General features: G+C 64.1%; 52 protein-coding genes (1 of these 52 only partly in view). 23 read left to right on the plus strand and 29 right to left on the minus strand.

The window, feature by feature from the left end:
- Positions 1–4,031, minus strand: a 4,031-nt coding sequence (locus OH705_RS23730; RefSeq protein ID WP_267303107.1) for a filamentous hemagglutinin N-terminal domain-containing protein, incomplete at its 3' end; no start/stop codon positions are given.
- 227 nt (positions 4,032–4,258) lie between these two features.
- On the opposite strand from OH705_RS23730, the gene OH705_RS23735 reads away from it, so the two are divergent.
- Positions 4,259–4,528: a hypothetical protein gene (locus OH705_RS23735; RefSeq protein ID WP_046856643.1), complete on the plus strand. Its 270-nt coding sequence runs from the start codon at positions 4,259–4,261 to the stop codon at positions 4,526–4,528.
- A gap of 11 nt (positions 4,529–4,539) precedes the next feature.
- Here OH705_RS23735 and OH705_RS23740 read toward each other — a convergent pair whose 3' ends face one another.
- The 3 genes from OH705_RS23740 to OH705_RS23750 all read right to left on the minus strand — a co-directional run bounded on the left by OH705_RS23740 (position 4,540) and on the right by OH705_RS23750 (position 6,543).
- Positions 4,540–4,776, minus strand: a complete 237-nt coding sequence (locus tag OH705_RS23740; protein ID WP_267303108.1) for a BrnA antitoxin family protein — start codon at positions 4,774–4,776, stop codon at positions 4,540–4,542.
- Complete coding sequence (locus OH705_RS23745; protein ID WP_094010352.1) at positions 4,751–5,032, minus strand: BrnT family toxin; 282 nt, start codon at positions 5,030–5,032, stop codon at positions 4,751–4,753. The genes OH705_RS23740 and OH705_RS23745 overlap by 26 nt, the downstream gene beginning before the upstream one ends.
- Before the next feature lie 185 nt (positions 5,033–5,217).
- Positions 5,218–6,543: a DEAD/DEAH box helicase gene (locus OH705_RS23750; RefSeq protein ID WP_023631179.1), complete on the minus strand. Its 1,326-nt coding sequence runs from the start codon at positions 6,541–6,543 to the stop codon at positions 5,218–5,220.
- Positions 6,544–6,685: 142 nt separating this feature from the next.
- Between OH705_RS23750 and OH705_RS23755 the strand changes: the two genes are divergently transcribed.
- From OH705_RS23755 to aepX, 5 genes are all read left to right on the plus strand, one after another.
- Entirely contained in the window at positions 6,686–7,978 is a 1,293-nt protein-coding gene (locus tag OH705_RS23755; RefSeq protein ID WP_267303109.1) for a mechanosensitive ion channel family protein, read from the plus strand.
- Positions 7,979–8,270: 292 nt separating this feature from the next.
- Positions 8,271–9,491, plus strand: a complete 1,221-nt coding sequence (locus tag OH705_RS23760; protein WP_267303110.1) for an MFS transporter — start codon at positions 8,271–8,273, stop codon at positions 9,489–9,491.
- Between the two features lie 43 nt (positions 9,492–9,534).
- Positions 9,535–10,737, plus strand: coding sequence for a pyridoxal phosphate-dependent aminotransferase (locus OH705_RS23765; RefSeq protein WP_104444323.1), 1,203 nt, complete (start codon positions 9,535–9,537; stop codon positions 10,735–10,737).
- Between the two features lie 33 nt (positions 10,738–10,770).
- Positions 10,771–11,598 carry a hypothetical protein gene (locus tag OH705_RS23770; protein WP_267303111.1) on the plus strand — a complete coding sequence of 276 codons (828 nt, stop codon included), beginning with the start codon at positions 10,771–10,773 and terminating at the stop codon, positions 11,596–11,598.
- A 28-nt stretch (positions 11,599–11,626) separates the two neighbouring features.
- Positions 11,627–12,517: a phosphoenolpyruvate mutase gene (gene aepX / locus OH705_RS23775; RefSeq protein ID WP_023629505.1), complete on the plus strand. Its 891-nt coding sequence runs from the start codon at positions 11,627–11,629 to the stop codon at positions 12,515–12,517.
- A gap of 43 nt (positions 12,518–12,560) precedes the next feature.
- Here the strand turns inward: aepX and OH705_RS23780 are convergent, their stop codons facing one another.
- From OH705_RS23780 to OH705_RS23795, 4 genes are all read right to left on the minus strand, one after another.
- On the minus strand, positions 12,561–13,445 hold the full coding sequence (locus OH705_RS23780) for a LysR family transcriptional regulator (protein ID WP_023629504.1): 885 nt from the start codon (positions 13,443–13,445) through the stop codon (positions 12,561–12,563).
- Positions 13,446–13,606: 161 nt separating this feature from the next.
- A complete protein-coding gene (locus OH705_RS23785) occupies positions 13,607–14,488 on the minus strand; it encodes a carboxylate/amino acid/amine transporter (RefSeq protein ID WP_104444325.1) in 882 nt (293 codons plus the stop codon).
- A 283-nt stretch (positions 14,489–14,771) separates the two neighbouring features.
- Complete coding sequence (locus tag OH705_RS23790) at positions 14,772–15,371, minus strand: FMN-dependent NADH-azoreductase (RefSeq protein WP_267303112.1); 600 nt, start codon at positions 15,369–15,371, stop codon at positions 14,772–14,774.
- 109 nt (positions 15,372–15,480) lie between these two features.
- Positions 15,481–15,795 (minus strand): hypothetical protein, encoded by a 315-nt coding sequence (locus tag OH705_RS23795; protein ID WP_023629501.1) that lies wholly within the window; start codon positions 15,793–15,795, stop codon positions 15,481–15,483.
- A gap of 50 nt (positions 15,796–15,845) precedes the next feature.
- On the opposite strand from OH705_RS23795, the gene OH705_RS23800 reads away from it, so the two are divergent.
- From OH705_RS23800 to OH705_RS23815, 4 genes are read left to right on the plus strand one after another with little or no spacing between them, the layout of a single operon-like run.
- Positions 15,846–16,769, plus strand: coding sequence for a LysR family transcriptional regulator (locus tag OH705_RS23800; RefSeq protein ID WP_028693074.1), 924 nt, complete (start codon positions 15,846–15,848; stop codon positions 16,767–16,769).
- 13 nt (positions 16,770–16,782) lie between these two features.
- Positions 16,783–17,595, plus strand: a complete 813-nt coding sequence (locus OH705_RS23805; RefSeq protein WP_094010026.1) for an alpha/beta fold hydrolase — start codon at positions 16,783–16,785, stop codon at positions 17,593–17,595.
- Positions 17,589–18,146 carry a peptidylprolyl isomerase gene (locus tag OH705_RS23810; protein ID WP_094010027.1) on the plus strand — a complete coding sequence of 186 codons (558 nt, stop codon included), beginning with the start codon at positions 17,589–17,591 and terminating at the stop codon, positions 18,144–18,146. Before OH705_RS23805 ends, OH705_RS23810 begins: the two co-directional genes overlap by 7 nt.
- A gap of 51 nt (positions 18,147–18,197) precedes the next feature.
- Positions 18,198–20,030, plus strand: a complete 1,833-nt coding sequence (locus OH705_RS23815; RefSeq protein WP_267303113.1) for an ABC transporter ATP-binding protein — start codon at positions 18,198–18,200, stop codon at positions 20,028–20,030.
- 110 nt (positions 20,031–20,140) lie between these two features.
- On the opposite strand, the gene OH705_RS23820 is transcribed toward OH705_RS23815, so the two are convergent.
- Positions 20,141–21,268, minus strand: a complete 1,128-nt coding sequence (locus OH705_RS23820) for a GNAT family N-acetyltransferase (protein WP_267303114.1) — start codon at positions 21,266–21,268, stop codon at positions 20,141–20,143.
- 239 nt (positions 21,269–21,507) lie between these two features.
- Between OH705_RS23820 and OH705_RS23825 the strand changes: the two genes are divergently transcribed.
- Positions 21,508–22,752, plus strand: coding sequence for a putative porin (locus OH705_RS23825; RefSeq protein WP_046856651.1), 1,245 nt, complete (start codon positions 21,508–21,510; stop codon positions 22,750–22,752).
- A 186-nt stretch (positions 22,753–22,938) separates the two neighbouring features.
- Here the strand turns inward: OH705_RS23825 and OH705_RS23830 are convergent, their stop codons facing one another.
- Both OH705_RS23830 and hrpA read right to left on the minus strand, forming a co-directional pair.
- Positions 22,939–24,060, minus strand: coding sequence for a beta-ketoacyl-ACP synthase III (locus tag OH705_RS23830; protein WP_094010028.1), 1,122 nt, complete (start codon positions 24,058–24,060; stop codon positions 22,939–22,941).
- A gap of 218 nt (positions 24,061–24,278) precedes the next feature.
- Positions 24,279–28,184, minus strand: coding sequence for an ATP-dependent RNA helicase HrpA (gene hrpA, locus OH705_RS23835; RefSeq protein ID WP_267303115.1), 3,906 nt, complete (start codon positions 28,182–28,184; stop codon positions 24,279–24,281).
- A 468-nt stretch (positions 28,185–28,652) separates the two neighbouring features.
- On the opposite strand from hrpA, the gene OH705_RS23840 reads away from it, so the two are divergent.
- Both OH705_RS23840 and OH705_RS23845 read left to right on the plus strand, forming a co-directional pair.
- Entirely contained in the window at positions 28,653–30,017 is a 1,365-nt protein-coding gene (locus OH705_RS23840; RefSeq protein ID WP_094010030.1) for a glutamine synthetase family protein, read from the plus strand.
- Between the two features lie 26 nt (positions 30,018–30,043).
- Positions 30,044–31,351 (plus strand): NAD(P)/FAD-dependent oxidoreductase, encoded by a 1,308-nt coding sequence (locus OH705_RS23845; protein WP_038705618.1) that lies wholly within the window; start codon positions 30,044–30,046, stop codon positions 31,349–31,351.
- A 158-nt stretch (positions 31,352–31,509) separates the two neighbouring features.
- Here OH705_RS23845 and fadD1 read toward each other — a convergent pair whose 3' ends face one another.
- Both fadD1 and fadD2 read right to left on the minus strand, forming a co-directional pair.
- On the minus strand, positions 31,510–33,207 hold the full coding sequence (gene fadD1 / locus OH705_RS23850) for a long-chain-fatty-acid--CoA ligase FadD1 (RefSeq protein ID WP_094010032.1): 1,698 nt from the start codon (positions 33,205–33,207) through the stop codon (positions 31,510–31,512).
- 354 nt (positions 33,208–33,561) lie between these two features.
- On the minus strand, positions 33,562–35,250 hold the full coding sequence (gene fadD2 / locus OH705_RS23855; protein WP_267303116.1) for a long-chain-fatty-acid--CoA ligase FadD2: 1,689 nt from the start codon (positions 35,248–35,250) through the stop codon (positions 33,562–33,564).
- A gap of 201 nt (positions 35,251–35,451) precedes the next feature.
- Here fadD2 and OH705_RS23860 point away from each other — a divergent pair, with 201 nt between their 5' ends.
- Together OH705_RS23860 and OH705_RS23865 are read left to right on the plus strand one after the other, a co-directional pair.
- Complete coding sequence (locus OH705_RS23860; RefSeq protein WP_267303117.1) at positions 35,452–36,396, plus strand: alpha/beta hydrolase; 945 nt, start codon at positions 35,452–35,454, stop codon at positions 36,394–36,396.
- 33 nt (positions 36,397–36,429) lie between these two features.
- Positions 36,430–36,900 carry a MaoC family dehydratase gene (locus OH705_RS23865; RefSeq protein WP_267303118.1) on the plus strand — a complete coding sequence of 157 codons (471 nt, stop codon included), beginning with the start codon at positions 36,430–36,432 and terminating at the stop codon, positions 36,898–36,900.
- A 38-nt stretch (positions 36,901–36,938) separates the two neighbouring features.
- On the opposite strand, the gene OH705_RS23870 is transcribed toward OH705_RS23865, so the two are convergent.
- From OH705_RS23870 to OH705_RS23900, 7 genes are all read right to left on the minus strand, one after another.
- Entirely contained in the window at positions 36,939–38,177 is a 1,239-nt protein-coding gene (locus tag OH705_RS23870; RefSeq protein WP_104444333.1) for an RNA polymerase sigma factor, read from the minus strand.
- Between the two features lie 46 nt (positions 38,178–38,223).
- Positions 38,224–38,568: a YciI family protein gene (locus OH705_RS23875; protein ID WP_023631072.1), complete on the minus strand. Its 345-nt coding sequence runs from the start codon at positions 38,566–38,568 to the stop codon at positions 38,224–38,226.
- A gap of 46 nt (positions 38,569–38,614) precedes the next feature.
- Positions 38,615–39,040 (minus strand): YybH family protein, encoded by a 426-nt coding sequence (locus tag OH705_RS23880; RefSeq protein WP_023631071.1) that lies wholly within the window; start codon positions 39,038–39,040, stop codon positions 38,615–38,617.
- A 133-nt stretch (positions 39,041–39,173) separates the two neighbouring features.
- Positions 39,174–39,815: a LysE family translocator gene (locus OH705_RS23885; protein WP_104444335.1), complete on the minus strand. Its 642-nt coding sequence runs from the start codon at positions 39,813–39,815 to the stop codon at positions 39,174–39,176.
- Positions 39,816–39,889: 74 nt separating this feature from the next.
- Complete coding sequence (locus tag OH705_RS23890) at positions 39,890–40,222, minus strand: type II toxin-antitoxin system HicB family antitoxin (RefSeq protein WP_023631069.1); 333 nt, start codon at positions 40,220–40,222, stop codon at positions 39,890–39,892.
- The gene (locus OH705_RS23895; RefSeq protein ID WP_023631068.1) at positions 40,219–40,473 is read right to left on the minus strand and encodes a type II toxin-antitoxin system HicA family toxin; all 255 of its coding nucleotides are present in this window, start codon (positions 40,471–40,473) and stop codon (positions 40,219–40,221) included. The genes OH705_RS23890 and OH705_RS23895 overlap by 4 nt, the downstream gene beginning before the upstream one ends.
- 44 nt (positions 40,474–40,517) lie before the next feature.
- A complete protein-coding gene (locus OH705_RS23900; protein ID WP_104444336.1) occupies positions 40,518–41,486 on the minus strand; it encodes a threonine dehydratase in 969 nt (322 codons plus the stop codon).
- A gap of 76 nt (positions 41,487–41,562) precedes the next feature.
- Here OH705_RS23900 and OH705_RS23905 point away from each other — a divergent pair, with 76 nt between their 5' ends.
- Positions 41,563–42,930, plus strand: a complete 1,368-nt coding sequence (locus OH705_RS23905; protein ID WP_237750130.1) for a PLP-dependent aminotransferase family protein — start codon at positions 41,563–41,565, stop codon at positions 42,928–42,930.
- 63 nt (positions 42,931–42,993) lie between these two features.
- Here OH705_RS23905 and OH705_RS23910 read toward each other — a convergent pair whose 3' ends face one another.
- Positions 42,994–43,251 carry a DUF2790 domain-containing protein gene (locus OH705_RS23910; protein ID WP_023629531.1) on the minus strand — a complete coding sequence of 86 codons (258 nt, stop codon included), beginning with the start codon at positions 43,249–43,251 and terminating at the stop codon, positions 42,994–42,996.
- Positions 43,252–43,514: 263 nt separating this feature from the next.
- Between OH705_RS23910 and OH705_RS23915 the strand changes: the two genes are divergently transcribed.
- On the plus strand, positions 43,515–43,922 hold the full coding sequence (locus OH705_RS23915; protein WP_201755121.1) for a GNAT family N-acetyltransferase: 408 nt from the start codon (positions 43,515–43,517) through the stop codon (positions 43,920–43,922).
- Here the strand turns inward: OH705_RS23915 and def are convergent.
- From def to OH705_RS23930, 3 genes are all read right to left on the minus strand, one after another.
- A complete protein-coding gene (gene def, locus OH705_RS23920; RefSeq protein WP_104444337.1) occupies positions 43,919–44,455 on the minus strand; it encodes a peptide deformylase in 537 nt (178 codons plus the stop codon). The two genes, OH705_RS23915 and def, sit on opposite strands and share 4 nt — an antisense overlap.
- A complete protein-coding gene (locus OH705_RS23925) occupies positions 44,455–45,411 on the minus strand; it encodes a YihY/virulence factor BrkB family protein (RefSeq protein ID WP_023629532.1) in 957 nt (318 codons plus the stop codon). The genes def and OH705_RS23925 overlap by 1 nt, the downstream gene beginning before the upstream one ends.
- A 154-nt stretch (positions 45,412–45,565) precedes the next feature.
- Complete coding sequence (locus OH705_RS23930; RefSeq protein WP_023629533.1) at positions 45,566–45,745, minus strand: CsbD family protein; 180 nt, start codon at positions 45,743–45,745, stop codon at positions 45,566–45,568.
- 229 nt (positions 45,746–45,974) lie between these two features.
- On the opposite strand from OH705_RS23930, the gene OH705_RS23935 reads away from it, so the two are divergent.
- Positions 45,975–46,355, plus strand: coding sequence for a hypothetical protein (locus OH705_RS23935; protein ID WP_023629534.1), 381 nt, complete (start codon positions 45,975–45,977; stop codon positions 46,353–46,355).
- Here OH705_RS23935 and OH705_RS23940 read toward each other — a convergent pair whose 3' ends face one another.
- On the minus strand, positions 46,356–47,192 hold the full coding sequence (locus OH705_RS23940; protein ID WP_267303119.1) for a S1 RNA-binding domain-containing protein: 837 nt from the start codon (positions 47,190–47,192) through the stop codon (positions 46,356–46,358). It abuts the gene before it with no gap.
- Between the two features lie 129 nt (positions 47,193–47,321).
- On the opposite strand from OH705_RS23940, the gene OH705_RS23945 reads away from it, so the two are divergent.
- Positions 47,322–48,182, plus strand: a complete 861-nt coding sequence (locus OH705_RS23945; RefSeq protein WP_023629536.1) for a DUF6279 family lipoprotein — start codon at positions 47,322–47,324, stop codon at positions 48,180–48,182.
- 11 nt (positions 48,183–48,193) lie between these two features.
- Here OH705_RS23945 and aceK read toward each other — a convergent pair whose 3' ends face one another.
- Entirely contained in the window at positions 48,194–49,909 is a 1,716-nt protein-coding gene (gene aceK, locus OH705_RS23950) for a bifunctional isocitrate dehydrogenase kinase/phosphatase (RefSeq protein ID WP_104444338.1), read from the minus strand.
- Between the two features lie 178 nt (positions 49,910–50,087).
- Between aceK and OH705_RS23955 the strand changes: the two genes are divergently transcribed.
- The gene (locus OH705_RS23955; RefSeq protein ID WP_110604994.1) at positions 50,088–50,963 is read left to right on the plus strand and encodes a DMT family transporter; all 876 of its coding nucleotides are present in this window, start codon (positions 50,088–50,090) and stop codon (positions 50,961–50,963) included.
- A gap of 42 nt (positions 50,964–51,005) precedes the next feature.
- Here OH705_RS23955 and OH705_RS23960 read toward each other — a convergent pair whose 3' ends face one another.
- The 3 genes from OH705_RS23960 to cysK form a co-directional block, all read right to left on the minus strand.
- Entirely contained in the window at positions 51,006–51,887 is an 882-nt protein-coding gene (locus tag OH705_RS23960) for a DMT family transporter (protein WP_023629928.1), read from the minus strand.
- 377 nt (positions 51,888–52,264) lie between these two features.
- Entirely contained in the window at positions 52,265–53,200 is a 936-nt protein-coding gene (locus tag OH705_RS23965; protein WP_011535083.1) for an aspartyl/asparaginyl beta-hydroxylase domain-containing protein, read from the minus strand.
- Between the two features lie 156 nt (positions 53,201–53,356).
- Positions 53,357–54,331 (minus strand): cysteine synthase A, encoded by a 975-nt coding sequence (cysK, locus tag OH705_RS23970; RefSeq protein WP_267303120.1) that lies wholly within the window; start codon positions 54,329–54,331, stop codon positions 53,357–53,359.
- Positions 54,332–54,465: 134 nt separating this feature from the next.
- Here cysK and OH705_RS23975 point away from each other — a divergent pair, with 134 nt between their 5' ends.
- The 3 genes from OH705_RS23975 to OH705_RS23985 all read left to right on the plus strand — a co-directional run.
- Positions 54,466–55,539 carry a DUF748 domain-containing protein gene (locus OH705_RS23975; protein ID WP_267303121.1) on the plus strand — a complete coding sequence of 358 codons (1,074 nt, stop codon included), beginning with the start codon at positions 54,466–54,468 and terminating at the stop codon, positions 55,537–55,539.
- 190 nt (positions 55,540–55,729) lie between these two features.
- Positions 55,730–56,575, plus strand: coding sequence for an AAA family ATPase (locus OH705_RS23980; RefSeq protein WP_267303122.1), 846 nt, complete (start codon positions 55,730–55,732; stop codon positions 56,573–56,575).
- A gap of 13 nt (positions 56,576–56,588) precedes the next feature.
- Positions 56,589–56,805, plus strand: partial view of a vWA domain-containing protein gene (locus OH705_RS23985; RefSeq protein WP_023629932.1) — the 5' end (the start) only. It continues 962 nt past the right edge of the window; only the first 217 of its 1,179 coding nucleotides appear in the window; it begins with the start codon at positions 56,589–56,591; the stop codon falls past the right edge of the window.

The raw sequence follows: 56,805 nt of genomic DNA on the forward strand, positions 1-56,805 counted from the left end.
GTGATCTCACCACCACGGTTGTCGATGCGGTCGACCTCCAGGGTCAGCGCGCCATTGCTGCCGAGCAGCCCCGCCTCGCGGTTGTCCAGCTCACCGCTCTTGATCCGCAGTTGCTCGAGGCTGACCAGCGAACCGGCGTGGTTGAGCAAGGTGTCGGCCTGGATCTCGCCCTGACCTTTGCCCGAGACCTTGCCCTTGCTGTTGTCCAGCGTCGCGGCAACAAGGTTGAGGGCGGTGTCGCCCACCAGGGTGCCCTGGCGGTTGTCCAGGCGACCGTCGACGGTCAGCACCAGGCCGGCGCGGCTGCTGACGGTGCCCTCACGGTTGTCGAGGCTCGCGGCATGCAGGTCCAGGCCCTTGGCCGAGACCAGGCCCTTGGTGTTGTCCAGCGCCTGGGCGATACGCACCGTCAAGGCCTGCTCGCTGAGCAGCTTGCCCTGGCGGTTGTCCAGGGAGTCGGCCACAAAGGTGAAGCCTTGCGGGCTGGTGATTTCGCCGTTCTGGTTGTCGACGCGGCCGAGGTTGTTCAGTACCAGCACCGGGGCCTTGATCAGGCCGTGGTTGACCAGCGCGCCTTGGCCCAGGTCGAGGGTGATCGAGGCCTTGCTCAGCATCCGGCCGGCCTGCTGGTCGAAACCGCTGGCGGTCAGGTGCATGGCGCCATCGCTGTCGATGCGGCTGTCGCTGCCCGCGTTGTTGACCTGGCCGGCCTTGAGGGTCAGGCGGTCGTTGCCGACCACATGGCCGCTGTCGCGGTTGTCGAGGGTGCCGGTGACGATGTCCATGGCCCCCTGGGCGCCGACCTCGCCGGCGCGGTTGTCGAGGCTGGCACTGCGCAGGTCGAGGGCGCCGTCGGCGGTGATCGAGCCGCGCTGGTTGTCGACCTTGCCGGTGGTGGCCAGGGTCAGCTTGCCGGCGCTGCTCAGCTCGGCGTCGCTGTTGTCCAGGCTGGCGGCGCCGATGTCGAGGTCACCCTCGCTGGTCAGCAGCCCCTTGCCGTTGTCCAGCGCCTGGCTCAGGCGCAAGCGTGCGCCCTGCTCGGCGGAAACACGCCCGTCGCGGTTGTCCAGGGTCTGGCCGTCGAGGGTCAGTTGGCCCTTGCCGCGCAACAGGCCCTGGGCCTGGTTGATGACCTCGGCCACCGTCAGCGCCAGGTCGGTATCGGCCAGGACCTGGCCGCCGGTGTTGTCCAGGCGCTCACCAGTGAGGTTGAGCGCCTTGGCCGCGGACAGTTCGCCGCCGCGGTTGTCGACGCTGTCCACGGTCAGGCGCATGTCCTGCCCGGCGCCGACCACGGCGCCCTGGCGGTTGACCAGTGTACTGCCCTTGAGGGTCAGCGTGCCGTCGGCGGACAGCTTGCCGCCCAGCTGCTCCAGGCGCGTGACCTGGCCATCGAGATCGCCGCCGCTGGTCAGGCTGCCGCCACTGTTGTCCAGGTGCGCGGCGACCAGGTCGAGGTTGCCCTTGGCGCCCAGGATGCCGAGCTGGTTGAGCAGCTCGCTGCCGCTGTAGCGAGCCCCGGCCTGGCCGCTGACCAGGCCCTGGTCGCGGTTGTCGAGGTGGTCGATGGTCAGTGTCAGTGCGCCGTCGGCCTCGATCTTGCCGCCGCGGTTGACCCAGCGCTGGCCCTGCAGGGTCAGCAGGTCCTTGCCCACCAGGCGGCCACCGCGGTTGTCCAACTGCCCCGCATCGATATGGGTGGCGCCCACGCCGTTCACCAGGCCCTTGGCTTGGTTGTCCAGCAGCCCGCTGACCTTGGCGGTGAGCGTGCCATCGCTGAGCAGCTTGCCTTGCTCGCGGTTGTCGAGGCTGGCGGCGTTCAACGTCAGCGCCTTGTCGGCAGCCAGCACGCCTTGGCGATTGTCCACCGCCTGGGCGATGGCCAACGCCAGCGCCCCGCCAGTGACCGTGCCTTCACGGTTGTCGAGGCTGTCTGCCGTTACCTGGCCGAGGCTGGTGCTGGAGATCTCGCCGTGGCGGTTGTCGATGGCTGCGCCCGTGACCAATGCCAGGCCCGACTTGCTGGTGACCACGCCGCCCTGGTTGTTCAGGGTCAGGGCGCGGATATCCAGGCCGTCGGCCGACACCAGGCCATCGAGGTTGTCGAGCAACTGGTCGAGGCGCACGGTCAGGGCCTGTTCGCTGTAGAACTTGCCGCCCGTGTTGTCGAGGCTGCGGCCCGCCAGGGTGAAGGCGCCCTTGCCGAAGATCTCGCCATGCTGGTTGTCGATATCGGCGATCTGGCGCAGGCGCAGCTGGTTGGCGGCGATCTTGCCGTCGCGGTTGTCCAGCTGGCCATGGTTCAGGTCCAGGGTCAGCGCGGTGACGCTGCTCAGGTGACCGCCCTGCTGGTCGAGCCGGCCGACATTGACGCCGACTGCCTGGTTGCCGCTGATATGACCGCCCTGGCCGTTGTTCAGGGTCTGGGCGCTCAGGTCGAGGGTGGCCTGGCTGGCGATCCGGCCAGTGCGGTTGTCCACCAGCCCTTGGCTGGTGACGGTGATGCCGCGGTTGGCCAGGACCTTGCCAGTGCGGTTGTCCAGGCTGCCGAGGTTCAGGGCCAGGGTATCGAGGCTGGACAGTTCGCCGGCCTGGTTGTCCAGATGGGCCCAGGTGGCGTTCAGCGCGCCCTGGCTGGTGATCTGGCCACGGTCGCCGTTGAGCAGTTGGCCACCGGTGAGGGTCATGCTCCCGTCGGCGAGGACCTTGCCCTGCTGGCGGTTGTCCAGGGTCGCGGCGTTGACGCTGAGGTCGCGCCCGGCACTGAGGCTGCCGCCCTGGTTGTCCAGGCGGCTGCCGGTGGAGACGCTCAGGTCGCCGCTGGCGATCAGGCGCTGGTTGCGGTTGTCCACCGCACCGGCGCTGATCTTCAGGTCGGCGCCGGCCACGCGCTGACCATCGATGTTGATACCCGCCTGGATACCGCCAAGGTTGCTCAGTTGACCAGCCGCGTCTAGTTGTACCGAACCTGCAGCGGTCAGCCCCTGCCGGTTGACCAGCTCGCCGCGACTGTCCAGCTGCAATCGCTGGCCGGCATGCACCGGGCCCTGCGCATCGATAGCTGCCGCCTGCAGGCGTACATCGCCAGTGGCGCTGGCCTGGGCCATGCGCAACTGGCCGTTGGCCTCGAGCTGGATATCGCCGCCGCTGGCGATCATCCGCCCGTCCAGGCGCACGCCCACCCCGGCCTCGGTACCCACCAGCCTGACCGCGCCGGCATACATGCCGCCCAAGGCGCTGGAGTCGATGGCCAGGCTCGGCTTGGTACTGCCGTCGTCCTGGCGCGCCGTGGCCGCCAGGGTGCGTGCATCGACATCGTTGCGCCCGGCGACGATGGCCAGGTTGCGCGCCTGGATCTCGGCGTTGATTTTCGTGCTGCGGGCAATCAGCTCGAAGCTGTCGACATTGCTGGCGTTGAGCCCCGCCCCTTCGATGGCGATATGGCCCTGGTCGACCTGGTAACGGCTCAGCTGGCCGTTCTCGAGCACCGGCTTGCCGGTGCTGAGCGTGGCCTGTGGCGTGTTGATGAAGCCGCAGCCATCGCAGGTGATGCCGTGGGGGTTGGCGACGATGACATGCGCCCCGCGTCCGGCCACTTCGGTGTAGCCGCGCAGCTGGCTGGCGTTGGCGCCGTTGACCTCGTTGAGGATGACGCTGGCCGCCGTCCCCCGCAGGTTCGGGTTGCCGAGGATGATGCCGCCCAGCTGGGTGGCCTGGGTGCGGTCGGTGGCGTTGTTGAGGATCAGCCCCTGCTGGCCGACGTTGTAGTCGCTGAACTGGTTGTGCGACAGGCCGCTGCCGTTGGGCGCGGCGATGTTGACGATGGGCACGCCGTTGCCCGCCTGCCCCAGGCTGGTGCCCGGCCCGCTGACCACCACGCCTTCGGCGGCCTGTGCCCAAAGCGGCTGCCAGAACATGGCGTTGGCCAGCAGCAGCGCCAGACCGCGCTTGGGCAACCCGCAGAACTGCTCGCGCGGCTGAATTTTGGCCGAGCGTTGGCGGGCCAGGAAGGCAAACAGGCGGACGTCCATGTCAGGTCTCGTGAATCAGGCGGTCAGGTACTCATGCTTGCCAGCGCTACGGCAAACATGGGCGAAAAAGAGCGTGAGATACTATTTAGCCATCACTGAAGCGTCAAATTAATATCGTCAAAAAATAGTATCTGGATGACGGCACCTGTCCCGCCAGTCGCCCGCGCTGAACTTCCGGCCAGCCAGCGATCTCCACCGCAGGAATCGACTGACAAGGGAACCAAAGGATGAAACCGCTACCCTGCATCCTCTGCGCGACAGCCCTGCTCTGCGCGCAGCCCATCTGGGCCTGCACACCGGAAGAGGCCACACAGAAAAGAGAGCAATTGGCAGGCCTGGTGAGCCAGTTGACCGAGCAGAACGCTCAAAAGGCCAAGGAGATCAATGAGGAGCTCCAGCACATGGACCTCGGCACCGCCAGCAAGGACCTGCCGGACAAGTGCCAGTTGATCGACAAGCGCATCCAGGAGCTGAAGGAGGCGGAAAGGAAAACCTGACCGCGCCCGGATCAACGCCGCTGCTGGGCCTGCATGTACTGACGAAGCAACTGGTTGATGCGGGTCTGGTAGCCGGCGCCCTGCTCCTTGAACCAGATCAGTACATCGGCATCCAGGCGGATGGTCACTGTATGCTTGGCCGGCACCCGCAGTTCGGCGCGGCGGAAGAAGTCATCGTCGAGTTCGGGGATGTCCGAGGTATCGACCGGGGCTTGGTCTCGCTCACAGCTTCTGGACGGTTTCGACATAGCGCGTTACCTCACGTCGAGTGGCTCTTCTGGCGGAAATGATGCGGATCACATCACCCTGCCGTTCGGTGTAGGCGACCACGCTGACCCAGGCATTGATCCAGCCCATGCCGATCCAGCGTGCCTCCGGGTACTCGAATCGCTCATCCCGCAGCGCCAGCATCGGCTGACGGAGCATCTCGGGCACATCGTTGAAGTCGATACCGTGCTTGCGGATGTTGAGCTGGTTCTTTTCCTCGTCCCATTCAAATCGCACGGGACAATCGTATTTACAGCTGTACATACGCTACTCCTCCTTGACTGCACATGCCAGAGGAGTGTGGCGCTCGGGCGACAAAATGCCCGGGCTGGAAGAGGGTTTGGGAAATGGGCTACGCGCCCTGGGGAAGGAGGTGAAGCAACCCGCCACCGTTGCAGTGGCGGGCTCATTGCAGGAAGTGCTTACTCAGCTGCCGGCTTGCGCTTTTTCAGCGGTGCCAGGCCATCGGCGCTGGCCAGCGGCGCATTGGCCTTCGGCTTGGCGGACGGCTTGCGCTTGGCGGCGCCTTTCTTGTCGGCGCCCGCCTTCTTCTCGGTCTTTTTCTTCTTGGTGCCGGCAGCCTTGCCCGACGCCTTGACCTTCTTCGGACCGTTATAGGTACCCTTGACCTCCTTGATGACGCGGCGCTCGAACTGCTGCTTGAGGTAGCGTTCGATGCTCGACATCAGGTTCCAGTCGTTGTGGGTGATCAGCGAGATCGCCAGCCCTTCGCCGCCGGCACGGCCGGTGCGACCGATACGGTGCACGTACTCGTCGCCGCTGCGTGGCATGTCGAAGTTGATCACCAGATCGAGGCCGTCGATATCCAGGCCGCGGGCCGCGACGTCAGTGGCCACCAGCACCTTGGAGCCGCCGTCCTTGAAGCGGTCGATGGCTAGCTTGCGGTCCTTCTGGTCCTTCTCGCCGTGCAGGACGAACGCCTTGACCTCCTTGGCCACCAGGTGGCCGTAGATGCGGTCGGCCAGGGCGCGGGTGTTGGTGAAGATGATTGCCTTCTTGTAGGTCTCGTTGGCCAGCAGCCACTGCACGATCTGCTCTTTGTGCTGGTCGTGGTCAGCGGTGATGATCTGCTGGCGGGTGCCTTCGGCGAGCTGCGAGACGCTGTTGAGCATCAGGTGCTCAGGGTCTTTGAGCACCTTGCCGATGATGTCGCGCAATGCCGCGCCACCAGTGGTGGCCGAGAACAGCAAGGTCTGCTTGCGGTTTTCGCACTCTTTGCACAAGCGTTCCATGTCTTCGGCGAAGCCCATGTCGAGCATGCGGTCGGCTTCGTCGAGGATCAGCACGTCAACGTGGGACAGGTCGAGGTTGCCGGCATTGAGCTGCTCGAGCAGTCGGCCTGGGGTGCCGATCAGCACGTCCGGCACCTTGCGCAGCATTGCCGCCTGTTCCTTGAAGTCTTCACCGCCGGTGACCAGCCCCGACTTGATGTAGGTGAACTGCGAGAACAGCTGCACCTGCTTGAGGGTCTGCTGGGCCAGCTCGCGGGTCGGTAGCAGGATCAGCGCACGGATTTCCACGCTCGGGCCGCTGCGGTCGACCAGGCGGTTGAGCAGTGGCAGCACGAAGGCGGCAGTCTTGCCGCTGCCGGTCTGCGCCGTCACCCGCAGGTCACGCCCTTGCAGGGCCAGGGGAATGGCCGCCGCCTGCACCGGGGTCGGCTCGACAAATTTCAGCTCGGCCACGGCTTTGAGCAGGCGTTCGTGCAGGGCGAATTGGGAAAACACGGGGTAACCTCGGGCAAGTGCGAAAAATTCAGTTGCATAGGGTAACGTTTTCCGTGGCCAGAACCGAATTTCTTTTGGCAACTTTGCGCCGATCCACGCTCTAATAACGCTTCGAACCGCAACACAGACCGTTTCCAAGCCCATGGACATCCAACGCTTCTGGCGTGACGCCCTCGACCTCTGGGGCACGCTCGACCAACACTCGCTGCTGCACGCCGCCCTCGGCCTGGCCGTGCTGCTGCTCGTCTCGCTGCTGATCGGCCGCCTGGCGCGCTTCCTGATCCTGCACTCCACCCGCCTGCTTGGCCGCCAACAGGCACTCCGGTGGCTGGACGACCTGCGTCACAACAAAGTATTCCATCGTCTGGCCCAGACAACACCGTCACTGGTGGTGCAGTTCGGCCTGAAGCTGGTGCCGGAGCTGTCGGCCGCCGCCCAGCATTTCCTCGGCAACGTCGCCCTGGCCGTGACGCTGCTGTTCATGACCCGCGCCCTGTCCTGCCTGCTCGACGCGCTGCTGGACATCTACGCCCGCACCGAACATGCCCGCACCCGCTCGATCAAGGGCTACATGCAACTGGCCAAGATGATGCTGTGGATCTTTGCCGCCATTGTCATCGTCGCCACCCTGATCGACCGCTCGCCACTATTGCTGCTGTCCGGTCTGGGCGCCATGTCGGCGGTGCTGCTGTTGGTGTACAAGGACACCCTGCTGTCGTTCGTCGCCAGCGTGCAACTGACCAGCAACGACATGCTGCATGTCGGCGACTGGATCGAGATGCCCCAGGCCGGCGCCGACGGCGACGTGGTCGACATCACCCTGCACACGGTCAAGGTGCAGAACTTCGACAAGACCATTGTCTCCATTCCCACCTGGCGCCTGATGAGCGAGGCGTTCCGCAACTACCGCGGCATGCAGCAGTCCGGCGGACGGCGGATCAAGCGCAGCTTGTTCATCGATGCCGCGGGCGTACGTTTCCTGACCCAGGAAGAAGAACAGCGCCTGGGCCAGGTGCGTCTGCTCGGCGACTACCTGGCCGGCAAGCGCCAGGAGCTGCGTGAATGGAACGAAGCCCAGGGCCACAACGCCGGGCTGTCGGCCAACCGCCGACAGTTGACCAATATCGGTACCTTCCGCGCCTTCGCCCTGGCGTACCTGAAGAGCCACCCCAACGTGCACCCGAACATGACCTGCATGGTCCGCCAGATGCAGACCACCGCCGAAGGCGTGCCGCTGGAGATCTACTGCTTCACCACCACCACGGTGTGGGCCGAATACGAGCGCATCCAGGGCGATATCTTCGACTACCTGTTGGCCGTGCTACCGGAGTTCGGGCTGAGCCTTTATCAGCAGCCCAGTGGTAATGACATGCGTGCGGGGCTAGCGGCCAGGCCGCCTTTGGTGACCTCGATGCGGGCATTCGACGAGGCCTGATCTTGGGCGGGCGTAGGATCGGGCTTGCCCCGCGAAAAGGCTGATACGGCCATCGCGGGGGCAAGCCCGCCCCACGAATCGCTGAGGAACGGAAAGTTTTTCAGCTGTGCACAATGAACTTGTGTTCACACAAACCATAAAGAAACAATTAGTTACAAGTATTTCAGAATTATTAAACGCCAACCTTCGAGAAATACGAATACCCGCCTCTCCCCGCTTCTCCTAACCTGCAGCGAACAGGTCGCCCCAATGACAGGCGGCACGGTATCGGACAAAGGACTGCGAGCAAGCGATGCGTCAGGACATCTCCCTGGAAAAACCACTCGACGAACCGGACCGCAGCGACCCAGCCGACCGCCGCAAGGCATTGGCCGCCGGCAGCCTGGCCCATGGCGTGCACGATGGCCTGACCGACGTAATCTATGTGCTGCTGCCTATCTGGCAGGCGGCCTTCGGCCTGAGCTATGCCCAGGTCGGCCTGCTGCGCGGCGCCTACGCCGGGATGATGGCCGGCTTCCAGTTGCTGGCCAGCCGCGGCGCGCGCAAATGGGGCCGCGAGACCCTGCTTGTCAGGGGCACTGCCCTAGCGGGCTTCGCCTACCTGCTGGCGGCCCAGGCCACGGACATAAATCTACTGTTGCTGGCTCTCATGATCGGTGGCCTTGGCGCCAGTACCCAGCACCCACTGGCTTCAGCGCTGGTCTCAGACGCCTACGAGGGCAGCGGGCGGGTCAAGCAGGCACTGGCCCAGTACAACTTTGCCGGGGATATCGGCAAGGCGGTCATCCCCGGCCTGACCGGGGTGGTGCTGGTCTACATCTCCTGGCAGACCAATGCCACCCTGCTCGGCATGCTCGGCATCGCCGCCGCCTTCGCCTTGTGGTGGCTGATGCCGAAGAGCCAGGCGCACGAAGCCGCCAGCAAGAAGACCAAGGTCGCCGACGCGATCGGCACCCCAGCCGGCCTGATGGCGCTGATCGCCACCGGCAGCATCGACAGCGGCGTACGCATGGGCTTTCTGACTTTCCTGCCGTTCCTGCTGCAGAGCAAGGGCGCCAGCACCGAGCACATTGGTCTGGCCCTGGCCCTGCTGTTCATCGGCGGCGCCTTCGGCAAGCTGTTTTGCGGCTACCTGGGCGCGCGCCTGGGGCCGGTGCGCACGGTGATCTGCACGGAAGTGCTGACCGCGCTGCTGATCCTGCTGGCATTGGTATTGCCCTATGGCCCCCTGATGCTGGTGATGCCGCTAATCGGCGTGGCGCTCAACGGCACCTCATCGGTGCTTGGCGGCCTGGTTCCGGATTTCGCCCCACGGGAGCGGCGCGACCGGGTATTCGCCTGGTTCTACACCGGCACCGTTGGGGGTGGCGCCCTCTCCCCGGTGCTGATCGGCGCGATATCCGACCAGGCCGGCGTCACCGAAGGCCTGGTGGTGCTGGCCTGCGTGCTGCTGCTGACCTTGCCGCTGTGCCTGGTGATCTACAACGGCATGAAGGGACTGCCGCGCCGCTGATCCGCAACATCGGTCCAGATCGAGAACAACAAGGACGTGAACCATGAGCAACGGACTGTCGCAACGATCCGCGCGTATCAGCGCGCCCGGCACCTCGAGCATGCGCAGCAAGGCCAACGCCCTGCGTGACGCCGGCATCAAGGTGATCAACTTCGCCGCCGGCGAGCTGTCCAGCGACGCCGCCCCGGACATGCGCCAAGGCGCCATCGCGGCGGTCCACGAACAGTGGAACCGCTACACCCCGCCACTGGGCAATCCGCGGCTGCGCCAGGCCCTGGCCAGCAGCGTCAGCCAGCGCCTGGGCGTCGACTACGACGCCGATGAGATCGCGGTGTCCAGTGGTGCCAAGCAAGCCCTGTTCAACAGCGCCATGGTACTGCTCGATCCGGGTGATGAAGTGATCATCCCGCGGCCCTACTGGGAGACCTTCCCCACCCAGGTCGAACTGACCGGCGCCCGTCCGGTGTTCGTCGACACCAAAGGCGACAACCACAGCCTGCGCGGCGCGGCGGTCAAGGCCGCCGTGTCGCCGCGCAGCAAAGCGATCATCATCAACACCCCCAACAACCCCACCGGGGTGGTCTATGACCCGCGGGAACTGGTCGCCATCGGTGAGCTGGCCCTGAAACACAAGCTCTGGGTGATCTTCGACGAGTGCTACCGCAGCCTGCTGCGCGATGGCCAGCAACATCACAACCTGGTCGCACTGCTGCCCGAGCTCAAGGCCTCGACCATCATCATCGACTCGTTCTCCAAGAGCCAGGCGGTCACCGGCTGGCGCCTGGGCTATGCCTGTGCGCCGAAGGCGGTGATCACGGCCATGCACAACCTGCAGGCCCACACCACCTCCAATCCCAGCAGCCTGGCCCAGTACGCGGCGCTCAACGCACTGCATGGCGACGGTGCGCGGCAGTTCGGTGCGGAGGTCAATGCCCAGCTTGATCGGCAGCTGGCTATCGCCACGGCGCTGCTTGGCAAGCTCGAGTCCATCCGCTTTTCGCCACCGCAGGGCGCGTTCTACCTCTACCTGGATATCACCCGCCTGCTCGGCAAACGCTACCAGGGCGAGGCGATCCGCGACGCCAGCCACCTCTGCGAGCTGTTGCTGACCGAGGCGCGCATCGCCCTGGTGCCTGGCTGCAGCAATGGCGACCCGTGCGCCGTGCGCCTGTCCTACTCGGTAAGCCCGCAGGACCTCGAGGAGGGCCTAAGACGCTTCACCGACTTTATAGCAACGCTTGCCTGACCCCGGACTTTCCACCACCCGCGAGAACATGACATGAAGAAAACGGATTTCATGCTGTCATTCGTCGACCAGGCCCTGACCGATGTGCAGGACAAACGGCTGGCCAGCGCCCTGAAAAAAGGCTTCGAGGTGCACGCCGACCTGCTGGAGGGTTACCTCGACACCTACCAGCGCATCACCGCCAGGCCCTGGTCACGGGAAAGCCTGTGCACCTTCTTCTGTGGCTGGCGCAGCCCGGACGGTGCCGCCCATGCAGTTTCAAGCATCATCGTGCGCTTGCTGCAGGAGTCCGAGGCCATCGACGATCCCCAGGCCCGGCTGCTGTTGCTGGACGCCGCCCGTCACTGCGGCGAGATCATCGTCGAGGACATCGGCCTGGGCGAGATGCACGGCCACCCGCACCACTCCAAGCTGTATGCGCGCATGGCCACCGCCATCTGCGGTTCGGAGGACTGGCGTCTGCAGGACCGCTACCTGAACCCGGTGACCAAGGAATTCTCCACCTGGGTAGGCAGCAAGCGGCCGCTCGCCCCGCAACTGGTCGAGGCCATCGAGATGATGGCGATGACCGAGTTGTTCAATACCGGGGAGTACAACATGATGACGCCCCTGTGGAAGGACTGGCTCAAGGAGGCGCAAGGCAAGACGGCGGGCGAGGCGCATCGCATCGCCTCGTTCCTCAGCGTGCATTGCGGCGCGGTCGAGGCACAGCATTTCTTCCATGCCACCAGCGCCCTCGAACTCTATTGCCGCGCCACCCACCAGGCACTGGACCACACCCGCATCGAGGCACTGTCCTGCGAATACGTGAAAAGAGCCTGCGAACACCTGAACAAGATGGAGTCGGTGCTCGCCGCCTGAAGAACACCTCACAACAGGGATGAGGCATATGAACGTGATCAAGCGTGACGCACGCATCGACCTGCGGCAGTTGCTCAGTGAAAAAGCCTGCCTGCGGGTACTCGAGGCACACAGCCCGATCTCGGCCATGCTGGCCAAGAGCGTGCGCCTCGGCGCCGGCGACACCAGCCTGGGCTACGATGCCATCTGGTCCAGCTCGCTGACCGACTCGACCCAGCGCTGCCTGCCGGACATCGAGATTCTCTCGCCCAGCGACCGCCTGGAACGGCTGAACGAAATCCTCGCGGTCTGCGACCTGCCGCTGATCTACGACGCCGACACCGGCGGCAAGATCGAGCATTTCGCCATCCATGTGCAATGGCTGGCCCGCGCCGGGGTGTCGGCGATAGTCATCGAAGACAAATGCGGGCTGAAAAAGAACTCGCTGTTGGGCCTGAGCGTGCATCAGGAGCAGGAAACCGTCGAACACTTCTGCGACAAGATCAGGGTCGGCACCCATCATCGCCTGGGAGGCTCGATGATGATCTTCGCCCGCTGCGAGAGCCTGATCCTGGAAAAAGGCCTTGACGACGCCCTCGCGCGCTGTCGGGCCTACACCCAGGCCGGCGCCGACGGCATCATGATCCACAGCCGCAAGAGCACAGGCGAGGAGATCCTCGAATTCGCCCGCCGCTTCAAGCAGACCCATCCGCACACACCCCTGGTCTGCGTGCCGACCAGCTATCCGCAACTGACCTTCTCGTGCCTGGCCGATGCCGGTTTCAATGCGGTGATCTACGCCAACCACATGCTGCGCGGCGCCTACTCGGCCATGCGCCAGGTCGCCACCAGCATCCTCGAGCACGACCGGGCCTATGAAATCGAGCCGGCCTGCATGCCCATCGATGAAATCCTCAGCCTGGTGCCCGGTACACGATGACCACGCCATCGGGGCCGCTGCACGGCCCCTTTGCCGGTTTTGTTCAGGCGGCGCTCAGGTAGGAAACCAGGTCGGTGACATGCCGAGGCATGCGTTCGAAATGCCTGACCAACATCATGTGCTGCTGGCGCGCCCAGGTTTCATCGAGGCGTCGGGCCACCAGGCCACAGACATCGAGATAGGGCTGCACCGCCGCATCCGATGCGATACCGATACCGACTCCTTCGGCGATCATCCGGCATAGCGACTCGGCCCCGGACACCTTGATCCTGAACTGGGCCACGATGCCATCGATATCGGCCTGCTGCTCGATCAGACGGCACAATGTGCTGTCGGTCGCCAACCCGACCTGCGGGTGGCGCAGCACGTCGCCCAGGCGCAATGAAGCGCTGGCAACCAATGCGTGATGCCTGGGCAGCACCGCGACATAGTTGAGCACCGGCAGGGTGATCGAGGCGCACCCCTCGACAGGGTCGCTGCCGACCACCACGCCCATGTCAACGGCGCCCTCGCGAATGCCGCGCACGATATCCCCGGCCGTGCGTTGCTGCAGGTCGATGGCGACATTGGCGTGATCGGCGAGATAGCGCACCAACCGGCGCTGGGTCGACTCGAATGCGCTGAAGCCTGCGACATACATGCGCATGCTTGCCCCGTCAGCCTCTTCGCGGTGGTCGAATTCGGCCTTGAGCACTTCGAGCTGGCGCAGGATCTTGCGGGCATGGATCAACAACCGCTGACCTGCCAGGGTCAGCACCAGCCCTTTGTGCTGGCGATGAAAAAGCCCCTCCCCAAGCTCGTTTTCCATCGACTTGATGCGCATGCTGGCGGCCCCTGGCGAGAGGCATGCACGCTTGGCGCCCTGGGTCAGGCTGGGGGACTCGGCGATCTTGATGAACAGTTTCAGGTCGGTCAGGTCAAGGTTCACGGTCTCTTCCTTGTAGTGTCAGGCAAATCCATTGTCGGTACGGGCGATCTTGAGCCGCCTGCGTCCATCTTGCCTGTCACCGCCGGCCGGGCAAAGCCTGCCTTGGTATTGCCCGCGTGAATGACCAAGGCGCCCATGCGGGCGCCTCTTGCGCAGATATCTCAGCGCGACGAGGCGGTCCCCGGCAGCCCTGCACGCGGACCGCCCAAGCGGCTCAACCAGACCGACGCCAGGATCACCGTACCGCCAATGGCCAGGCGCCCCAGCGGCTCGTCCTGGTTCCAGATGAGCAGATTGAGCAGCAAGCCCACCGGCACATGCAGGTTGTTCATCACCGCCAGGGTACCGCCGGAGACCAGGCAGGCACCCTTGTTCCACCAGTACAACCCCAATGCAGTCGGACACAGGCCGAGAAACAGCAGCACCAGCCACTGTGTGTCGGTGCTCGGCAGGTGCTGGGCATTGCCGAACAGCAGGAAGGCCGGCAATACCACCAGCAACGCGCCCAGGTAGAAATAGCCGAACCGGCGGTAGTGCGGCAGGTCGCTGGGGTGGCGGGCCACCAGATGGCGGTACAGCACCTGCCCGGCGGCATAGGTGAAGTTGGCCAGCTGCAGCAGCAGGAAACCGATGAAGAACTCGCCGGTAACCGTGTCGAAACGGATTACCGCCGCGCCGGCCACTGCCACCAGGGCGGCAAGCAGCGCCCAGGGATTGAACCGGCGGTTCAGGGCATCCTCGATCAAGGTCACATGCAACGGGGTGAGGATGGTGAACAGCAGTACCTCCGGCACCGTCAGCACGCGGAAGCTGAGGTACAGGCAGACATAGGTGATGCCGTACTGCAGCGCGCCGATCAGCAGCATCGAGCGCATGAAGCGCGGCTCGACCTGGCGCCAGCGGGTCAGTGGCAGGAACACCAAGCCGGCCAGCAGCACGCGGGCCAGCACGGCGAAATAGCTATCGACGTGGCCGGCCAGGTATTCGCCGATCAGGTTGAAGGAATACGCCTGGATCAGCGCGACGATTATCAGGTAGCCCATGGTTGGCCCTCGTGGATCAAGGCGGGGACCTTAGCGGGTTGGGCCTGGGCAGTTCAACCATGGGGATTGTGGGGCTGCTGCGCAGCCCATCGCCGGCAAGCCTGCTCCCACACCGACCGCACAATTTTCAAGGACTGCGCTGTATCGATGAGCTGGCTTGTCGGCGATCAGGCCAGCACAGGATGCGCACTTTCTGCGAGCAAAAAAAGCCCGGCCATCTCTATGGCCGGGCAGGCACACCCAAAGGAGCAACAAGGTGTCAGGGTTGGGAATTCGTCGCGGCTCAGGCCACCGCGGCCAGTCTGGCCTTGGCCTGGTTCAGGCCCTTTTCGTGGAACTCGCCGCTCATGTTCAGGCCTTCGGCATGGATGAAGTCCACATCGTGGATACCGATGAAGGCCATCACCTGGCGCAGGTAGGGTTCCTGATGATCGCTGCTGGCACCGGCATGGATACCGCCGCGGGCGGTCAGCACGATGGCGCGCTTGCCATTGAGCAAGCCCTGTGGGCCGGTCGGGGTGTACTTGAAGGTGATGCCGGCGCGCAGCACGTGGTCCAGCCAGGCCTTCAGGGTGCTGGGGATGGTGAAGTTGTACATCGGCGCGGCCATCACCAGCACGTCGGCGGCCAGCAACTCGTCGGTCAGCGCGTTGGAGCGCTCCAGTGCCTCACGCTCTGTGGCGCTGCGCTGCTCCTCGGGTTTCATCCAGCCGCCGAGCAAGTTGGCGTCCAGGTGCGGCACGGGGTTCACCGCCAGGTCGCGCACCGTGATCTCGTCGGCCGGATGCGCCGCTTGCCATTGCTGGATGAAATCCAGGGTCAGTTGGCGAGAAACGGAATGCTGCTGGCGGGCGCTGCTTTCGATGATCAGTACGCGGGACATGTGTGCCTCCATCGGCGGTAAGGGTGGCGATTCGATGGAGGTGAGATTAGAGGTTGACCTATCGATAAAAAAGCGTAAAAAGTGGGATCAACCTATCGATTAACCTGTTTTATTCCGCTTTGCAGTCGAGCACGATGCGCAGTTTGATGATCTGCCGGTTGAACTTCGCGGTGACATCCACGCTTCTGCCCGCAGGCACGTTGACCCGGCGCACCCTCGGTGCCTCAGGGCCGTTGCGGAAGGTGACCTTGCACGCCGCCGGCACCTGCCCATAGTTGTTGAGGCTGATCGAGCCGATGTCATAGGCCGTGTCGTAGGCGGTGTAGTCGACCTTGACCCCGGTCAGCTCCTTCTCCACGTCGATCGGGTAAGCCATTGCCCCGAGGGGCAGGCACAACAGCAAAGCCGCACAACATTTCTTCATACGGGCGCTCTCCTTGGGAAGAGCGCAGCTTAGGACAACAGGAGCCCTGGATGAAAGCACCGCGCGTTACCCTGGATCAGTGGCGGACCCTGCAGGCGGTGGTCGACCACGGCGGGTTCGCCCAGGCCGCAGAGGCCCTGCACCGCTCGCAATCGTCGGTGAGCTACACCGTGGCGCGCATGCAGGAGCAGCTGGGCGTGCCGCTGCTGCGCATCGACGGGCGCAAGGCGGTCCTGACCGAAGCTGGCAGCGTGCTGCTGCGCCGTTCGCGGCAACTGGTCAAGCAGGCCAGCCAGCTGGAAGACCTGGCGCATCACATGGAGCAGGGTTGGGAAGCCGAGGTGCGCCTGGTGGTCGACGCCGCCTACCCCAGCGCCCGCCTGGTGCGCGCCCTGGCAGCGTTCATGCCGCAGAGTCGCGGGTGCCGGGTGCGCCTGCGCGAAGAGGTGCTGTCCGGCGTCGAGGAAGTGCTGCACGAAGGCATCGCCGACCTTGCCATCAGCAGCTTCAACATCGGTGGCTACCTGGGTACCGAACTCAGCCCGGTGGAGTTCATCGCCGTCGCCCACCCTGAACACGCCCTGCACCGCATGGGCCGCGAAATCACCTTCCAGGACCTGGAAAGCCAGTTGCAGGTGGTGATCCGCGACTCCGGTCGGGCCCAGCCACGTGATGTCGGCTGGCTAGGCGCCGAGCAGCGCTGGACGGTAGGCAGCCTGGGCACCGCGGCGACCTTCGTCGGCAGCGGCCTGGGCTTTGCCTGGCTGCCCCGGCACATGATCGAGCGCGAGCTGCGCGAAGGCGTGCTCAAGCCCCTGCCGCTGGATCAGGGGGGCAGCCGCCATCCACTGTTCTACCTTTACTCCAGCAAGGAAAAGACCTTGGGCCCGGCCACGCAGATCCTTATCGAACTGCTGCGCAACTTCGACACCGCGCCGCTGGACGTGCCCTTCGCAGCCCCCCCGCAAGCCTGAGAGGACCGCGCCCATGGCCGTTTTCGAACACCAAGGATGCCAGTTGCATTACGAGGAACACGGTCAGGGCGAGCCCCTGGTGCTACTGCACGGGCTGGGTTCGAGCAGCCAGGACTGGGAACTGCAGGTGCCCGAGCTCGCCCGCCAGTACCGGGTGATCCTCATGGACATCCGCGGCCACGGGCAATCGTCCAAGCCTCGCTCGGGCTACCAGATAAAGACCTTCAGCGAGGATCTCCTGGCTCTGCTCCGTCACCTGGACACCGGCCCGGTGCACTTCGTCGGTCTGTCCATGGGCGGCATGCTCGGCTTCCAGTTCGCCGTCGACCACCCCGAGTGGCTGCGCAGCCTGTGCATCGTCAACAGCGCCCCGGAGGTCAAGCGCCGCACCCGCAGCGACTGGATCTGGTGGCTCAAGCGCTGGAGCCTGGCGCGCCTGCTCAGCGTCGAGACCGTCGGCAAGGGCCTGGCCGAACGGCTGTTTCCCAAGCCGGAGCAGGCCGAACTGCGGCGCAAGATGGCCGAACGCTGGGCGCGCAACGACAAGCGTGCGTACCTGAAAAGCTTCGACGCCATCGTCGACTGGGGCGTACAGGAACGCATCGGCCAGATCCGCTGTCCCACCCTGGTGATCGCCGCCGACCACGATTACACACCGATACAACTCAAGGAGCGTTACGTCGCCCTGATGCCCAACGCCAGACTGGCGGTCATCGACGATTCGCGGCACGCTACGCCCCTGGACCAACCTGAGGTCTTCAACCAGACCCTGCTGCAGTTCCTCGCAGCCGCTTCCACCCCTCAAGGATCATTGAGCCCATGCTGAAAAAACTTCTGCTCACCGCCTGCTCGGTCGCCTTCGCCACCAGCGTCATGGCCTCGGACAAAACCCCGCATGTGCTGCTGGACACCAGCTTCGGCCAGGTCGAAATCGAGCTGAACGCAGAAAAAGCGCCGATCAGTACCAAGAACTTCCTCCAGTACGTCGACAGCGGCTTCTACAACAACACCATCTTCCACCGTGTGATCCCGGGCTTCATGGTCCAGGGCGGTGGCTTCACCGACCAGATGGTGCAGAAGAGCACCCAGGACCCAATCCGCAACGAGGCCAGCAACGGCCTGCAGAACACCCGTGGCACCCTGTCCATGGCGCGTACCTCCGACCCGAACTCGGCCACCAGCCAGTTCTTCATCAACGTCGCCGACAACGACTTCCTCAACCCGGGCCGCGACCGTGGCTACGCGGTGTTCGGCAAGGTGACCAAGGGCATGGAGGTGGTCGACCAGATCGTCAACTCGCCGACCACCGTCAAGAAAGGCATGCGCGATGTGCCGGCGGATCCGGTCTACATCAAGTCGGCCAAACGCATCGATTGATCCCGCGCCGCACAGGGACGTGAGTCGGGTCGAACAGGAGTGTCGTCACCCATGCTGTACCGTCGTTTCGAGCAGTTGATCGACATCTTCCGCGAGGCGCCGAGCGAGGCGCCTCCCGGCAAGGTCTGGCCCTTCTATCTCTATTATTTGCGCCAGGTCTGGCCGAGCTTCGTTGCCTTGCTGATCGTCGGGCTGATCGCCTCGCTGATCGAGGTGGCGCTGTTCAGCTACCTGAGCCGGATCATCGACCTGGCCCAGGGCACGCCCAACGCCAACTTCTTCAGCGAGCACAGTGGCGAGCTGATCTGGATGCTGGTGGTGGTGCTGGTGCTGCGGCCGGTGTTCTTTGGCCTGCACGACCTGCTGGTGCACCAGACCATCAGCCCGGGCATGACCAGCCTGATCCGCTGGCAGAACCACACCTATGTGCTCAAGCAGAGCCTGAACTTCTTCCAGAGCGACTTCGCCGGACGCATCGCCCAGCGCATCATGCAGACCGGCAACTCCCTGCGCGATTCGGCGGTGCAGGCGGTGGACGCGCTGTGGCATGTGCTGATCTATGCCATCAGCGCACTGGTGCTGTTCGCCGAGGCCGACTGGCGGCTGATGCTGCCGCTGCTGGTGTGGATCGCCTGCTATATCGGCGCGCTGTACTACTTCGTGCCACGGGTCAAGGAACGCTCGGTGATCTCCTCCGACGCCCGTTCCAAGCTGATGGGGCGCATCGTCGATGGCTACACCAACATCGCCACGCTCAAGCTGTTCGCCCACACCGACTACGAGCAGCAGTACGCCCGCGAGGCGATCAGCGAACAGACCGAGAAGACCCAGCTGGCCTCGCGGGTGATCACCAGCATGGACGTGGTCATCACCTCGCTGAACGGCCTGCTGGTGGTCGCGACCACAGGCCTTGCCCTGTGGCTGTGGAGCCAGTCGCTGATCAGCGTCGGTGCCATCGCCCTGGCCACCGGCCTGGTGATCCGCATCGTCAACATGTCCGGCTGGATCATGTGGGTGGTCAACGGCATCTTCGAGAACATCGGCATGGTCCAGGACGGCCTGCAGACCATCGCCCAGCCGGTCACCGTCAGCGACAGGCCCCACGCGCCGGCACTCAAGGTCAGCCGCGGCGCGGTGCGCTTCGACCATGTCGACTTCCACTACGGCAAGGGCGGCAAGGTGATCGATGCCTTGAACCTGGATATCCGCCCCGGCGAGAAGATCGGCCTGATCGGCCCGTCCGGCGCCGGCAAGTCGACCCTGGTCAACCTGCTGCTGCGCCTGTACGACATCGACAGCGGGCGCATCCTCATCGACGGCCAGGATATCGCCGAGGTCAACCAGGCCAGCCTGCGCGCGCAGATCGGCATGATCACCCAGGACACCTCGCTGCTGCACCGCTCGATCCGCGACAACCTGCTGTACGGCCGGCCGGATGCCAGTGACGAGGAAGTTTGGGAGGCTGTACGCCGGGCAAGGGCCGACGAGTTCATCCCGCAGTTGTCCGATGCCCAGGGCCGTACAGGCTTCGATGCCCATGTCGGCGAGCGCGGCGTGAAGCTCTCCGGCGGCCAGCGCCAGCGCATCGCCATTGCCCGGGTGCTGCTGAAGAACGCGCCGATCCTGATCATGGACGAGGCCACCTCGGCGCTGGACTCAGAGGTGGAGGCGGCGATCCAGGAGAGCCTGGAGACGCTGATGCAGGGCAAGACGGTCATAGCCATCGCACACCGCCTGTCGACCATCGCCCGCATGGACCGGCTGATCGTGCTGGACAAGGGACATATCGTCGAGAGTGGCAGCCACACCGAGCTATTGGCGCAGCGTGGCCTGTATGCGCGACTGTGGCATCACCAGACGGGTGGGTTCGTCGGGGTGGATTGAAGCCTGCCTGGTTGGAAGACGTGGGGCTTGCCCCGCGATGGCGGTGGCCAGGGCGGACGCCATCGCGGGGCAAGCCCGCTCCCACGCCCCGATTTCTTGTGGAAGGGGAATCAGTCCTGGCGGTACGGCAACATCTGCCGCGCCTCTTCGGCATACGCCCTCACCCCCGCCCGCTCCTGCAGCAGAAAATCCTCCACCGCCCGGCGCAATCCCGGATGCAGCAGGTAATGCCACGACCGCGTGATCACCGGCTCGAAGCCGCGAATCAGCTTGTGCTCACCCTGGGCCCCGGCATCGAAACGCTGCAGCCCTTCGCCTATGGCGAAATCCATGCCCTGGTAGAAACACGTCTCGAAGTGCAGACGGTCGAACTCATCCAGGCACCCCCAGTACCGCCCATACAGGCTGTCACCGCCGATCAGGCTGAGCGCCATGGCTACCTCGCGCCCCTGCTGGCGGGCGATGACCACCCGGATGGCCTCGGGCATGCGCTCGGCGATCAGGCTGAAGAATTCACGGGTAAGGTAGGGCGCGCGCCGGCGCACGGCGTAGGTGTTGGCGTAACACAGGTAGACAAAATCCCACTGCGCCTCGCTCAGCTCGTCGCCCCGATACCAGGCGAAGTCGATCCCCTGCCCCGCCACCTGTTCGCGCTCCTTGCGCATCTGCTTGCGCTTGCGTGAGCTGAGGGTGTCGAGAAAGTCCTGGAAGTCCCGATAACCCCGATTGCGCCAATGGAACTGGCAACCCAGGCGTTCCATCCAGCCTGGCAGACCGGCGAGGGCCTCATCCAGCGCAGTGTCGGTGAAGTTGATATGCGCACCCGACAGCCCCCCCTTACCCAGATACTCGGGGATGGCCTGCAACAGCAACAGGCCATCGCTCGGGTCGGCGGCCAACAGGCGTGGGCCGCTCACCGGGCTGAACGGCACCGCACCCAGCAGCTTGGGGTAGTAGGCGATACCTGCGCGCTCGCAGGCATCGGCCCAGCCGTGGTCGAACACGTACTCGCCGAAGGAATGCCATTTGCGGTACGCAGGCAGCAGCGCCCGCACCTCACCGTCGCGTTCCAGCACCAGGTGTTCGGCGGCCCAGCCAGTGTCAGGCACCACGCTGCCACTGTCCTCCATGGCCGTGAGGAAGGCATGGCGCAGGAACGGCTGGGCGTCAGGCACCAGCGCGTCCCAGGTGGTCGCCGGCAGGTCGCGCAGATGGGCAAGGCTGTGGAGGCTGATCACGTTTGCAACTCGCTGAAAAGAGAGTGCCAGTATTGCCAAGTCGACCGTGACACTCAAATGACGGCCGCTTTACTTAACAACAGTGCCACTGTTTAGACATTATTCTGTCATTAGCCCCCGCAATACTTGCGCCTGTTTTCCGGAACCCCAGAACCTGTCTAGTCAGGCCCTTTCCGAAGACATGCCAACTTGGGGGCGGGCGCTTGAGCCTCCCCACTTTTTCCAACAGGGAGAACCTTATGCGTCTTGTTTCTACACTTACCGGAGTGAGCCTCACCGGCATGATGCTGGCTCTGAGTACTCCGGCCAGTGCTGCTGTCGACGCCAAGCTGCTCGAAATGCTCCGCGCCAATGGCTCGATCAACCAGGCGCAGTACAACGAACTGCAGGGCGACCTGGCAAAGGAAACCAAGGAAAAGGCCGACCAGAAAGCCCAGTCCGAGCGCATGAGCTCGTTCGAACAGAAAGTGGCGTGGGCCGCCAAGACCCAGATCAAGGGTGATGTGCGCCTGCGTTACGAAGACGTCAACGTCGACAACCCGATCTCGCGCAGTGGCAACCAGGACCGTGAGCGCGTCCGCGCCCGTGTCGGCTTCTACAGCGAGATCAACCCGCAAGTGGATGCCGGCGTGCGTGTGGCCACCGGCAGCAGCGCCGATGCCCGCTCGACCAACCAGAGCCTGGACAACTACTTCGAGAAGAAATCGCTGTGGGTCGACCTGGCCTACCTCGACTGGCACCCGACCGCCATCCCCAACCTGCACCTGATCGGCGGCAAGATGGCCCAGCCATGGGTGAGCATGGGCGACATCATCTGGGACAGCGACATCAACCCCGAAGGCGTGGCGGTCACCTACAAGACCAACCTGGGCGCCACCGAACTGTTCGGCAGTGCCGGCCACTACACCCTCAAGGACAACGTCGACGGCGACGGCGTGCAGTTCAAGCACGACGCGCAGCTGTACCACGGCCAGCTGGGTGCCAAGTTCAACGCGGCCGACACCCTCAAGTTCACCGTGGGCGGCAGCATCTACGGCTACGACAACGACAAGGAGTCGACCGTCCTGCGTGCCTTGGGCAACACCACTAACGAGTTCAACCTGGTGGAAGGTTTCGGCCAGGTGGACTTCACCGGCTTTGCCATCCCGCTCTCGGCCTATGGCCAGTTCGTCAAGAACACCGAAAGCACTGACGGCAAGGACAAGGCCTGGCTGGCGGGCCTGAAAACCAAGGTCGGCGCCTGGAGCCTGGACTACAACTACCGCGACGTGCAGCGTAACGCGGTGGTCAGCGCCTTCACCGATTCCGACTTCGGCAACGGCTTCACCGGTTCGCGTGGCCACAAGTTCAAGGTCGGCTACGAGATCGACAAGAACTTCTCCCTGGGCGCGGCCTACCTGATGGCCAAGACCGACTTCTCCAACCTGCCGAACAGCGATGCTGACGTAGACACCCTGCAGGTGGATCTGGAAGCGAAGTTCTAAGCGCCAGGCTCCTTTGCTCCACCCTGAAGCGGGAAATGCTGACCCCATCCAGCATTTCCTGCTTTTTTTTGCCTGCAATGAACGTGGGAGCGGGCTTGCCCCGCGATGGCGTCATCAACCCTACCGCTGTGCAAGGGCTGATGACGCCATCGCGGGGCAAGCCCGCTCCCACGAGTCAGACAAGCATCAATGCTTGCGCAGGATCACGCTGCCAATCGAATAACCCGCGCCGAACGAGCTCAGCACACCCAGCGCCCCCTTGGCCAGGTCATCCTGGTACAGGTGGAAGGCAATCACCGACCCTGCCGAACTGGTGTTGGCATAACGGTCGAGGATCACCGGCGCCTCTTGCTCGTCCACTTCCCGGCCCAGGAGTTTCTTGACGATCAGGTGGTTCATGCTCAGGTTGGCCTGGTGCAGCCAGAAACGCTGGACGTCGCTCGGCTGCTGGCCGTTCTCTTCCAGATGCTGGCCGATCAGCTCGGCGACCTTGGGGCAGACTTCCTTGAACACCTTGCGGCCTTCCTGCACGAACAGCTTGTCGCGCGTGCCGATGCCCTCTTCCGCGGCGCGGTTGAGGAAGCCGAAGTTGTTGCGGATGTTGTTGGAGAACGCGGTCCACAGCTTGGTGCTGACGATATCGAACTGGTGCGCCGAGGTGGCCAGGTCGGCACGTTCGATCAGTACCGCGGTGGCGGCGTCACCGAAAATGAAGTGGCTGTCGCGGTCACGGAAGTTCAAGTGGCCGGTGCAGATTTCCGGGCTGACCACCAGCACCGCGCGGGCCTGGCCCAACTGCACGCTGTTGGCGGCCGTCTGGATGCCGAAGGTGGCCGACGAACAGGCGACGTTCATGTCGAAGGCAAAACCCTCGATACCGAGCGCCTGCTGCACTTCGATGGCGATGGCCGGGTACGGGCGCTGCAGGTTGGAGCAGGCGACGATCACCCCGTCGACATCGGCGGCAGTGCGCCCGGCGCGCTCCAGCGCCTGACGCGCAGCGGCAACGCCCATTTCGCAGAGGATCGACTGTTCGTCGTTGGAACGCTCCGGCAGGCGCGGTTTCATGCGCTGCGGATCGAGGATGCCGGCCTTGTCCATGACGAAGCGGCTCTTGATGCCCGAGGCCTTTTCGATGAAGGCGGCATCGGACAGCGGCGCCGCCTCGACTTCGCCACGCTCGATGGCGGCGGCATTGTCACGGTTGAAACGCTGTGCCCAGGTGTTGAAGGACTCCACCAGTTCTTCGTTGGAAATGCTCTGGGCCGGGGTGTATAGGCCGGTGCCGCTGATGACGACGTTGTGCACGGTCGTTCCTCTGGTCAAAGGCCATCGCCATGCGGCGCAGGCCGGGAAAAGGGCAACATAATGGCACCTTGGTACCAATTCGCAGACGAGGGCTGGGCCCTCGATCGCTGGCAAGCCAGCTCCCCTCAGTTCAATGCGTACCCTGTGGGAGCTGGCTTACTAGCGATGGGCCGCAAAGCGGCCCCAAATTCCGTCAAGTTTGCCACAAGTTGCAACGGTTAGGCTTCCACCTGACTCCACTGCTTGCTCAGTCGCTTGTCGGAAACCGGAACCTTGGTCCCCAACTGCTGGGCAAACAACGACACCCGGTACTCCTCCAGCAGCCAGCGGTACAAGGTAAGTTGCTCATCGCGCTTGCCTTCCTGGGCATGCTTGTCGGCACGGGCCTGGTATTGCGCCCAGCAATTGGCCAGCTCGCCACTCCACACCCGGTCCTTCTGTACCTGCGAGCCCAGCTTCTCCAGGCGCAGTTCCACTGCCTTAAGATACCGCGGCAATTCCTTGAACCAGGCCCCCGGCGTCTCGCGCACGAAGCCCGGATACACCAGGTTGGCCAGTTGCTGCTTGATATCGTTGAGTGCCACCGCCTGGCTCAGGTCGATCTTGCCCTTGAAGCGCTTCTGCAAGCCATGCCATAGCTTGAGCACCTCCAAGGTCAGGCGCGCCAGGCGTTCGGCATGCTCGCTCCAATTGCCGCGCTTACGTTCGGCCAGCGAGGCCAGGGCGGCGCCATCACGGGGCAACGGGTCTTCGCCTTCGAGCACGCAACTGTCGAGACTGGCCAACAAGATATCCTCCACCAGTGCCTCGACCCGGCCCAGTTCGCGATACAGCAAGCCCAGCTCGGTCAAGCCCGGGAGCTTGCCGCGCAGGAACTTGGCCGGCTCGGCCAACTGTTGCAACAACAGCCGCTGCAGGGCACGTCGGTGCTGGAACTCGGCCTCGGCCTGGGTCGAGAACCGCCCCTCGCGCACCGTGCCATTGTCCTCGACCAGTGCCGGATACACGGTCATCGACAGCCCGGCGATCTTCTGCTGGGCGGTCTGCGCCACTTGCTCGAATACCTTGGCCTGCACCGGCTGCTCGGCCTTGTCGTTGCGCGGCAAGGCCAGGGCGGCCTGGCTGGCGGCAGCAAAACGGGCAGTCAGTTCGACCAGGTCGCGGCCCTCGCCGAGGAACTTGCCCTGGGCATCGACCACTTCGATGTTCATGCGCAGATGGCCCTCCACCAGCGCGGTCGCTTCCGCCCAGGCCTCGTCGGACACCCGCGCCCCGGTCATGCGCAGCAGCTCATGGCCCAGTGCCTGGGGCAACGCGCCCTGGCCGAAGACCATGCGCGACAGTGCCGCCTTGACGAAGTCCGGCACCGGCACGAAGTTCTTGCGCAGGGCCTTGGGCAGGTTGCGCACCAGGGCGATGCACTTGGCCTCGAGCAGGCCCGGCACCAGCCATTCCAGGCGTTCGCCCGGCAGGTTGGGCAGCAACGGCGCCGGCACCCGCACGGTCACGCCGTCACGTGGATGGTTCGGTTCGAAGTGGTAGCTCAGCGACAGGCGCAGTTCGCCCACCTGCAAGTGATCCGGGTACTGCGCTGCGGTGACCTCGCTGGCCTCGCGGGCCAGTACGTCCTCCTCGCGCATGATCAGCAGGTTGGCGTCCTTCTGGCTGGTCATCCGGTACCAGGCATCGAAGGTCGCGGTCTGGTGGATCTCCGCGGGCAGGCGCGCTTCATAGAAGGCGTACAGGGTTTCTTCGTCAGCCAGAATGTCGCGCCGACGGGCCTTGGCCTCCAGTTCGTCGAGCTGCTCCAGCAGGCGCTTGTTGGCCGCCAGGCACTTGGCCCGAGACTGGATCTCGCCACCGACCAGGCCATCGCGGATGAACAGCTCGCGGGAAGTGACGGGGTCGATCGGGCCGAAATGCACCGGGCGGCGTCCGACCAGGATCAACCCGTACAAGGTGATCTGCTCGTAGGCCACTACCTGGCCGCGCTTCTTCTCCCAGTGCGGCTCGAAGTGGTTCTTCTTGATCAGGTGGGTGGCCAGCGGCTCGATCCAGTCCGGCTCGATCTTGGCCACCATGCGCGCATACAGCTTGGTGGTTTCCACCAGTTCGGCGGCCATCACCCATTGCGGCCGCTTGCGACCAATGCCCGACGACGGGTGAATCCAGAACCGCCGCTGGCGTGCGCCTTGGTAATCGCCCTCCTCGGTCTTCTGGCCGATCTGGCTGAGCAGGCCGCTGAGAATCGCCTTGTGCATGCGCTGGTAGTCGCAGGCATCCTTGTTCACCGTCAGTTGCAGGTCGCGGCAGATCAGCGCCAGCTGGCGGTGGGCGTCGCGCCACTCGCGCAGGCGCAAATAGTTGAGGAAGTTCTTCCGGCACCAGTTGCGCAGCGGGTTTGCGGTCAGCGCCTGGCGCTGCTCCTCGAAACCGCGCCACAGGTTGACCAGCGCGGCGAAGTCGGAGTCGACATCCTTCCACTGGGCATGGGCCTGGTCGGCGGCCTGCTGGCGCTCCGGTGGGCGTTCGCGCGGGTCCTGCACCGACAGTGCGCTGGCGACGATCAGCACTTCCTGCAGGCTGCCCTGGCGGGCACCTTCGAGCAGCATGCGACCCATACGAGGGTCGATCGGCAGACGCGCCAGCTGGCGGCCCAGCGGTGTCAGCTGGTTCTCGCGGTTGACCGCCGACAGTTCCTGCAGCAGGTTGAAGCCGTCGCTGATGGCCTTGCCATCCGGCGGCTCGATGAACGGGAAGGCGTCGATGGCGCCCAGGCGCAGGTGCAGCATCTGCAGGATCACCGCCGCCAGGTTGGTGCGCAGGATCTCGGGATCGGTGAATGCCGGCCGGCCGTTGAAGTCATCCTCGCTGTACAGGCGGATGCAGATGCCCGGCTCGACCCGGCCGCAGCGGCCTTTACGCTGGTTGGCGCTGGCCTGCGAAACGGCTTCGATCGGCAGGCGCTGGACCTTGGCGCGGTAGCTGTAGCGGCTGATGCGGGCGGTGCCGCTGTCGATCACATAGCGGATGCCCGGTACGGTCAGCGAAGTCTCGGCGACGTTGGTCGCCAGCACCACCCGCCGGCCGCTGTGGGTCTGGAAGATCCGCTGCTGCTCGGCCGGCGACAGCCGCGCATACAGCGGCAGTATCTCGGTGTGGCGCAACTGCGCCTTGCGCAGGATCTCGGCGGCATCGCGGATCTCGCGCTCGCCGGGCAGGAACACCAGCACATCGCCCGGCCCCTTGCCCTGGCTGCGCTCGTACTGGGCAATCTCGTCGAGGCTGGCGAGGATCGCCTGGTCGACCGAGAGGTCTTCCTCGACCTGGTTGCCCTCCTCGTCCTGTTCGCTGGTCAGCGGGCGGTACCAGGTTTCCACCGGGTAGGTACGGCCGGACACCTCGATGATCGGCGCGCCGTCGAAGTGCTTGGAGAAGCGCTCCAGGTCGATGGTCGCCGAGGTGATGATCAGCTTCAGTTCCGGACGGCGATGCAGCAGGGTCTTGAGGTAGCCGAGCAGGAAGTCGATGTTCAGGCTGCGCTCGTGGGCCTCGTCGACGATGATCGTGTCGTAGCGCTCGAGGAAGCGGTCGTGCTGGGTCTCGGCCAGCAGGATACCGTCGGTCATCAGCTTGACCAGGGTGTTCGAATCGCTCTGGTCCTCGAAGCGCACCTGGTAGCCCACCAGCGCCCCCAACGGCGTGCCCAGCTCCTCGGCGACCCGCGCCGCCACGCTGCGCGCGGCAATCCGCCGAGGCTGGGTGTGAGCGATTAGGCCATGGCTGCCGCGACCCAGCTCCAGGCAGATCTTCGGCAACTGGGTGGTCTTGCCCGAGCCGGTCTCGCCAGCGATCACCAGCACCTGGTGCTCGGCCAAGGCCTTTTTGATCTCGTCGCGCTTGGCGGCGATGGGCAGATTGTCGTCGTAGCGAATGCTCGGCACGCTCTGCTGGCGCGCGGTGACCTGGGCGCAAGAGGCCTGGACCTTTTCCACCCACTGCGCGAGCTTGCCCTCATCGGGACGCTTGCGCAGCTCGTGCAATTGCCGGCGCAACCGATGGCGGTCGGCGATCATGGCGTGGTCGAGGTTCTTCAGCAGTTGGTCGATGGCGTGGTCTGTCATGGGACTTTTTTAATGATGCAGGCGAGTGCTGCTCTTTCATGATCGGCAGGCGTAAGGGGCACGATTGTCGCAGATTTGCCAGCGGGATGCTGCCTGTTGCGGCTGTGACACAGGCCAGGTCCGCCCTGGGCACTGCAACTCGAATGTTTAACAATCAATGGAATGAACGTCGCCATTCACTGATTTAATCAACCTTACCGGCCATGTGAGTATCGAGCGATGCTTCCCGACCCGACGATCGCCCGCCCGCTGCCCCAACCTTCGCTGCCGAAGGCCAGGGTCCGTGCCGGCGAAAATCCGCTGGTGCACATCATCCTCGCCTTCTGGGCCCTGTGGCACTGCCGCCACGCGCGCCCACCGGACACTTCGCTCACGCATCCCTGACCCTACCCGGCCACCACTGGCCGATTGACTCAGCCTGACCGCCCACCTGCGCGGCGGTCCTGCGTGCCTCAGAGCGAATCCACCATGCACTTTGCCCCTGCCGAGCAAGCCAGGCGTTTCCTGGCCGACAACCCCGATATCGACCTGATCGAACTGTTCATCCTCGACGCCAACGGCGTACCCCGTGGCAAGCTGCTGCATCGCGAGGAACTGCTGGCGGTGTTCGACAGCGGCCGCCCGCTGCCCAGCACCATCCTCGGCCTGACCCTCAATGGCGACGACGTGGAAAACTCCGGTCTGGTCTGGGACGTCGGCGACATCGACTGCCGCGCCTACCCGCTGGAGGGCAGCCTGGTGCGCCTGCCCTGGCGCCGGGTGCCGACCGCCGCCGTGCAGGTCAGCATGCACCCCAGCGAAGGCCTGCCGGCCAGCGTGGCGGATCCGCGTCATGTGCTGCTGCGGGTGATCGACGCCCTCAAGGCCGAGGGTTATCACCCGGTGATGGCCTGCGAGCTGGAGTTCTACCTGCTCGACCAGCAGCGCGACGCCCAGGGCCGCCCGCAGCCGGCGCTGGACAGCGACGGCGGCCGTCCGCGCGAGACCCAGGTCTACGGCCTGCGCGAACTCGAGCAGATCGAACCGTTTCTTGCCGACCTCTATGCCGCCTGCAAGGCACAGGGTATCCCGGCCCGCACGGCGATCTCCGAGTACGCCCCCGGCCAGGTCGAAATCACACTGGAGCACGGCGATGCGCTCCAGGCGATGGATCAGGCCGTGCGCTATAAACGCCTGGTCAAAGGCATCGCCAACGCCCACGGCATGCAGGCCTGCTTCATGGCCAAGCCGTTCACCCAACTGGCCGGCACCGGCATGCACATGCACCTGAGCCTGGCGGACGCCGCTGGCAACAACCTGTTCGCCAGCGAAGACAAGGCTGGCACCCCACTGTTGCGCCAAGCGGTGGCTGGCATGCTGCGTCACCTGCATGAGTCGTTGCTGCTGTTCTGCCCCAACGCCAACTCATTCCGCCGCTTCCAGGCCAACAGCTATGCCCCGCTGGCACCGACCTGGGGTGTGGACAACCGCACCGTCAGCCTGCGCGTGCCCGGCGGCCCGGCCAACAGCCGACATGTGGAACACCGCATCTGCGGCGCTGACGCCAACCCCTACCTGGCCGCCGCCGCGATACTTGCTGCCGCGCACCAGGGCATCCGCGAACAGCTCGATCCCGGCGCGCCGGTCGAAGGCAACGGCTATGCCCAGGCCAGCGAGTACCTGCCCACCGACTGGCTGACTGCCCTGGAAGCTCTGGAACAGTCGGCCTGGGCCAGGGAGGCGCTGGGCGAGGCCTTCCTCGGCGTGTACCTGAAGGTCAAGCGTGCCGAGTACCGCCAGTTCATGGCCGAAGTCGGCGAACAGGACTGGCGCTGGTACCTGCATCAGGCCTGACAGACGAACTACAACAAGGAACACCCATGAACGCAGCACTGAACAACAGGCCGGCCCAGCGCGCGCCGTCCTACTACAGCGCCACCCTCAATGATGCAACCGAATACCCCACGCTCAAAGGCACGGTGCAGGTCGACGTGGCGATCATCGGCGGCGGCTTCACCGGCGTGGCCACTGCGGTGGAGCTGGCCGAGCGTGGCCTGAAGGTAGCCATCGTCGAGACCAACCGCATCGGCTGGGGCGCCAGCGGGCGCAACGGTGGCCAGGTCACCGGCAGCCTGTCGGGCGACGAGGCCATGCGCACGCAGATGCGCGACCGCCTGGGCGCCGAGGTGGACGACTTCATCTGGCACCTGCGCTGGCGCGGCCACCAGATCATCGAACAGCGGGTCGAGCGCTACGGCATCCAGTGCGACCTCAAGCACGGCCACCTGCACGCGGCGATGAAACCGTCGCACATGACCGAACTGCGCGCCTTCGAGGCCGAAGCCCAACGCCGCGGCATGGGCGACCTGGTGCAATTGCTCGACCGCGAGGCCATGCAGCAGCACCTGCAAAGCCCGCTGTACCTCGGCGCGTTGAAGAACCGCCGCAACCTGCACCTGCATCCGCTCAACCTGTGCCTGGGCGAGGCCCGCGCCGCCCATGGCCTCGGCGCGCTGGTGTTCGAGAATTCCGAAGTGCTGGAGATCATCCACGGCCCCCGCCCGGCCGTGGTTACCGCCAGCGGGCGCATCGAGGCACGACAGGTGATGCTGGCCGGCGACGTCTACCACAAACTGGAAAAACGCCAGCTGAAGGGCAAGATCTTCCCGGCCATGGGCGGCATCGTCACCACCGCGCCACTGGGTGACCTGGCCGACCAGATCAACCCGCAGGATCTGGCCGTGTACGACTGCCGCTTCGTCCTCGACTACTACCGTCTGACCGCCGACAAACGCCTGCTGTTCGGCGGCGGCGCCAACTACTCCGGGCGCGATTCGCGAGACATCGAGGGCGAGCTGCGCCCATGCATCGAGCGCACCTTCCCGGCGCTCAAGGGCGTGCCGATCGAGTTCCAGTGGAGCTGCGCCATGGGCATCGTGGTCAACCGTATCCCGCAACTGGGCAAGCTGTCGGACAACGTCTGGTACTGCCAGGGGTACTCCGGGCACGGCATCGCCACCAGCCACATCATGGGCGAGATCATGGCCGAGGCCTTGACCGGGACGCTGGAGAAGTTCGATACCTTCGCGGCATGCAGGCACATCAAGGTGCCGATGGGTGACTTGCTGGGCAATCCGCTGCTGGCGGCGGGGATGTGGTACTACCAGATGCTGGAGAAGCTGCGCTGAGCTTCATTTCGCAAAACAGGAGCGGCGGTGCGCCGGTGCGACTTGACCAGCGATGGCGTCGGCTCGGGCAACTACGTTGCCTGACCTGACGCTATCGCGGGGCAAGTCGCACCGGCGCACCGCCGCTCCCACGTTTCAATCCCAAACCAGGCTGCAGATCAGGCGATCTTCTTCAGCCCCTGCTTCTTCAGTTCTTCGTCACGCAGCTCGCGGCGCAGGATCTTGCCGACGTTGGTGGTCGGCAGCGCGTCGCGGAACTCGATGGCCTTGGGCACCTTGTAGCCGGTGACGTTGGCGCGCATATGCTCCATGACCTGTTCCTTGGTCAGCATCATGCCAGGTTTGACCACGATGAATACCTTGATCACCTCGCCGGACTTCTCGTCCGGCACACCGATGGCCGCGCACTGCAACACACCCGGCAGCGTGGCGAGCACGTCTTCGAGTTCGTTGGGATACACGTTGAAGCCGGATACCAGGATCATGTCCTTCTTGCGATCGACGATGCGCATGTAGCCATCTGGCTGGATCAAGGCAATGTCACCGGTTTTAAGCCAACCATTGCCGTCGATGATCTCGGCGGTGGCATCTTCACGCTGCCAGTAACCCTTCATCACCTGTGGCCCCTTGATGCACAGCTCGCCCACCTCACCCAAGGGCAGTTCCTGGCCGTTGTCGTCGATGATCTTGCATAGGGTCGACGGCACCGGGATACCGATGGTGCCCACCTGGTTGGCCGAGATCGGATTGACCGCCGCCACCGGGCTTGTCTCGGTCATACCGTAACCTTCGCAGATGGCACAACCCGTCACCGCCTTCCAGCGTTCGGCCACGCTCATCTGCAGCGCCATGCCACCGGACAGTGTGATCTTCAGCGCCGAGAAATCGAGGTTGCGGAAAGCCTCGTTGTTACACAGGGCGACAAACAGCGTGTTAAGGCCGATAAAGCCGCTGAACTTCCACTTGCCCAGCTCCTTGACCATTGCCGGCAGGTCACGCGGGTTGCTGATCAGCACGTTGTGGTTGCCGATCAGCATCATGGCCATGCAATGGAAGGTGAAGGCATAGATGTGGTAAAGCGGCAGCGGAGTGATGAGGATCTCGCAACCTTCGTGCAGGTTCGAGCCCATCAGCGCACGGCACTGCAGCATGTTGGCCACCAGATTGCGATGGGTGAGCATCGCGCCTTTGGCCACGCCAGTGGTACCGCCGGTGTACTGCAGCACAGCAACGTCGCCGGGCTGCGGGTTGGCCTCGGTGACAGCGCCGCCCTTGCCTAGCGCCAGCGCGTCATTGAAGCGCACCGCGCCCGGCAGGTGGTAGGCCGGCACCATTTTCTTCACGTACTTGATCACGCTGTTGATCAACAGGCGCTTGAGCGGTGGCAACAGGTCGGCCACTTCGGTGACAATGACGTGTTTGACTTGGGTCTTGGGCACCACCTTTTCAGCCAGATGCGCCATGTTGGCCAGACACACCAGTGCCTTGGCGCCGGAGTCGTTGAATTGGTGCTCCAGCTCACGCGCGGTGTACAGCGGGTTGGTATTGACCACGATCAGCCCGGCACGCATGGCGCCGAAGACAGCTACAGGGTACTGCAGGACGTTGGGCAACTGGACCGCGATGCGGTCACCCGGCTTCAGGTCGGTGTGCTGCTGCAGCCAGGCGGCAAAGGCGCCGGACAAGGTATACAGCTCGCCGTAGGTGATGGTCTTGCCCAAGTTGCTAAAGGCAGGTTTGTCGGCAAAGCGTTGGCAGGATTGCTTGAGTACCGCCTGGATATTGGGGAACTCGTCAGGATTGATGTCCGCCGTGACCCCGGCTGGGTACTTATCCTTCCAAAAATGTTCGATCATGGAAGCCCGCTCCTTCAGCAACAGCGAATTCGGTACGCGACGATGCGCTTATTATTGATATGAGAGGCCGGCTCATTGCAAACCGGATCCTCTGAAAGCGCGCCGAGAGTAACAGCTTTGAAAGGGGTCGCCTAGAGGCCGAAATGGGCCGACAGGTCACAAAAATGACTCAATGAAAACTTCAGGTCATTTTTAGAGTAATTATACGAAATGTCGCAAATCCGCCTGAAAGCCCTGGCCTAGAGGGTCTGTGAAAGTGAACCTGACCTGCGATGGCGTCGACTCTGGGGGAAACTGTCGTCCAGGCTGACACAATCGCGGGACAAGTCACACGGCACACCGCCGCTCTTACTTTCAGGCGATGTCCCGCAATTCCCGACGCAGGATCTTGCCCACCGGGGTCATCGGCAGCGACTCGCGCAATACAATGTGCTTGGGCACCTTGTAGCCGGTGAAGTTGGCTTTGCAGAATGCCTTCAGCTCGTCCACGCTCACCCCGCCCGCGCGCGATACCACAAACAACTTCACCGCTTCGCCAGTACGCTCATCCGGCACGCCGATCACCGCGCAGCTGGCCACTTGCGGATGCCCCATCACCACATCCTCGATCTCGTTGGGATACACGTTGAAGCCCGAGACGATGATCATGTCCTTCTTGCGGTCGACGATCCGGGTATAACCATCTGGGTCAATGACCGCGATGTCGCCGGTCTTCAGCCAGCCCTCCCCATCCAGCACCTCATCGGTGGCCCCAGGCTGCCGCCAATAGCCCTTCATCACTTGCGGGCCTTTGATACACAGTTCGCCGCGCTCACCCAAAGGTTGCTCAAGGCCGTCGTCGTCGATCACCTTGAACGCGGTGCCAGGCACCGGAATCCCCACCGTTCCAAGGCGCGCCAGTTGGCCATAGGGGTTGGTGCTGGCCGCCGGCGAGGTCTCGGTCAGCCCATAGCCTTCAACGATGCGGCAACCCGTGAGCGCCTCCCAGCGCTCGGCGGTGGCCTTGACCAGGGCGGTGCCGCCAGAATTGGTGATTTTCAGTGCAGAGAAATCCAGGGTTTTGAACCCCGGGTTATCCATAAGGGCGACGAACAGCGTATTCAGGCCTACCAACGCCGAGAACCGCCACTTGCCCAGTTCCTTGATGAACCCCGGAATGTCGCGGGGGTTGGTGATCAGCACATTGTGGTTGCCGGTCACCATCATGCACATGCAGTTCGCGGTAAACGCGTAGATGTGGTAAAGCGGCAGCGGCGCGATCATCACCTCCTGCCCTTGCTTGATCAGCGGCTGGCCATCTGGCCCGTGCTGGCCGAAACAGGCCAGTACCTGAAGCATGTTGGCCACCAGATTGCCATGGGTGAGCATGGCCCCCTTGGCCAGGCCCGTGGTCCCGCCGGTGTACTGCAGCACCGCGACATCGTCGAGTGTCTGCGCCACCGCCTGGTGACCGAGACGTTGCCCCTGGCGCAGGACGTGCTTGAACGACACCGCCTGGGGCAAATGGTAGGCCGGCACCATTTTCTTCAGCTTGTCGACCACGGTGTTGATCAGCCAGCCCTTGGCCGTCGGCAGCAAGTCGCCCATCTTCGCTTCGATCAGGTACTCGATGCCGGTGTCGGGCAGCACCTCCTGAACGCGCTTGCCAAACATGTTCAGGTACACCAGCGCGCGAGCGCCGGAGTCCTTGAACTGGTGGCGCATCTCGCGCTCGGTGTACAACGGGTTGGTGTTGACCACCACCAGCCCGGCGCGCAAGGCGCCGAAAACGGCTATCGGGTATTGCAGAACGTTGGGCATCTGCACCGCGATGCGGTCGCCCGGCACCAGGTCGGTGTGCTGCTGCAACCAGCCGGCGAAGGCCGCCGAGTAACGGTCGAGGTCCGCGTAGCTCAGGGTGACGCCGAGGTTGCTGTATGCCGGCCGGTCGGCGAAGCGCTTGCAGGAGCGCTCGAAAACGTCGACGACTGACGTATAGGCATTCATGTCAATGGTGGAAGGCACGCCCGCCGGGCGCTTGTCGTTCCAGAAATTGGCTTGCATTTATTGTTGTTCCTCTACCGGGACGTCCCTGACCTGATCGCCTGATGGCAAAAAGGTGTTCAGCCGACGTTAGCAGCTCTGTCGAGGGTGGCAAATACGCCAAGTGCCGCCATTAACATTGTGAATCTCTTTTCTGCCCTTCCTGCAATCGGGCGCTTTGCGCATACACTGTTGGCGAACCTCCGCGCGCAAGGATCCGCCATGCCCCATGACGCCTTCTGGCTCCCCGCCAGCGAGCATTGCAGCCTCCATGTTCATCAATGGCTGCCCTCCACACCGCTCAAGGCCGTGGTGTTGCTGGCCCACGGCATGGCAGAACATGCCGGGCGCTACCAGCGCCTGGGGCATGCGCTCAACGCTGCCGGCTACGGACTCCTCGCCCCCGACCTGCGCGGACATGGACGTACCGCCGAGCTGGGGAGCCTGGGCCTGTTCGCCCGCCATAATGGCTGGAATGCCGTAGTCAACGACCTTGGGCTATTGGCCCAGCACGTCGGCCAGCAGTTCCCGGGCACCCCGCTATTCCTGTTCGGCCACAGCATGGGCAGCTACATCGCCCAGGCCTACCTGCTCCACCACAGCGCCAGCCTGCAAGGCGCGATCCTCAGCGGCTCGAACTTCCAGCCGGCGGCACTGTACCGGGCCGCGCGCCTGATCGCCCGTTTCGAAGCCTGGCGCCAAGGCCCCCTTGGCAATAGCGCACTGATCGACTGGCTGTCGTTCGGCTCGTTCAATAAGGCTTTCAAACCCAACCGCACGGCATTTGACTGGCTCAGCCGCGATGCCGAGGAAGTGGACAAGTACATCGCCGACCCCTTGTGCGGCTTTCGCTGCAGCAACCAGCTGTGGCTCGACCTGCTGCAGGGGCTGGCGCAGATCAGCCAGCCCAGGCATCTCGGGCAGATCGACCCGAACCTGCCCATCCTGGTGATCGGCGGCGAATGTGATCCGGTGAGTGCCGGCAAGCGTCTCACCCATCTGGCCGACGCCCTGCGCGCGACCGGCAACCGTCATGTACAGTTGCGCATCTACCCCGGCGCACGCCACGAAGTGCTCAACGAAACCCATCGCGACGAGGTCACCGCCGAGATCATCGGCTGGCTGGAGCAGGCGCTGGCCCTTGGCCGCCCTGCCCGCAGCGAATGATCGGCCACCTCGCCGCCCCACAAGGAAGCCTCGATGCCCCAGGTCACCAACACCCCTTACGAAGCCCTCGAAGTCGGCCAGAAAGCTGAGTACAAGAAGTCTGTCGAAGAGCGCGACATCCAGCTGTTCGCCGCCATGTCCGGCGACCACAACCCGGTGCACCTGGACGCCGAATTCGCCGCCAAGAGCATGTTCCGCGAGCGCATCGCCCATGGCATGTTCAGTGGCGCGCTGATCAGTGCTGCGGTGGCCTGCACCCTGCCTGGCCCGGGCACCATCTACCTGGGCCAGCAGATGAGCTTCCAGAAGCCGGTGAAGATCGGCGATGAGCTGACCGTGCGCCTGGAAATTCTCGAGAAGCTGCCCAAGTTCAAGGTGCGCATCGCCACCAATGTGTACAACCAGAACGATGAGCTGGTCGTCAGTGGCGAAGCCGAGATCCTCGCGCCGCGCAAGCAGCAGACGGTCGAGCTGGTCAGCCCGCCGAACTTTGTCGCCAGCTGATTCACCTAGCTGGCCATCGCGGGCACGCTGGCGATAGCTCAGCCCAGTTCGCGTAACCGCCGTTCGATATGCCGCCGTTCCGGCCCCTGGCGGGTGAGCGTCAGCGCTTGCTGCCAGGCATCCCGGGCCTGATCGAGGTTGCCCAGCTGCCGGTGCAGTTCGGCGCGCGCGGCATGGGCCAGGTGATAATCACCCAGCTCGCCGCGCTGCAGGATTGCCTCCACCGCCTGCAACCCCACCTGCGCGCCGTCCCGCCTGGCCAGCGCCGCCGCCCGATTCAGCTCCACCACCGCTGATGGCCAGTGGCGCTGCAGCACATCGTACAGGCCGATGATCTCGTCCCAATCCGTGGCCTCGGCGCAAGGCGCTTCGGCATGCACCGCGGCTATGGCCGCCTGCACGGTATACGGCCCGAAGTCGCGACTGCGCAATGCCTGCTGGACCAGCTGGCTGCCCTCATTGATCTGCCCGCGATCCCACAGGCTGCGATCCTGCTCATCCAGCAGCACCAGCTCGCCATCGGCGGTGCTGCGCGCCCTCTGCCGCGATGCCTGCAGCAGCATCAGCGCCAGCAGGCCATGCACTTCGGCATCGGGCAGCAACTGGGCCACCAGGCGCCCCAGGCGGATCGCCTCATCGGTCAGCTCGCGGGTGGTGACATCTTCGCCCGCCGAGGCCGAATAGCCTTCGTTGAACACCAGGTAGATGACCCGCAGCACGCTTTCCAGGCGCTCGGGCAGCTCGCTCAGTTCCGGCACCTGATAGGGAATCTTCGCATCGCGGATCTTGGCCTTGGCACGCACGATGCGCTGGGCGATGGTGGCCGGGCTTTGCAGGAAGGCACGGGCGATCTGCTCGGTGGTCAAGTCACACACCTCGCGCAGGGTCAGCGGTACCTGGGCGTCAGAGGCCAGTGCCGGGTGGCAGCAGGTAAAGATCAGCCGCAGACGGTCATCGGCCAGCAACGTCTGCTCGCCCGGATCGTCGGCTTCGCGTTCGAGCAACATGATCAAGTCGGCCTGGGAGCGGTCGAAACGGGCACTTCGGCGCAGCGCATCGATGGCCTTGAAGCGGCCGACAGACACCAGCCAGGCCCGCGGATTGTCGGGGATACCATCGCGCTGCCAGCGCTGCACGGCAATGAAGAAGGCATCGTGCATGGCCTCCTCGGCCAGGTCGAAGTCCCCCAGCAGGCGGATGAGGGTCGCCAGGATCCGCCGCGAATCACGGCGGTAGACAGCCTCCACCTCCTGGCGGACTTGCGCTTCCCCCACCATCAATCGGGCTTTCCCTGGTGACTCATGCGGCTTTTCTCCCGTTGCGTCAGGGCTGCAGTTCACGCACCGGCCGAACCTCGACGCTGCCCACCCGGGCTGCCGGGATGCCCTTGGCGATGTTCAGCGCCTCGTTGAGGTCACGGGCGTCGACCAGGTAGAAACCGGCCAGTTGCTCCTTGGTCTCGGCGAACGGCCCATCGGTCAGGCTCATGCGACCGGCGCGTACACGTACCGTGGTGGCCGTTTGCACAGGCTTGAGCGCCTCGGCGGCGAGCATGCGCCCGCTGCCCTGGATGGATTCGGCGTAGGCCATGCATTCGGCGTCTTCGGGGCTGTCTGGCAGGCTGTGCAACAGCGCTTCATCACAATAGACCAGGCACAGGTATTTCATGATCGTCTCCAGCAGGTCGGCTCGGTGCGGTGGGCGATGAGCGGTATCAGGGCTTGAGGTCGAACAAGGCTTTTTGCGTTTCCATGTCGAACGGCGCCGACCAATGCTCGTGGATCACTTGCCATTGACCGCCGCTGCGCCGATAGCCGACCGTGGCGCGCATGAAACCGCACTGGCTTTCGTCGTCGCCCGGGCCACAGCGGTTGAGCCAATGGGCCAGGGCCAGGTCGCCGTCGGCGTATACCTTCAGCTCTGCCAGTTCGAAGACCATCGGCCCCGTGCACATGCCCATGCACATTTCCCAGTGTGCACGGTAGGCGGCCTTGCCCTTGAATTGCAGGGCCTGGATGGCATCGAAGGCGAGAATGTCGTCGGCATAGGGTGCCACGATACGGTCCACGTCGCGCTCGCGCACGGCCTGCATCCACTGTTCGATCAATTGACGAAGTTCAGTTTCGGCTGCGCTGTTCATCGGTGCTTCCTCCCAGCGTTCAACAATGATTGGCGCCGGTGCATTCCGGCGCCTTCACCCATGGTCGAACGGGAAAATGGAGAATCGACAACCCGATGAGAAAAAAGTCAGCAGCACAGAATCTCCAGAATAATCAGACCGGTACTGCCAGGATGAATTCGCGGTAACCGGAAAGCACCACGTAACCGGCGAAATAGCAGAAGATCGCCGCCGACAACAGGTACGACCAAGTCAGCAGGCGATCGCCAAGCAGTCGCCCGCCATGACTGGCGATACCGCACAACGAGACACACCAGAGCAGCCCGGCGGCAAAGAAGCCACCGAGGAACAGGCCCGCATCCAGCGCGCTGCCGGCGCCGGAGCGGGAGATCAGCACGCCGCCGACTGCGGCAAACCAGAGAATCGCGCTGGGCGATGACATGGCCAGGAAGATCCCGCGCAGGAACTCACGCCAGCCTGATTCGACCACTACCTGGCCACGCGACTCCAGGTGCCCGCCGCGCCACGCCGCCAGCAGCATCTTCACCGCGAACCACGCCAATAACGCGGAGCCCCCCAGCCACAACGTCCAACGCACGCTTTCGAACTGCAGCAAAACGGTCATGCCGGCCAGGGCCGCAATGGCGTAGATGAGATCGCCGACGCAGGTCCCCAGTCCAAGCCAGAAGCCCTGAAGAAACCCCCGCTGCATGGCCAGGGTAATCATGGCGATGTTGGCCACGCCGATGTCCAGGCACAGGGACAGGCTGAGGAGGAAACCATTGGAAAAGGGCATGGCAGGCTCGACTGCGGACGAAAGTCAGCGATTGAACCTGAATGCCCCCTGGCGGTACAGGAGGAATTTGCAGGTCAGGCCATCGCCGCCTGCTCGAAGACCTCGTCGGCCCATTGGTTCAGGCTCTTGCCGGCTACCCTGGCGGCAAGGCTGGCGGCAGCGTGCACTTCTGGGCGGATGCGCAACATGACCTTGCCCGAGGCCGGTTTTTCGGGAGTGACGCCCTGTTCGGCGCAATCGGCCAGGTAGTCGTCGAGTGCCTCACGGAACGCCTCGTGCAACGCAGGCACGGCGCTGGCGTGGAAGCTGATGATGTCCCGCAGGCCGAGCACGCGGCCGACGAAAATATCGTCACGCGCGTCGTACTCGATGCGGGCGGCATACCCTTTGTATCGCATGCAGCTCATGGTCGGACTCCCGCCCGCAGCAGGAACTCGCGGGCCTCTTCTATCTGATATCGCCTGGCGTCCTTGCCAGGATGGGGGCGGTGGCAGCGCCAGCACTGCTCGCCCAACAGCATCTTGACCCTGGAACCCTGCCGTTCCAGCACCTGGCCGCCAAGATGCAGCACCAGAGCCTCGATTTCGGCGAACGGCAATGTGGGTGTGGTCGGGGCTCTGAAGATGCTGTCCAGAATCTTGCGATATCGAGTGTTCATCGGAAAATGCTATCAAATAAAGATAGCACTTCCTTTCGACACTTTCATACAGGATCTTTCGTCCCCATCAACACCTGCGCATAGCGCCCGCGATCCACGTTCGCGCCACTGAGAACCACCGCCACCCGCTTGCCCGCCTGACGCCCACGCTCCTGCATCAGTGCAGCCAGGGCGGCGGCGCCGGCACCTTCGGCGGTGTTGTGGGTGGTTTCGTGGTAGAGGCGCATGGCTTCGGCGATCGCCTCGTCGCTCACCCGCACGATGCGTGCAGCATGCTCGCGTACCAGGGCAAAGGCGTCGGGATGCGGCACGCGGCAGGCCATGCCGTCGGCGAAGGTATCGGCGCTGGCGGTGGTGACGATGCGCCCCAGCTCGAAACTCTGGGCATAAGCGTCTGCCGCAGTGGATACCACGCCGACGATTTCAGTGGACAACCCAAGCAGGTTGCGCGCCTGGATCAGCCCACAGATGCCCGACCCCATGCCGATCGGCACGTACACGCAATCCAGGTCGGTCACCGCCTCGAACAGCTCCAGGGCGTAGGTGGCCACGCCACGCACCAGTTCCGGATGGAACGAGGGAACCATGGCAAAGCCCCGCGCATCGGCCAGGCGCGCCGCCTCTTCCCGGGCCACGTCGAAGTCCACGCCATACTCCACCAGCTCCGCGCCCAGGGCGCGCATGGCTGCGTTCTTCTCCCGTGAATTGCCCTCCGGCACCACGATCACCAGCGGCAAACCAGCCTGGCGCGCCGCCAGGGCCATGCTCTGGCCGTGATTGCCGCGCGTGGCGGTAACCAGGCCACGGGGGACTGCGCCACTGGCCAACAGCGAGCGGACATAGACCAGCCCGCCGCGCACCTTGAAGGCCCCCGTGGGCGCATGGTTCTCGTGCTTGACCCACAGCTGGCAACCCAGCCGCTCGGCCAGCAGCGGCCAGGCGTGCTGTGGGGTCGGCGGCACGTGCTGGTGAACGAAAGCGGCGGCTTCGCGCAGGGCGGGCAAGTCGAACATGGCGAACGTCCTTCATCGGTATGGGGTTGAACCGATCCTAAGCGCCGGGCATTGTATGGGTCCAAATAAATATTGCATGGGTAGCAATTTCGTGTGGATTCCTAGCCTCCCGGCCAACGACCAGCCGCGCTACCAGGCACTGGTCGAGGCCATCGCCAACGCCATCGAACAGGGTGAACTGAAGGTCGGTGAACGCCTGCCCCCGCAACGCCGCCTCGCCTGGGCGCTGGGCCTGAATCCGAGCACCACGCAGCAGGCCTACCGAGAAGCAGCCGCGCGGCACCTGGTGTCCGGGGAGGTGGGACGCGGCACCTATGTGCTGGCCAGCAGCAAGGAAGCGACGCTGTTTCGCCTCAAGCAACCCAGCCGCCAGCACCCAGTGATCGATCTGTCGACCAATGTGCCGGTGGCCGATCCCTGCAATCTCGACCTCGAGCACAGCCTGCGCAGGCTGCTCGAACAGGGCGATACCGCCTTGCTCGACCATTACCTGGGGCCCGAGCAGTTGCTGCTGGGGCGGATCGAGGGGGCGCGCTGGCTGGGCAACCGCGGTCTGGACCTGGCGCCAGAGGACGTGCTGCTTTGCGGGGGCGCCCAGCAGGCGCTGACCCTGGTGTTGCAGTCGTTGTGCCAGGCGGGCGAGCCAGTGATGGTCGAGGCGTTGACCGCCCCGGGCATCAAGGCGGCCTGTCGCCAGTTGCGCCTGCCCGTGCACGGCGTGGCCCTGGATGAGCAAGGCCTGCTTCCGGAAGAACTGGACCGTGTGGTCCGCGCGAGCGGCGCGCGGGTATTGGTCACCACCCCTACCCTGCACAACCCGACCGCCGCGTGCATGGGCGAGGCCCGGCGCCTGGCGCTGGCGCAAGTCGCCAGGCGCCACCAACTGCTGGTCATCGAGGATGACGTGTATGGCGCCTTGACCGACCGGCCACCCCTCTACCCCTTGCTCGAAGGCCGTGGCGTGCTGATCAGCAGCCTGTCCAAGACCGTCGCCGCCGGCTTGCGCCTGGGCTGGATCGTGGCCCGGCCAGCATTGCTGGAGCAGATCGACCCCTATGCCCAGGCCACCCACTGGTCGGTGTCGCCGCTGAACCTGCGCATCGCCTGCCAATGGATCGCGGATGGCACCGCCGCACGGCGGCTGGCCTGGCAACGGGAGGAACTGGGCGAACGCTGGCGCCTGGCGCGGGCGGTGCTGGGCGAGGCGCTGCCCGCCGAGGGCGTGCCGTCGCCGCACATCTGGCTGGCCACGCCTGGAGACGCCCAGGCGCTGGTTGCGCGGTGTCGGGAACACGGGGTGGAGATCGTGCCGGCCAGCGTCTTCGCGGTAGGCACCGACAGCGTCAGGGCCGTGCGGATCAGCCTGTCGGCGGCGCACAGCCGGGCACAGTTGAAGCAAGGACTGGAACTGGTGGGAGCGGGCTTGAGCCGCGATTGCACGTGATACTCAGCTGAACGCCATCGCGGGGCAAGCCCGTTCCCACGAACCTTGTCTCGGCCACGCGGCTCAATTCAGCCGGCAACCCTCCCCCAATGCACGGTACTGGAGGGTATGGACCTGCCCTTGATGATCCTCGTAGGTCATGGTGGCGGGCACCACTTCGCAGACGTTGGGGATCGTCGACAGGCTGATCACGCGCTTGATGTCGAGGTTGGTGGAATAGTCGTACTGCTCGACCACGGGCTGGGTGTCTGCGGTCTTGGCCTGGTCCGCAAAGGCGAACGGGGACATACCGACCAATGCAAGAATCAGTAAGGCTTTCATGGGTGTCGACCTTGATGGCTATCAAGCTGATCGCGTGACTTCTGACGCCGTCAATGGCCCGGAGAAGTTGTCATCGACTGCGAAGATGACACGAAGTACCGATCCCGCTTTATCGTACTGCCGGGGGGATGAGTGAAAGTCTACTCCCCGCCTGAAATAGTTGAACCCCGGAGTCGGACATTCACCCTTGCCGCATTTGCAACAATCTGCGACAAAGCACCGATGAATTCCTGCCTGAGATTGCCACACCGCGTGAACCAAGCATGCTCCCTCTGACCTGCACTCGCCTTCCCCCAACCCAGCGCCGCCTGCTGGACCATTTCTACCGCCAGCACGGCTCGCGCATGCGCGCCGCCGGTGAAGGCGAGCAATGGGTGGCGCGTACCGCAGAAATAATCGGTGGGATGAACCTGACGCCCATCGGTGGCGATCACTGGCTGACCGGCCTGTTCGTTGCCCCGCAGTGGCGCGGCCAGCAGATCGCATCCCGGCTGATTGACGCGGCGCTGGCCGAAAGCAACGCTGCGACCTGGCTGTTCTGCCACCCGGATTTGGCGCCCTTCTACCAACGCTTGGCCTTCACACCGACAACCACCCTGCCCCAGGCCCTGGCCTCACGCCTGGCCCGCTACCAGCGCAGCAAGGCGCTGCTGGCGATGAGGCGGGGTTAGTCGTCGGTCACGTCGAGCCCGGGGAACAGCACCTCGGTATAGCCGAACTTGCTGAAGTCCTGGATGCGCGAAGGATACAAACGGCCAATCAGGTGGTCGCACTCATGCTGCACCACCCGGGCATGGAAGCCGTCGGCAAAGCGGTTGATCGGGTTGCCCTGCGGATCGATGCCCGAATAGCTGATGTGCTTGTAGCGCGGCACCACGCCACGTAGGCCGGGCACCGACAGGCAACCCTCCCAGCCGTCCTCGACCTCCGTGGCCAGCGGCGTGATCACTGGGTTGAGCAGGATGGTCCGTGGCACCGGCTCGGCGTCCGGGTAACGCTCGCTGCGCTCGAAGCCGAAGATCACCAGTTGCAGGTCGATGCCGATCTGCGGCGCGGCCAGGCCGACACCGCCGACATGGGCCATGGTCTCGAACATGTCGTCGATCAGTTGCGCAAGCTCCGGGCTGCCGATCATGTGCTCGGGAACCGGCGGGGCGATGCGCAGCAGGCGTTCATCGCCCATCTTGAGAATGTCGCGGATCATCAGGTATTCGGCTCGCGGGTCTGGGGTTCGGATGTCACCGGGTGCTCATGGCCGAGCACGGTGATGCTCTGTTGCGGGTTGTCCTCCTCGAATTCCTTTTCGCCGGGGTTCTTGCCCTCGGCCGACATGTGCTCGATCACCGCGTTCATCTCGGCGCCCAGCAGCAGCACTGCAGCGGAGATGTAGAAGTACAGCAACAGCACGATGATCGCCCCGATACTGCCATACATGGCGTTGTAGTCGGCAAAGGTCTTCACGTAGTAGGCAAAGCCCAGCGAGGCGACGATCCACACCACCACCGCCAGCACCGAACCTGGGGTGATGAAACGGAATTTCTGCTTCACGTCGGGCATCACGTAGTAGATCAGCGCCACCGCCACCATCATCAGAATGATGATCGCCGGCCAGCGCAGGATGGTCCAGACGATGACGACCGCCTCCTCCAGCCCGACCTGGGAAGCGATCCACTCCATTACCTGCGGCCCCAGCACCATCAGCGCCGCCGCGGCCAGAAGCATGCCGGCGATGCCGACGGTATAGATGACCGACAGCGGAATGCGCTTCCACACCGGCCGCCCCTCGGGCACGTCGTAGGCCGCGTTCATCGCGCTCATCATCAGGCGCACGCCCGCCGAGGCAGTCCACAAGGCAATCACGATACCGACCGACAGCAGCCCGCCCTTGGACTGCTGCAACTGGTCGATCACCGGGTTGACCTGCTCCAGGGCCTGGGGCGGCAGCACCAGTTCCGACTGCAGGCGCAGCCAGGAGAAGAAGTCCGGGAGATGCAGGAAACCGATCAGGGCGATCAGGAACAGCAGGAAGGGGAACAGCGAGAACAGCATCTGGTAGGCCAGCGCGGAGGCATAGGTGGACATCTCGTCATCGAGGAACTCCTTGACGGTGCGCACCAACACGCGGTGCAGGGGCAGGCCGCGCAGGTCGGGGAAAATCATAGCGTCTCCTTTCGCCGCTTGATCGGAATGGCAATGCTGCAAGTCTAATAGACCAGGCGTTCGCTTGTACCTTGTGCACAGTCCAAAGCAAGCGCGGGGCAAGCCCGCCCCCATCTTGCGGGAGCGGGCTTGCCCCGCGGCCAGGCTGCGGCGATCAAGGTTTCTTCACGGCATCCTTGACCTTGCCCACGGCCTGTTGCGCCTCGCCTTTCAGTTCCTGGGCCTTGCCCTCGGCGCGCAGCTTGTCATTGTCGGTCACCTTGCCGACGCCCTGCTTGATGTTACCCACGGCCTCGTTGGCCAGGCCCTTCGCTTTGTCCTTGGTGCCACTCATGGGATGTCTCCTCGGGGAAAGACACGGGAAATCGTGTCGACATCTGATCGACCCAAGGCCATTGGCCAGAGTTTCAATTCATTTGCACCCTGTCAGCCAAACGGCAATCGGCTGGGCTCGATACGCTTGCACGGTTCGGGTTCGGTGATTTCGGGGAAGCGGGCTTGCCCCGCGATAAGCCCCACCCCACAATGGCAGGCCTTACTCGCGTCAACCCGCAGGAACCTGCATGAAACTCGACAAACCCACCGCCATCGCTCGCCGTAACGAGGCGCTGGCCAAACCGGTACTCACCAGTGCCAACACCCTGTTCGCCATTCTCGACACCAAGCGCAACCTGTGGTGGTTCGAAGTGCCGGTTGCACTGCTGCGCAAGGGCCAGCCCGACTGGGTCAACCTGCTGCTGCACACCCCCGAGAACGACGGGCTGCAGCACCTCAAGGTGCCCACCAACTTCCTCAAGGCTCATCAGGAGCAGATGGAAGTGCGCAATCCCGGCAAACGCCGTTCGACCATCAGCCTGGCGCTGAGCGCCGACCGCGACTCACTGCTGCGCGACACCCGACCGGGTGGCGAGCAGCTGGACTTCAGCACCTTCGTGCAGGGCTGATCAAGCCCGCTCGATGCGATCGTCATGGATGACGATCCGGCCCTGCTTGAACAACGCGCCGATGGCTTTCTTGAAGTTGCCCTTGCTCACGTTGAACATCTGGCTGATCAGCGCCGGGGCGCTCTTGTCGCACACCGGCAGCACACCACCGTTGGCCTCGAGGCGCTGCATGATCTGTTCGTGCAGGCTGTCGGCCAAGGCCTGGCCAACCGGCTGCAGGCTCAGGGCGATCTTGCCGTCGGCGCGCACTTCCTTGATGAAGCCCTTCTCGTGCATGCCCGAACGCAGGAACTTGAACACCTCGTTCTTGTGGATCAGGCCCCAATGGCGGTTGTTGATGATCGCCTTGAAGCCCATCGGCGTCTCGCCGGCCACCAGCAGCTCGACCGGCTGGCCGACGCTGTAGTCCACCGGGGTGCGGTCCAGGTAACGGTCCAGCTTGGCGGTGGCGGTAATACGCCGGGTGCGCTTGTCCAGGTAGGCATGGACCACGCAGTAGTCGCCGATCTTCAGTTGCCGCGACTCTTCCGAGTAGGGCATCAGCAGGTCCTTGGACAGGCCCCAGTCGAGGAAGATGCCAGCGCCGTTGATGTCCTTGACCTTGAGGCTGGCAAACTCGCCCACCTGCATTTTCGGCTTTTCGGTGGTGGCGATCAGCTGGTCTTCGCTGTCCAGGTAGATGAACACGTTGAGCCAATCGTCCAGCTCCAGCTCGGCATCCTTGGGGAAGTAGCGCCGCGGCAGGAGGATTTCGCCATCGGCGCCGCCGTCAAGGTACAGGCCGAACTCCACGTGTTTCACGATTTGCAAACTGTTGTAACGCCCAAGCAGAGCCATTTCCGAAGATCCTCAAGACAAGGCGACTATTCTAACACCTGACCCGCCCGGCCGCCCGAGCGCACATTCGCCGGAACCGTCGAGCTCACCGTGCGTCTACCGCCTGGCCAGCCCAGCAAGGATTCGCTCATGCCCCTTCGCCTGCCCAAAGCCCTGCTCATGCTAATCGGCTTCGCCCTGGCACTGACGGCCTGCAGCCGCATCGACCTGGCCTACCGCAACCTTGATCGCCTGGTGCCGTGGTCGCTGGGAGACTACCTAGACATGAACCGCGAGCAGAAGCAGTTGCTCGACGAACGGCTCAAGGCGCACCTGGCCTGGCACTGCAAGACCCAACTGCCCGGCTACCTCGACTGGCTCGACCGGGTGCAACTGATGGTCGCCAACGACGCGGTCACCGATGAAAACCTGCGCCAACGCACGGTCGAGGCACGCCAGGCCATCGGCCGGGTCACCGAAGCGATAACCCCCTCTGCCGCGGAACTGCTCAAGGGCATGAATGACAGCCAAGTAGCGGAAATGCGCGAGGCTTTTCGCAAGGACATCGACAAACGCCAGAAGGAGTACGTCGACACACCATTGGCCAAGCAGGTCGAAAACCGTGCCGCACGCATGCGCAAGCGCCTCGAGCCCTGGCTGGGCGAGCTAGATGCCGAGCAACGGCTGCGGGTGATGAGCTGGTCACAGGCCCTGGGTGACCAGAATCGCCAGTGGATCGCCAACCGCGCCCATTGGCAGCAGCAACTGGTGCTGGCGATGGACCAGCGCGCCAGTCCGAGTTTCGAGCCCCGGTTGGCGCAGTTGCTGCAGCGCAAGGAAAGCCTGTGGACACCGGAGTACCGCCAGGCATTCCAGAACACCGAGCGCCAGGCACGCAGCCTGCTGGTGGATCTGCTGAAACAGAGCAGCCCGGCCCAGCGGCAATTCCTGCAGCAGCGGCTGAGCAAGGTGCGTTCGGACTTCAGCGAACTCAAGTGCCTCAGAGGCTGAAAACCTGATGCCTAACGCCCTTTGCGCCGATAAGGGAACACATCGATCACCTTCCCCGCCCGGATCGCCTCCTGCAAGCCTTTCCAGTAATCGGCGTCGTACAGTTCGCCATGCAGGCGGCTGAACAAGCGGCGCTGGCCGATATCGGCGAAAAGGAATGGCGGAAACTCCTCGGGGAACACGTCGTGTGGCCCGATCGAGTACCACGGCTCGCCGGACATCTCATCCTCCGGATAACGCGGCGGCGGGATATGGCGGAAGTTGACCTCGGTGAGGTAGCTGATCTCGTCGTAGTCGTAGAACACCACCCGGCCATGGCGGGTGACGCCGAAGTTCTTCAGCAGCATGTCGCCGGGGAATATGTTCGCCGCCGCCAATTGCTTGATCGCCAGCCCATAGTCTTCCAGCGCCTCCAGCACCTGGGCTTCGCTGGCCTGTTCGAGGTACAGGTTGAGCGGGGTCATGCGCCGTTCGGTCCAGCAGTGGCGGATCAGCACCGTGTCGCCCTCAAGCGCCACGGTGGAGGGCGCAACCTCTAGCAGTTCCGCCAGGCAGTCGGGGTCGAACTTGCCCTGGGGAAAGCGAAAATCGGCGAACTCCTGGGTATCGGCCATGCGCCCGACGCGGTCGACGCTTTTTACCAGGCGGTACTTCTCTATTACCGTTGCTCGGTCGACGGTCTTCGACGGCGAGAAGCGGTCCTTGATGATCTTGAACACGGTGTTGAAGCCCGGCAGGGTGAACACGCTCATGACCATGCCGCGCACGCCAGGGGCCATGACAAAGCGGTCATCGCTGTTGGCCAGGTGGTTGATCAGCGCCCGATAGAATTCCGACTTGCCATGCTTGTAGAACCCGATCGAGGTGTACAGCTCGGCGATGTGCTTGCCCGGCAGGATGCGCTTGAGGAAGTTGACGAACTCCGCCGGCACCGGCACATCGACCATGAAATACGAACGGGTGAAGGAGAAGATGATCGACACCTCCGCCTCGTCGGTAATCAGCGCATCGGCCTCGATGCCATGTCCCTCGCGGTGCAGCAGCGGGATCACCAGTGGCCACTGCTCGTCGGGGGTGTACAGGCGGCCGACCAGATAGGCGCCCTTGTTGCGGTAAAGCACGGGGGTGAACAGCTCCACGGCCAAGGCCGGATCCTTGCAGACCCAATCGGGCAGGCATTCGCGCAACTGATCCTCAAGCCGCGCGATATCGCCCTCCCGGTCGCCATAAGGCACGTCGAACGCATAATCGGCGAAAATCGCTCGCAACAAGCCTTTGAGCCCATCCTGCAGCGCATAGGTACGCGTCTGCGCCGCCCGTTCATGGCCTCGCATCGATGGCCGCGTGGTATGGATGAACATGCAGCCGTCGCTGATCAGGTCGTGGCTGAACAGGCTGCAGAACAACGAGTTGTACCAGGTCTCGGCCAGCTCGTCGTCCAACCGGGGGTCGATCAGGCGGATGTAGGCGTTCTTGACCAGCGGCCATTGCTCGACGTCCAGCAGCACCTTGGTATCGAAGCGCTGGCGCAACCAGCCGTTGACCTCGGCGACCTTCTCTTCATACAGGTTGATGCGCGCCGCGGCGGCGTGCTGGATGTCCTGCCAGCGCGCCTGTTCGAAGCGCTCGCGGGCGCCGAGGGTGATACGGCGAAAGTGCTCGCGGTAGTCGTCGAAGCCATCGAGGATCATCCGGGCGATATCGACGGCGGGCCAGGCTGGGGTCATGCGCGTGCCTCTATGCAATGGTCACCGAGAGAGCTTAGTCGGATACGAGCCCTGTGGGAGCCGGCTTGCCGGCGATGAAGCCCGTGAGGCGACCCCGGATTCACACAGCAAGAAAGCACAAGAATCCCCCACTCTCCCTGACGTACACTCGCGCCCTGCCCTACCGCCGGAGACCCCCGTGAGCCCCATCGCCCTCGCCCGCCTGCTGACCCTTGCCGCTGTCTGGGGCGCCAGCTTCCTGTTCATGCGCATCATTGCCCCCGAGCTGGGCACCGTGCCGACCGCCTTCTTCCGCGTGTCGATCGCCTGCCTGGGGCTGATCGCCATCCTCGCCGCCGCCCGCGTGCGCTGGAACTTCGAGGGCAAGCTTGGCGCCTGCCTGGTGCTGGGCATGATCAACTCGGGCATTCCGGCCACCTTCTATTCCGTGGCGGCGCAGGTGCTGCCGGCCGGCTATTCGGCGATCTTCAACGCCACCACGCCGCTGATGGGCGTGCTGATCGGCGCCTTGTTCTTCCGCGAAGCCATGACCCTGCCCAAGCTCTGCGGGATCTTCCTCGGGCTGTTCGGTGTCGGCATCCTCAGCGGTGCCGGCCCAGTGGCGCTGGACATGGCCCTGGTGCAAGGCGCACTGGCCTGCCTGGCCGCCACCACCTGCTACGGCTTCGCGGGCTTCCTGGCAAGGCGCTGGGTCGGCACGCTGGACAGCCGTCTGTCGGCGCTGGGCAGCATGCTCGGCGCCACCTTGCTGCTCAGCCCGCTGTTCGCCTGGAGCGCGCTGACCCAGCCACCGGCCAGCTGGGGCGACTGGCAGGTATGGCTGTCGCTCCTGGGCCTGGGGCTACTGTGCACGGCGTTCGCCTACATCCTGTACTTCCGCCTGCTGAACGAAATCGGGCCGGTCAAGGCCAGTACCGTGACCTTCCTGATCCCGGTATTCGGCGTGCTATGGGGCGCATGGCTGCTGGATGAGCCGCTGTCGATGGCGCACTTGTATGGCGGTCTGCTGATCGGTGCGGCGCTGTGGTTGGTGCTGCGCCCGGCACGGCACTGAAAAAAGGGGAGCGGGATTGCCCCGCTCCCACCGCTCGTTGACTCAGGCCTCGGCTGTGCGCAACGCAGGCTTACGGAACACGAACAGCAAGCCGATCACGATCAGTCCCATCCCCAGCAGGCTGAGGGGCGCCAGGCGGTTGCCGAAGATGATGAAATCCATCACCGCCGTGACCGCCGGCACCAGGTAGAACAGGCTGGTGACATTGACCAGGTTGCCCCTTGCGATCAGCCGGTACAGCAGCAGCGTGGCCAGCAACGAGACCACCAGCCCCATCCATAGCAGCGCACCGAGGAAACTGGCGTTCCACTGGACATGCAGCGGCTGCAACGGCGCGAACACTGCGCACATTGCGAAGCCCGCCAAGTATTGCAAGGGCAAAGTGCCCATGGGGTTGTCAGTAATGCGTTTCTGCAGGATCGAGCCCAAGGTCATGCTGCCAAGCGCCAGCAGGGCAAACAGCATCCCGGCGAGGGACACCCCACCCAGGTTGATGCCCTGGTAGACCACCATCACCAGACCGCCAAGACCAAGCCCCAGGCCGAACAATCGGCTCCAGGACCGCTGACGCTCCATCAGCACCACGGTCAGGATCGGTTGCACGCCCATGACCGTGGCCATGACGCCAGGCGTGACATGGGTGTTCAGCGCCAGCAGGTAGAAGATCTGGTAGGCGCCGAGCAACACGCAGCCGGTCCCCAGGGCGCGAACAATGCCGCCCCGGGTACGTGGCCAACGCAATCCGAGCAACGGACCGATCAACAGCAGACCGAACAGCGCCAAGGCCGAACGCAGCAGCAGGAAGGCGAAGGGGCTGGCCTCGGCCAGGCCAAGCTTGGAGACGATCGCCCCGCTGCTCCACAGCAGGACGAACAGGCTGGTCGTGGCCGCCGAGGCCACGGAAGCTTTGTTGAGAACAAACATGTATTGCCACCTGTATACGGGCAAATGAGCCGTACGGAGGGCCTATCGCGACTTGCGGGGATAGCCGACCGTGTTCAGTAGGTTGCGAGTGCGGTGGGGTGCGGCCAGCGGCCGGTCAGCCCAGCACCACGACTGCGCAAGGAGGCGGAGCTACGCCGCCTACCACGCCACTGACAGGTGGTGGAGAGAGACTGATCATGGCCGGCTGCTGGCTGCCACGCACGACCACGCCCGCGACAGGCGCGAGAACGTCAGTTGTGGTGGAAGGGATGGCTGGCATGATCGGGTCTTCAGAGAAGAATGTGTTTCGGAATATAGCGGGGGAATCATCGCGGGGCAAGCCCGCTCCCACGAGGAGCGAGCCCGGCCCACGCGAATCAGAACAGCCAGCGATACAGGGCGTAGGCGACGACAACCGCCAGCACCGGTCGCAGCACGCGGTAGGCCTTGGGGTTGGCACGCTTGAACTGCTTGACCCGGGTGCTGATGACATTGCTGAAGCGCTTGCTCCAGGCATAGGCCTGGTTGATCCCGCCAACACGCTCGTCATCGGTGTTCTGCGGCGCGGTGGCACGGCCTAGGAAGGCACTGACCTTGCGGTTGATGCGGGTCATCAGCGGGCTGTTGAGCGGGCGCTCGACGTCGCAGAACAGGATCACGCGGGTGACCTCGGTCTCGTTCTTGACCCAGTGCACGAAGGTCTCGTCGAACATTACGTCCTCGCCGTCGCGCCAGGCGTAAGGCTGGCCATCAACGTAGATGCGGCAGTTGTCGGAGTTCGGCGTGGACAGCCCGAGGTGATAGCGCAGGGAGCCGGCGAACGGGTCGCGGTGCGGGTTCAGGTGGCTGCCGCCGGGCAACAGGGCGAACATCGCGCCCTTGACGTTGGGGATGCCGCTGACCAGCTCGACGGTCTTCGGGCACAGCGCTTCGGCCGAAGGCAGCGGTTTGTCGTACCACTTCAGGTAAAAGCGCTTCCAGCCCTTCTTGAAGAACGAACCGAAGCCGGCGTCATTGTCTTTTTCCGCCGCACGAATGTAACCCTCGTCGAACAGGCGCATGGCCTCTTCGCGGATCACCTCCCAGTTGTCCTTGAGCACATCCAGCTCGGGGAAGCGCTGGCGGTCCAGGTACGGCTTGGAAGGTACGCCGGAAAACAGGTACATCAGGCTGTTGTAGGGGGCGAACAGCGCCGAATGGTTGACGAACTGGCGCAGCACCGGCAGGCGTGCCTTGCCGCGCAGGTGCACAAACAGCACACTGCCGAAGAACACCAGCAGGACACCGGCCTTGGCGACGAAGGAAAAGGTCATGCAACACTCCTTGGAGGGGAAATCAGGCCATCCCCAGATAGCCGGACATCATAAACCCATCAGGAGCGGCTGCAAGCCAGAAGCTGCAAGCGGCAAGCTCAAGCTGATCCGCGTCAATGCGGCCATGCCTTCGACTTGCGGCTTGCAGCGTGTCGCTTACTGCTGGTTCTCCTGCTCGGTGAACAGATCGCTGAACAGCATGCTCGACAGGTAACGCTCGCCCGAGTCCGGCAGGATCACCACGATGGTCTTGCCCTGCATCTCCGGCTTTTCGGCCAGACGCACCGCCGCTGCCATCGCCGCGCCGCACGAGATGCCGCAGAGGATGCCCTCCTCCTGCATCAGGCGGATGGCCATGGCCTTGGACTCTTCCTCGGTCACCGTCTCGACCTGGTCGACGATCGACAGGTCGAGGTTCTTCGGCACGAAGCCGGCACCGATGCCCTGGATCTTGTGCGGGGTGGGCTTGAGCTCCTCACCGGCCAGGGTCTGGCTGATCAGCGGCGAGTTCACCGGTTCCACCGCCACTGACAGGATCGGCTTGCCCTGGGTGTGCTTGATGTAGCGCGATACCCCGGTGATGGTGCCACCGGTGCCGACGCCGGCAACCAGCACGTCGACCGCGCCATCGGTGTCGTTCCAGATTTCCGGGCCGGTGGTCTTCTCGTGAATGGCCGGGTTGGCCGGGTTGTCGAACTGGCTCGGCAGGTAGTGCTGCGCAGGGTCGGAAGCGACGATCTCATTGGCCTTCTCAATGGCACCCTTCATGCCTTTGGCCTTGTCCGTCAGCACCAGTTCGGCGCCCAGCGCTTTGAGTACTTTGCGCCGCTCCAGGCTCATCGAGTCGGGCATGGTCAGCACCAGCTTGTAGCCACGGGCGGCCGCCACGAAGGCCAGGCCGATGCCGGTATTGCCCGAGGTGGGCTCGACGATGGTCATGCCCGGCTTAAGCTTGCCGCTGTCCTCGGCGTCCCAGATCATGCTCGCGCCAATCCGGCACTTCACCGAGTAGCCTGGGTTGCGTCCTTCGGTCTTGGCCAGGATGGTCACGCCGCGCGGGGCAATACGGTTGATCTGCACCAGCGGCGTGTTGCCGATGGAATGGGCGTTGTCGGCGTAGATACGGCTCATGGCGGCGGTCCTTGAACAGGAAAAAAGTGCAGGGAAAACCCTGAGGGTAAGCCTGCAATCGGTGAGCGTAAAGCCCGTTCGAACTCGACGAAACGGCCTGCGGTCAACCGCACATGCTCCCATGGAGAAACCCGATGAAAGCGCGCTACCGCTGGCCACTGGTCGGCTTTGCCAGCCTGGTCGCACTGCTGGTGGCCCTGCACCTGGCCTTGCCTTACCTGGTGCGTGACTACCTCAACGACAAGCTGGCCGACATGGGCGACTACCGCGGCCAGGTCCGCGACGTGGACCTGGCGTGGTGGCGTGGCGCCTACCAGATCAATGGCCTGAAGATCGTCAAGGTCAGCGGCAAGGTGCCGGTGCCGCTGCTCGAAGCGCCGCTGATCGACCTGTCGGTGAGCTGGCACTCGCTGTGGTACGACCGCGCCGTGGTCGCCGAAGTGACCTTCGTACACCCCGAACTCAATTTCGTCGACGGCGGCAACAAACAGAACTCTCAGACCGGCCAGGGCACCGACTGGCGCCAGCAACTGGAAAAACTGCTGCCGATCACCCTTAACGACGTGCGCATCGAACAAGGCACCCTCACCTTCCGCAACTTCAATTCCAGACCGCCGGTGGACCTCAAGGCGACCCGGCTGGACGCAAGCATCCGCAACCTGACCAACGTGCGCGACGAAAAGGGCCGGCGCGACGCCAGCTTCGAGGGGACGGCGCTGCTGCTGGGCGACGCCAAGGTGGAAAGCCGCGCCACCTTCGACCCCTTCAGCGACTTCGACGACTTCCAGTTCCGCCTGCGCGCCACCGGCATCGAACTGCGCCGGCTGAACGACTTCGCCAGCGCATACGGCAAGTTCGACTTCAATGCCGGGCATGGCGATGTGGTAATCGAGGCCGAGGCCGAGAACGGCCGGCTCAAGGGCTACATCAAGCCGCTGTTGCGCGATGTCGATGTGTTCAATTGGCAGCAGGACGTGGAAGACAAGGACAAGGGCTTCTTGCGCTCGATATGGGAAGCCGTCGTGGGCGCCACCGAGACCGTGCTCAAGAACCAGCCGAAAAACCAGTTCGCCACCCGCGTGGAACTCAGCGGCAGTGTGCACCAGCAGGACATCAGCGCCTTCGAGGCGTTCCTGCAGATCCTGCGCAACGGCTTCATCCAGGCGTTCAACGCACGCTACGAGCAGCCCGCGCCCAAATCCGACTGAGCCCTGGGTGACGGACCATTCAGGGACTGAATACCTGGTCTGCGTTTTCACGCGTCGGGCGTGGCGTTATAGTCGCTGGCACATCAATAAACATGTATTGCCTGGGCCGGCCCTATCGCCGGCAAGCCTGCTCCCACAGGGAGCGGGTCTGCCCGCAATGACGCCAGCCAGCCACCCAGAGGATCGGTTAATGAAGTTCGAAGGCACCCGCGACTACGTCGCCACAGATGACCTCAAGCTGGCGGTCAACGCGGCCATCACCCTGGAGCGCCCGTTGCTGGTCAAGGGCGAGCCGGGCACCGGCAAGACCATGCTCGCCGAACAGCTGGCCGCCTTCTTCGGCGCACGCCTGATCACCTGGCACATCAAGTCGACCACCAAGGCCCACCAGGGCCTGTACGAATACGACGCGGTCAGCCGCCTGCGCGACTCGCAGCTGGGCGTGGACAAGGTCCACGATGTGCGCAACTACCTGAAAAAAGGCAAGCTGTGGGAGGCCTTCGAAGCCGACGAGCGGGTGATCCTGCTGATCGACGAAATCGACAAGGCCGACATCGAGTTCCCCAACGACCTGCTGCAGGAACTCGACAAGATGGAGTTCTACGTCTACGAAATCGACGAGACTATCAAGGCCAAGCAGCGCCCGATCATCATCATCACCTCCAACAACGAAAAGGAGCTGCCTGACGCCTTCCTGCGCCGCTGCTTCTTCCACTACATCGCCTTCCCCGACCGCGCCACCCTGCAGCAGATCGTCGACGTGCACTACCCCAACATCAGCCAGTCGCTGGTCAGCGAGGCGCTGGACGTGTTCTTCGACGTGCGCAAGGTGCCGGGCCTGAAGAAAAAGCCCTCCACCTCCGAGCTGGTCGACTGGCTCAAGCTGCTGATGGCGGACAACATCGGCGAGGCGGTACTGCGCGAGCGCGACCCGACCAAGGCCATCCCGCCGTTGGCCGGGGCCCTGGTTAAGAACGAACAGGACGTGACGCTGCTCGAGCGCCTGGCCTTCATGAGCCGGCGCGGCAACCGCTGACGGGAGCCGGGCCATGTTGCTCAACCTGTTCAATGAAATGCGCGCGGCCAAGGTGCCGGTGTCGGTGCGCGAGTTGCTCGACCTGCACCATGCCTTGCAAAAAGGTGTGGTGTTCGCCGACATGGACGCCTTCTACTATCTGGCCCGCGCCATCCTGGTGAAGGACGAACGGCACTTCGACAAGTTCGACCGTGCCTTCGCCGCCTACTTCAAGGGCCTGGAAAACCTCG

The sequence above is a fragment of the Pseudomonas sp. BJa3 genome (assembly GCF_026343815.1).
GTDB lineage: Bacteria > Pseudomonadota > Gammaproteobacteria > Pseudomonadales > Pseudomonadaceae > Aquipseudomonas > Aquipseudomonas soli.

Excerpts from the sequence above, each read along its gene's own strand:
- OH705_RS23735 (WP_046856643.1), top strand. The coding sequence starts at position 4,259 with ATGAAACCGCTACCCTGCATCCTCTGCGCGACAGCCCTGCTCTGCGCG.
- OH705_RS23740 (WP_267303108.1), bottom strand. The coding sequence starts at position 4,776 with ATGTCGAAACCGTCCAGAAGCTGTGAGCGAGACCAAGCCCCGGTCGAT.
- OH705_RS23755 (WP_267303109.1), top strand. The coding sequence starts at position 6,686 with ATGGACATCCAACGCTTCTGGCGTGACGCCCTCGACCTCTGGGGCACG.
- OH705_RS23760 (WP_267303110.1), top strand. The coding sequence starts at position 8,271 with ATGCGTCAGGACATCTCCCTGGAAAAACCACTCGACGAACCGGACCGC.
- OH705_RS23765 (WP_104444323.1), top strand. The coding sequence starts at position 9,535 with ATGAGCAACGGACTGTCGCAACGATCCGCGCGTATCAGCGCGCCCGGC.
- OH705_RS23770 (WP_267303111.1), top strand. The coding sequence starts at position 10,771 with ATGAAGAAAACGGATTTCATGCTGTCATTCGTCGACCAGGCCCTGACC.
- aepX (WP_023629505.1), top strand. The coding sequence starts at position 11,627 with ATGAACGTGATCAAGCGTGACGCACGCATCGACCTGCGGCAGTTGCTC.
- OH705_RS23785 (WP_104444325.1), bottom strand. The coding sequence starts at position 14,488 with ATGGGCTACCTGATAATCGTCGCGCTGATCCAGGCGTATTCCTTCAAC.
- OH705_RS23790 (WP_267303112.1), bottom strand. The coding sequence starts at position 15,371 with ATGTCCCGCGTACTGATCATCGAAAGCAGCGCCCGCCAGCAGCATTCC.
- OH705_RS23795 (WP_023629501.1), bottom strand. The coding sequence starts at position 15,795 with ATGAAGAAATGTTGTGCGGCTTTGCTGTTGTGCCTGCCCCTCGGGGCA.
- OH705_RS23800 (WP_028693074.1), top strand. The coding sequence starts at position 15,846 with ATGAAAGCACCGCGCGTTACCCTGGATCAGTGGCGGACCCTGCAGGCG.
- OH705_RS23805 (WP_094010026.1), top strand. The coding sequence starts at position 16,783 with ATGGCCGTTTTCGAACACCAAGGATGCCAGTTGCATTACGAGGAACAC.
- OH705_RS23810 (WP_094010027.1), top strand. The coding sequence starts at position 17,589 with ATGCTGAAAAAACTTCTGCTCACCGCCTGCTCGGTCGCCTTCGCCACC.
- OH705_RS23815 (WP_267303113.1), top strand. The coding sequence starts at position 18,198 with ATGCTGTACCGTCGTTTCGAGCAGTTGATCGACATCTTCCGCGAGGCG.
- OH705_RS23825 (WP_046856651.1), top strand. The coding sequence starts at position 21,508 with ATGCGTCTTGTTTCTACACTTACCGGAGTGAGCCTCACCGGCATGATG.
- hrpA (WP_267303115.1), bottom strand. The coding sequence starts at position 28,184 with ATGACAGACCACGCCATCGACCAACTGCTGAAGAACCTCGACCACGCC.
- OH705_RS23840 (WP_094010030.1), top strand. The coding sequence starts at position 28,653 with ATGCACTTTGCCCCTGCCGAGCAAGCCAGGCGTTTCCTGGCCGACAAC.
- OH705_RS23845 (WP_038705618.1), top strand. The coding sequence starts at position 30,044 with ATGAACGCAGCACTGAACAACAGGCCGGCCCAGCGCGCGCCGTCCTAC.
- fadD1 (WP_094010032.1), bottom strand. The coding sequence starts at position 33,207 with ATGATCGAACATTTTTGGAAGGATAAGTACCCAGCCGGGGTCACGGCG.
- fadD2 (WP_267303116.1), bottom strand. The coding sequence starts at position 35,250 with ATGCAAGCCAATTTCTGGAACGACAAGCGCCCGGCGGGCGTGCCTTCC.
- OH705_RS23860 (WP_267303117.1), top strand. The coding sequence starts at position 35,452 with ATGCCCCATGACGCCTTCTGGCTCCCCGCCAGCGAGCATTGCAGCCTC.
- OH705_RS23865 (WP_267303118.1), top strand. The coding sequence starts at position 36,430 with ATGCCCCAGGTCACCAACACCCCTTACGAAGCCCTCGAAGTCGGCCAG.
- OH705_RS23870 (WP_104444333.1), bottom strand. The coding sequence starts at position 38,177 with ATGGTGGGGGAAGCGCAAGTCCGCCAGGAGGTGGAGGCTGTCTACCGC.
- OH705_RS23875 (WP_023631072.1), bottom strand. The coding sequence starts at position 38,568 with ATGAAATACCTGTGCCTGGTCTATTGTGATGAAGCGCTGTTGCACAGC.
- OH705_RS23880 (WP_023631071.1), bottom strand. The coding sequence starts at position 39,040 with ATGAACAGCGCAGCCGAAACTGAACTTCGTCAATTGATCGAACAGTGG.
- OH705_RS23885 (WP_104444335.1), bottom strand. The coding sequence starts at position 39,815 with ATGCCCTTTTCCAATGGTTTCCTCCTCAGCCTGTCCCTGTGCCTGGAC.
- OH705_RS23890 (WP_023631069.1), bottom strand. The coding sequence starts at position 40,222 with ATGAGCTGCATGCGATACAAAGGGTATGCCGCCCGCATCGAGTACGAC.
- OH705_RS23895 (WP_023631068.1), bottom strand. The coding sequence starts at position 40,473 with ATGAACACTCGATATCGCAAGATTCTGGACAGCATCTTCAGAGCCCCG.
- OH705_RS23900 (WP_104444336.1), bottom strand. The coding sequence starts at position 41,486 with ATGTTCGACTTGCCCGCCCTGCGCGAAGCCGCCGCTTTCGTTCACCAG.
- OH705_RS23905 (WP_237750130.1), top strand. The coding sequence starts at position 41,563 with ATGGGTAGCAATTTCGTGTGGATTCCTAGCCTCCCGGCCAACGACCAG.
- OH705_RS23910 (WP_023629531.1), bottom strand. The coding sequence starts at position 43,251 with ATGAAAGCCTTACTGATTCTTGCATTGGTCGGTATGTCCCCGTTCGCC.
- OH705_RS23915 (WP_201755121.1), top strand. The coding sequence starts at position 43,515 with ATGCTCCCTCTGACCTGCACTCGCCTTCCCCCAACCCAGCGCCGCCTG.
- def (WP_104444337.1), bottom strand. The coding sequence starts at position 44,455 with ATGATCCGCGACATTCTCAAGATGGGCGATGAACGCCTGCTGCGCATC.
- OH705_RS23925 (WP_023629532.1), bottom strand. The coding sequence starts at position 45,411 with ATGATTTTCCCCGACCTGCGCGGCCTGCCCCTGCACCGCGTGTTGGTG.
- OH705_RS23930 (WP_023629533.1), bottom strand. The coding sequence starts at position 45,745 with ATGAGTGGCACCAAGGACAAAGCGAAGGGCCTGGCCAACGAGGCCGTG.
- OH705_RS23935 (WP_023629534.1), top strand. The coding sequence starts at position 45,975 with ATGAAACTCGACAAACCCACCGCCATCGCTCGCCGTAACGAGGCGCTG.
- OH705_RS23940 (WP_267303119.1), bottom strand. The coding sequence starts at position 47,192 with ATGGCTCTGCTTGGGCGTTACAACAGTTTGCAAATCGTGAAACACGTG.
- OH705_RS23945 (WP_023629536.1), top strand. The coding sequence starts at position 47,322 with ATGCCCCTTCGCCTGCCCAAAGCCCTGCTCATGCTAATCGGCTTCGCC.
- aceK (WP_104444338.1), bottom strand. The coding sequence starts at position 49,909 with ATGACCCCAGCCTGGCCCGCCGTCGATATCGCCCGGATGATCCTCGAT.
- OH705_RS23960 (WP_023629928.1), bottom strand. The coding sequence starts at position 51,887 with ATGTTTGTTCTCAACAAAGCTTCCGTGGCCTCGGCGGCCACGACCAGC.
- OH705_RS23965 (WP_011535083.1), bottom strand. The coding sequence starts at position 53,200 with ATGACCTTTTCCTTCGTCGCCAAGGCCGGTGTCCTGCTGGTGTTCTTC.
- cysK (WP_267303120.1), bottom strand. The coding sequence starts at position 54,331 with ATGAGCCGTATCTACGCCGACAACGCCCATTCCATCGGCAACACGCCG.
- OH705_RS23975 (WP_267303121.1), top strand. The coding sequence starts at position 54,466 with ATGAAAGCGCGCTACCGCTGGCCACTGGTCGGCTTTGCCAGCCTGGTC.
- OH705_RS23980 (WP_267303122.1), top strand. The coding sequence starts at position 55,730 with ATGAAGTTCGAAGGCACCCGCGACTACGTCGCCACAGATGACCTCAAG.